Source organism: Neisseria sp. P0004.S004, from assembly GCF_051963335.1.
GTDB lineage: Bacteria > Pseudomonadota > Gammaproteobacteria > Burkholderiales > Neisseriaceae > Neisseria.
This window is the reverse complement of the sequence record NZ_JBQCUK010000014.1, coordinates 1-51,105: the sequence shown is the minus strand read 5'-3', so window position 1 is coordinate 51,105 and position 51,105 is coordinate 1. Positions and strand designations below refer to the sequence as shown.

Genomic DNA, 51,105 nt, shown 5'->3' with positions numbered 1-51,105 from the left:
AAATCTCTTGCTTAATTTACAATTGGTTATCTGCATTTTCGTAGCCTAGCATAACTGCTAATCTACGTCAGCCCCTTAAATTGAGCCGTTGTTTTTGATAAGCCGTTTTGTTTTAAAAATTAAATATAAGTCCCCGAATCATTTTATTTGATTCAATTTCGATTTTGCCAAACCATCGGGTCAAAAAAAGGTTGCCGCCGGAAAGGGAGCCGTTGGCAACGAATGGAGGTGGTAATGCAATGAAAACTAGATACAAAGGTTAGTATCAAACTAGACATAAATAACTATATCGAAACGGTGAAAAAAATCAACAGAAAGTTATCTGTTGCTTGCAAAGTTTTTCAAACAGCTTGTCCCAAATCAAATTTTTGAGTAATTGCTTGGTTTGTTGATGTAAATATTGGTATTGGCAGCTCGAGCTGAATTTGTTTCCAGGCCGTCTGAAAATTGCCGGGGTTGTTCGGCTATAATGCTGTTTTGGTTTTTTTAAGGCCTTTGCAAAAATACGGTTTGTGTTGTTTTAAGCTGAATGTGTACCGGATTTGTTTGCAAAGGTTTTGGGGCATGAGGAGAAAGAGATGAAGAAAGTTTTGGTGTTGCAACATGGGGATTTGGGCGCGTGCGACTGGTCGGCGTTTGGCGGTTTGGTGTCTGCGCCATCAGGGAAGTCGGTGTTGCGTGTGCCGGTTTCGGATGATTTTGAACTGACGGACGGGATGCGTGCGGCGTTGATTGCGCAGCAGATAGATGGCGCGGTGTTGCCGGATGTGGCTTTTGCCGATTTGGGGCTGATTGTCAGCGATATGGATTCGACGCTGATTACGATTGAGTGTGTGGATGAGATTGCGGCTGGTGTCGGACTGAAGGATGAGGTGGCCAAGATTACGGAGCAGTCGATGCGCGGCGAGTTGGACTTTGAGCAGTCTTTGCGCAAGCGTGTGGCTTTGCTGGCCGGCTTGGACGAGCGCGTGTTGGAAGAGGTGTACGAGAATGTGTTGCAGTTGTCGCCGGGCGCGGAATTTTTATTAGAAGCGTGTAAACGGAATGATGTGAAGTTTATGCTGGTGTCGGGCGGATTTACGTTTTTTACGGAACGCCTGCAACGGCGTTTGGGCTTGGATTTCCATTTTGCGAATGTGTTGGAAGTGGAAAACGGCAAGCTGACAGGCCGTCTGAAAGGGCGGATTATCGATGCGCAGGCTAAGGCGGATTTGTTGCGCGAATACCGTGAGCGTCTGGGTTTGGCTCCGTGGCAGGTGGTGGCGATGGGCGATGGTGCGAATGATATTCCGATGATATTGGAAGCGGGATTCGGCATTGCTTATCGGGCGAAACCGAAAACTGAAGCGAATGCGGATGCGTGTGTGCGCTTTGGTGGTTTGGAGCGGATACGCGGTTGGTTTGCGTAAACTGTTTGAGGATGTTTGTCAGTCAGGCCGTCTGAATAATCGGGAAACCGGTTTTCAGACGGCCTGATGTTTTATAAGGCGATAAAACGGTAGCCTTCGGCATCGACTTCGAGAATGGAGGCGTAATTGTCGCGCCAGTCGCCGAGTACGATGCGGGTGTAATCGGCGTTGCGATGGATGTTTTCGCGGTGGGTATGGCCGTGAATGAGCAGGGGCGTGTGGAAGCGTTGGATGGTTTCGTGGGTAAAGGTTGGATTAACGTCCATGATGTCGGCGGTTTTGTGTTGTTTGTCCTGTTTGCTCTGCCTGCGGATTTTGGCAGCGATGTTCAGCCGGAGTGTGAGCGGCAAAAGCAGGAACAGGCGTTGCAGCCATTTTTGATGGACGGTACGGCGGAATTTTTGATAAGAATGATCGTCGGTGCAGAGGGTGTCGCCGTGACAGAGCAGGGTGGGCGTGCCGAATAGGTCGATCACGGCGTACTCTGGCAGTAAGATCATGCCGGTATCGCGGGCGAAGGTTTTGCCGATGAGGAAGTCGCGGTTGCCATGGATAAAATAGCAGGCGACGCCGCGCTTGGTCAGGCTGCGGATGGTTTGCTTGATGGTTTGCACCAAAGGGCTGTTTTCGTCATCGCCGATCCAAAAATCGAAAAGGTCGCCGAGGATGTACACGGCTTGGGCATGGACGGCTTTTTCTTGGATAAATTTTTGGAAGAGAGCGGTCAGTTGGGGATGGGATTCGCTCAGGTGCAAATCGGCGATGAAGTAAATCGGCATGATGATGTGGGGCGTATGGGAAGGGTTTTATTATAACTTGGGTTGTCGCGTTTGGATTTGGGCTTGGTGTTTTTCGTTTGTAATGCGGTGATTTTGTTGTTTTGATTGGGTGTGATAAAGGCCGTCTGAAACATCTTTTCAGACGGCCTTTATGGTTTATTGGGCTTTGCCCTGATAGGTAATTTTTTTCAGCGTTTCTTCTTGGTACAGGTCGGTAATGGGGACACTATAGAAGAATTCGTTGCTGCGGACAAAGCGGTTGACCAAGTCTTTGTCGATGTGGAGGACGTGGTGCCGCAGTTTGTTTAGGCCTTTGAATATCATGGTGCTCCAGCGCATATAGCCGTCTGAATTGGGGCGGATGTCGTTCATGGCGTCAAGGGCAAGGAGTTTGCGGTTTTGCTCTTCTTTATCCAAAGGATGGGAATAAATGCTTTGGAAGTAAAACGGTTGCTCGGCAAGCGGCGGCAGGCTGAGGGAAGAGCCTACTTTGCCGATTGGGAAGTCGTCGCTCAGATAATGGATGGTGTGCAAAAACAGATTACCGCGGCGGTAATTGATTTTGCGCAGGGCTTCGATGGCGGCCAGCGTTGTGTGTTGGTGGTCGGGATGCGTGTCAATATTGGGGGAAGGCGACACGATAATGTCCGGCTGGAATGTTTCTATCAGATAGCCGAGATTGTCCACCAAGCTGTTCCAGGTTGAGCCGGGCTTGAGTTGTTGCGCCAATGGGGAGGTATTGGCATGGCGGAAAATATCGATGTCGGCCGTATCGATTTTGGTCGATTTAATCTCTTTTTCCGGATTTTGGCGCATGGCGGTCAATGTGCTGTCGAAGTAGCCCAGTTGCAGGATATTTTCAGACGGCACGCCAGCTAAAAGGGGGACGGTCAGGCTGTTCCAAACGCGCATCCGGCCTTTTTGCAGATATTGGGCCTGAGTGTCGCAGTCGCATTGGCCGTAAAGGTTACCATAGTGGAAGCTGCCGCCTTCGCTGGCGGTTAAGGTGCAGATCATTGAATTGGCGGCGTGTTTTTCATACAAACCGTATGCGCTGAGTTCGGCATCGTCGGCATGGGGCGCAAGGACAAGGATTTTTTTGCCGTCGAGGTTTTCACGCGGATAAACGGAAAGTTCGATTTCTTGATCGGCCAAAGTCAGGTATCTACCTTCCAAACGGACGGTTTTGTCGCTGTCGGAGAAGGTGTCGCTCAGATTGATATAGCGCACGCCTTTTGCGCCGTATTCGAAATATTGCTTCCATTTGCCTTTGGATGAAATGGTTTCGACAAAAGGCAAGAACAATAGTCCCATCCAGTTGGACTTGATACGGATTTTGGCAATGACGGTATCCCGTCCGCTGACAGTGGCGGGCAAGGTCAGGCTGCCGCCTTTGAGGGTTGCATGCGCGGTAGAGGGGAGGGAGGGATAGTTATAGTCTTGGTGTGTGTTATAGGCAAACTGTTTTTTATGAATAATTGAAGTAATAATAAACAACAAAACAAAAAAAGTCAGTATCAGCCCCGTCAGTATCAGAAACATTGTTGGGTTCCTTTATTGTTATAACAGTCATGATAGTGCTTGTGGAGCTTATTTGTTTGTTTTTCTTACAAACGGTTGTTTTTTATACTCTAACGTCATTAAAGTGAACGTTTAAAATAAAACAGTTTATAAGTTGATTATATATAAACGACTAAAATACAGAAAGGCCGTCTGAAAAATTTGAAATAAATTTCAAATTTTTCAGACGGCCTTGATATTTTAAAGGTTAAGCCGATAAATTATGCTTCTTTTGTTTCAACTGCTTTCTGACGCAGACGCAGGCTCAATTCACGCAGCTGTTTGTCATCGACCACATTAGGTGCATTGGTCAGCAGACATTGTGCACGTTGTGTTTTCGGGAAGGCAATCACGTCGCGGATGGACTCGGCACCGGTCATCAGGGTAACCAGACGGTCGAGGCCGAATGCAAGGCCGCCGTGAGGAGGCGCACCGAATTTCAAGTTATCCAAGAGGAAGCCGAATTTCTCTTGTTGCTCTTCAGGGCTGATTTTCAGCGCGGCAAACACTTTCTCTTGTACGTCTGCGCGGTGGATACGGATAGAGCCGCCGCCGATTTCCCAGCCGTTCAATACCATATCGTAGGCACGGGCCAGGCAGTTTGCCGGGTCGGAAACCATCAGGTCTTCATGACCTTCTTTAGGCGCGGTAAACGGATGGTGTACGGCAACGTAGCGGTCGGCTTCTTCGTCGTATTCGAACATTGGGAAATCGACAACCCACAAAGGTTTCCATTCGTCTACGAAGTAGCCGTTGTCTTTGCCGTGTTCCAAGCCGACTTTGATACGCAGCGCGCCGATGGCTTCGTTCACGACTTTGGCTTTGTCTGCGCCGAAGAAGATGATGTCGCCGTTTTGCGCGCCGGTACGCGCAATGATTTCTTTCAGGGCGTTTTCAGACAGGAATTTCACGATTGGAGATTGCAGGCCGCTGTCTTCGCCGTTGGAGAGGTTGCTCACATCGTTTACTTTGATGTAGGCCAGGCCTTTCGCGCCGTAGATGCCGACAAATTTGGTGTATTCGTCGATTTCTTTGCGGCTGAATTTTGCGCCGTTCGGCACGCGCAGTGCAACCACGCGGCCGCCTTTCATGTCGGCTGCGCCACGGAAAACTTTGAATTCTTCCGTTTTCATCAGGTCGGTCAACTCGGTAAATTTCAAGTTGATGCGCATGTCCGGTTTGTCAGAGCCGTAGTAGAACATGGCTTCAGAATAAGGCATGCGTGGGAAGTCGCCCAAATCCACGCCCAATGCGTCTTTGAAGACTTGTTTGGCCATGCCTTCGGTGATGTCCATGATTTCATCCTCGTTCAAGAACGAGGTTTCCAAGTCGATTTGAGTGAATTCAGGTTGACGGTCGGCACGCAAATCTTCGTCACGGAAACATTTGGTGATTTGGTAGTAACGGTCGAAACCGGCCACCATCAGCAATTGTTTGAATAATTGTGGAGATTGCGGCAGCGCGAAGAATTCGCCCGGATGAACGCGGCTCGGCACGAGGTAGTCGCGCGCGCCTTCCGGAGTGGAACGGGTCAGCATCGGGGTTTCGATGTCGATAAAGCCTTGCGCGTCCAGATAACGGCGAACGCCCATGGCGACTTGGTAACGCAGACGCAGGTTGCGTTGCATGGTAGGACGGCGCAAGTCGATAACGCGGTTGGTCAGACGCACGTTTTCGCTGATGTTTTCGTCGTCGATTTGGAACGGAGGCGTAGCGGCGGCGTTCAAGACTTCGATTTCTTTGGCGAGGATTTCGATTTTGCCGGAAATCATTTTGTCGTTGGTTGTACCTTCAGGACGGTTGCGTACGTGGCCGGTAATGCTCAAAACGTATTCGTTGCGGGAAGAGTCGGCAGCGGCAAATGCTTCGGGCGTATCAGGGTCAATCACGACTTGAACGATGCCTTCGCGGTCGCGCAGGTCGATAAAAATCACACCGCCGTGGTCGCGTCGGCGGTGTACCCAGCCTTTGACGGTAACGGTTTGGTCTAAGTATTGCTCGCTGATAAGGCCGCAATAGTTGGTACGCATAAAATCACCTTTTTATATTGTTCAATTTGAAAAGAAGGAAAGGCCGTCTGAAAAAAGAAGACCTTAATTGTTGTGTTCGGTATGACCGTCTTTAGACGGTTTTTGGGCGGGTAGGGCTTTAACCGGCAAGTCGTCCGGCATCACCATGCCCAGCGAAATCACATATTTCAATGCCTGATCCACGCTCATGTCCAGCTCGCGAACGTCGCTTTTTTTCACCATGATGTAATAGCCGCCGGTCGGGTTGGGCGTGGTTGGGACGTAAACGGAAATATAGTCGTCATCTTGCGGCAGGCTGCCTTTGAGTTTGGCGGGGATATGGCCGGAAACAAAGGCTATCGTCCAAATGCCCGGTTGCGGAAAGGGAACCAGTACGGGGGTTTTGAACGAGCGGCTGCTGTCGGAGAGCAGGGATTCGGAAACTTTTTTAACGCTGGAGTAGATGGATTTGACGACGGGGATACGTCCTAAAAGGCTGTCCCATGCGCCGAGAATCCGTCTGCCCAATACGTTGGCGGCAAATACGCCGGTAACGAACAAGACGACTGTGGCGGCGACGATGCCCAAGCCGGGAATGTTGAACCCCCAGAAATGCTGGGGCTGCCAGCTTTCCGGTAATAGGTTGATCAGTCTGTCGGCGGCGGAGATGATATAGCTCATCGCCCAGATGGTTACGGCAATCGGTAACCAAACCAGCACGCCTGTAATCAGGTATTTCTTTAAAGCCTTGGCGATTTTTCCGCTTTCGGCTGCGGCTTCTGTCATCTTTGTTTCATTCCGGCAAGTTTTGCCCAAACTTTGCATTATACGCGTTTGGACGCTAGGAAACGAGTATTTTAAACGAATGGCTTGTTTTGTCTTATTGTTTCAGACGGCCGCCTTGATTGCAAAGGCCGTCTGAAACAATATGGGGTCATTTAGATGCCGTCCCAGTCGTTGAACATCAGGCCGAAGCCGATGCCGTTTTGTTTGTGGTTGTAGTCAATCAGGCTTTCGCCGTAGCCGTGGAAGCCGCGGACAACGCCTTTGAGTTTGCCTTTGATGGGGAAAGTATAGGCCGCTTCAACGGCGCCGCGTCCGCTTTTCGGATTGTAACGCAGGACGGAATAAACATTTTGTTTGTCATTGAAGCGGTATTGGACTTTCAAGTCGCCGTAACCCATGTATTTGTTGATGTCCGGATTGTCGTCATCGTCTCCTTTTTGGTCGAAGGCGCGCATCCAAACCCTAGGGATGACGGTCAGCTTGCCCCATTCCATGCCGGCCATGGCGTAAACCCGGTTCCATGAGCGTGATTCGGGGCGGCTTTGACCATTGGACTCGTGAACAAAACCTGCGCCGACCATGCGCAGTTTGCCGCCGAAAGGCAGGTCTGCTTTAACGGGTTGGGTAATGAAGATTTCGGGTTCGTAGTCGGTATTGCGGAACGGAGCGGATTTGCGGCCTTGGTTGAAGATTTGCCAGTCGGATTTTTGGGTGTAGCCAAACCATACATCGGCACGGGTTTTGAATAAATCTTCGGCAATCTTGCTTTTGAAGGAAACCTGCATTTTGGTTTCGAGGCGTTTTTGTTCGCTGAATTTTTCCTGCGTGGTTACGCCGCGACTGGGGGATTCCGGGTGGTAGTTGGGGCTGCTGTTGTACCAAACGGGCATGAGGTACATAGGGTTGTGCTCGCGTACGCTCAATAGGCCGCGCGTGTCGTTTTTATCCAAATCGTACATCAGGCTTAAAGGCGTGTAGCTGTCGGCAGTTTCGCTTAATACGTCGTCTGAAATATTCGGATGGGTAGGGTTGTCGAATACGATGGCCGCTTCTTTTTTCTCAATGCTCTTGCGGACACTTTGTTCGAGGTTGACCGATGTTTTGGCCGTTTCGGTTTGCGCTTGCGGCAGTGGGGATTGAGGAGGGAATTGCGCCGAGTAGATGTTGTCGTAACACGCCAAACGGGTGGCGTTGTCTTGAATGGTGGTGCAGTGTAGGGCGGTATCGGCGGCGGCCAGTGGGGCGGCGGCAATGAATCCGATACTTAGGGAATGTTTCAACATCTTGTTCATAAGAGTTTCCGTTGTTTTTCAGACGGCCTGATGAGAGGGTAAATAGGTTTATTTAGTCGGTTTGGGCTGTGAATACGGCAATGCCCCTGAAAGGCAGGACCTCAGGGGCATCGTATCAGCTCGATTCATCCTGTTTTGATGTCAGGATTTCCGGTATCTGCGTCAGTATTAAGCCAAAGCTTTTACTTTAGCAGACAGACGGCTTTTATGACGGGCTGCTTTGTTTTTGTGGAATACGCCTTTGTCAGCGATACGGTCGATGACTTTAACGGATTCTTGGTAAACTGCTTGAGCAGCAGCTTTGTCGCCGGCTTCAACTGCTTTCAACACTTTTTTCACAGCGGTACGGAATGCAGTACGCAGGCTGGCGTTGTGGGCGCGTTGTTTAACCGACTGGCGGGCACGTTTGCGGGCTTGTGCGCTGTTTGCCATATTGAATATCTCCTGAAAAATAAATTCTGTAAACGCGCAATTTTAAAGACAGATTTCCTTGTATGCAAGCTTTTTCTCTATAAACGCGCGCAAATCAGCCGTATTTTGCCCAAAAACGACAGCCGGTGCAACGCTTTTGGTAAAAAGATGGTGTTGCTTTGCCTTATTTCAATAAAAATCAGATGGATATTGCTTTGCGTTTGCTTACGTTTCCATTACAATAGCCTAACTCTGCGCCGGGGTGTTTATGGGGTGCAGGGTTTCTTATTTATTGACATTAACCACTCTTTCATCAGGAATCTGCCCGTATGAAAAAATCTGTATTAGCCGTATTGGCCGCATTGTCTTTGGCCGCGTGCGGCGGTGGCGAGAAAAAAGCCGAGCAACCTCAAGCAGGCAGCGCGCCTGCTGCCAATGCCGAAGCAGCCGCCACCGATACTTTGAATATTTACAACTGGTCAAACTACGTTGACGAAAGTACAGTCGAAGACTTCAAAAAAGCCAACAATTTGAAGCTGACTTACGATTTGTATGAAAACAACGAAACGCTGGAAGCCAAAATGCTGACCGGTAAATCCGGCTATGACTTGGTTGTACCCGGTATTGCCTTCCTGCCGCGCCAAATTGAGGCGGGTGCATACCAAAAAATCAATAAGGACTTGATTCCGAACTACAAAAACATCGATCCTGAATTGCTGAAGATGTTGGAAACCGCCGACCCGGGCAATCAATACGCCGTTCCATACTTCTCAGGTGTGAATACGATTGCGATTACGGCGAAGGGCAAGGAGCTTTTGGGCGGGAAATTGCCTGAAAACGGCTGGGATTTGCTGTTCAAACCTGAATACACCAACAAGCTGAAATCTTGCGGCATTGCTTTGTGGGATACCCCGAGCGAAATGTTCCCAATCTTGTTGAACTACTTGGGTAAAGATCCTAAAGGCTCGAATCCTGAAGATTTGAAAGCGGCGGCGGAAGTGTTGAAGTCTATCCGTCCTGACGTAAAACGTTTCAGCCCTTCCATCATTGACGAACTGGCGCGCGGCGATATCTGCTTGGCGGCAGGTAACGGCGGCGACTTGAACTTGGCCAAAGCGCGTTCCGAAGAAGTGAAAAACAACGTCGGCATCGAAGTGTTGACGCCGAAAGGCATGGGCTTCTGGATTGAATCTTGGCTGATTCCGGCCGATGCGAAAAACATCGTCAATGCCCACAAATACATCAACTACACGCTTGATCCCGAAGTGGCTGCGAAAAACGGTATTGCCGTAACCTTCGCGCCGGCCAGCAAACCTGCACGCGAAAAAATGCCTGCAGAACTGGTGAACACTCGCTCTATTTTCCCGAACGAGCAAGACATGAAAGACGGTTTCGTGATGCCTCAAATGAGCGCAGATGCGAAAAAACTGTCTGTCAACTTGTGGCAAAAAATCAAAGTCGGTTCAAATTAATTGTGAGCTGATTGTTTGAAGTAAAGCAAAGGCCGTCTGAAATTTTTCAGACGGCCTTTTTTGATGTCCCAATTTTTATCGTTTCAAAGCCAAAGTCAATACGCCTGCGGTTACCAGGCCTAAGCCTATCCATTCCTGTGTACTTGGGCGTTCGTCTAAGAAAACGACGGCCATCAGGGCGACCAAGACCAGGCTGAATTTATCGACGGGCGCGACTTGCGAGGCGTTGCCCAGTTGCAGGGCTTTGAAGTAGGCGAGCCAAGATGCGCCGGTAGCGAGGCCGGATAGGATGAGGAATGTCCAGTTGCGGCCGGTAAAGCCGTTTACGCCCTGCCATTTGCCGGTGTAGGTTAAAAACAATACCAAAGCGGCGAGGATGACCAAGGTGCGGATAAAGGTGGCAAAATCGGAATCTATCCCTTGTAAACCCATTTTGGCGAAGATGGCGGTCAATGAGGCGAAGCCTGCCGATGCCAATGCCCAAAACAGCCATGCGTTGCTGCTCATGTTTTTTCCTTTTGTTTTGAATTGTTGACAATATGAATCCGCTTGTTGATGAAATATCGAAATTTTCACTGCGGTTTATTCTTGGAAAACGTTATAATAGAACGAATATTCTTTTTCTTCCAGCCGTCCCTTGAGATTGTTTCAGACGGCCTTCCCTCACTCAATAAAGGAAAATCATGAGCTTCAAAACCGATGCTGAAATTGCCCAGTCTTCCACCATGCGCCCGATTGGTGAAATTGCCGCCAAGCTGGGTTTGAACGTTGACAACATCGAGCCCTACGGTCATTACAAAGCCAAAATCAATCCTGCCGAAGCATTCAAGCTGCCGCAAAAACAAGGCCGTCTGATTTTGGTTACTGCCATTAATCCGACTCCTGCGGGTGAGGGTAAAACCACCGTAACCATCGGTTTGGCGGATGCTTTGCGCCATATCGGCAAAGATTCTGTTATCGCCCTGCGCGAGCCTTCTTTGGGTCCGGTGTTTGGTGTTAAAGGCGGTGCGGCAGGCGGCGGCTATGCCCAAGTTTTGCCGATGGAAGACATCAACCTGCACTTCACCGGTGACTTTCACGCCATCGGCGCGGCGAATAACTTGCTCGCCGCCATGCTCGACAACCACATCTATCAAGGCAACGAGTTGAACATCGATCCGAAACGCGTGCTGTGGCGTCGTGTGGTCGATATGAACGACCGTCAGTTGCGCAACATCATCGACGGCATGGGTAAACCTGTTGACGGTGTGATGCGTCCCGACGGCTTCGACATCACCGTCGCCTCCGAAGTGATGGCGGTATTCTGCCTTGCTAAAGACATCAGCGATTTGAAAGAGCGTTTGGGTAACATCCTTGTCGCCTATGCCAAAGACGGCAGCCCAGTTTACGCCAAAGATTTGAAAGCGAATGGCGCGATGGCGGCATTGCTCAAAGATGCGATTAAACCTAACTTGGTACAAACCATCGAAGGCACGCCTGCCTTTGTACACGGGGGCCCCTTCGCCAACATCGCCCACGGTTGCAACTCCGTTACCGCCACACGTCTGGCGAAACACCTTGCCGATTATGCCGTAACCGAAGCAGGCTTCGGCGCAGATTTGGGTGCGGAAAAATTCTGCGACATCAAATGCCGTCTGGCGGATTTGAAACCTGATGCGGCTGTTGTCGTGGCCACCGTCCGCGCGTTGAAATACAACGGCGGCGTAGAACGTGCCAACCTCGGCGAAGAAAACCTTGAAGCCTTGGCAAAAGGTCTGCCTAATCTCTTGAAACACATTTCCAACCTGAAAAACGTATTCGGCCTGCCTGTGGTGGTTGCCATCAACCGCTTCGTGTCCGACTCTGATGCCGAATTGGCCATGATTGAAAAAGCCTGTGCGGAACACGGCGTCGAAGTTTCCCTGACCGAAGTATGGGGCAAAGGCGGCGCGGGCGGCGCGGATTTGGCGCACAAAGTCGTCAACGCCATCGAAAATCAACCGAATAACTTCGGCTTCGCCTACGATGTCGAATTGAGCATTAAAGACAAAATCCGTGCGATTGCCCAAAAAGTGTACGGCGCGGAAGATGTTGATTTCAGCGCGGAAGCGTCTGCCGAAATCGCTTCACTGGAAAAACTGGGCTTGGACAAAATGCCGATCTGCATGGCGAAAACCCAATACTCTTTGAGCGACAACGCCAAACTGTTGGGCTGCCCCGAAGGCTTCCGCATCACTGTGCGCGGTATCACTGTTTCCGCAGGCGCAGGCTTTATTGTTGCGTTGTGTGGCAATATGATGAAAATGCCGGGTCTGCCGAAAGTTCCGGCCGCTGAGAAAATTGATGTGGACGCAGACGGCGTGATTCACGGCTTGTTCTGATTTGGATTGCTCTTGAAATAGACAAAGGCCGTCTGAAACTTAGGTTTCGGACGGCCTTTTATGATTTAAGTGAATTTTAACTGACTTTTTAAGAAATTGAAGAACTTGTCTATCATGTCGAACATGGTATTGCGGTCTTCGCCAAACAATGAAATGCTGCGGTCTTTGCTGATTCTGTCATAGGCGGCAAAAATGGTTTTCAGCTCTTCAGTGGTCAAGCGCAGTTGCTTTTCGTACAAGATGCGGCTTAAGAGCGTTACTTCCGTCGCGTTCAAATCAGGGAAGAGATGACTGATCCACAACTCCATGGTGTATTGGACGGATTTGTTGATTTTGTCTCTTTTTTTGCTTTCTTGAGTTTGGTGTATCCTGTAAAACAACAAAGGTTCGGGCAGATTGGCAAAGGTTTTGCCATGTAGGGCGCATTGTACCCACATATGGAAATCGGGCGCGGTTTCCGTTGCGGTGTAGTTTATTCCGAGATTTTTAATGCTGTCGTGCCGCCACATGGTGGTGGGGTTAAACATATTTTGAGCGGCCCTGGAGAAAAAGGCTTTAATGTCTTTGTCGAGCAAGGGTAGATCGCTTAAAACGGGTTCTCGTCCGGTTTGGTCGTCGAAAAAGATGGTGGCTTGGCTGCCGACAATATCGATTTCGGGATGGCTGTCTAAAAACTGAATTTGTTTTTCAAAACGATCCAGGGTGCAGATATCGTCCGCGTCCATCCGCGCCACGTATTCAACCTCTACATCTTTGAGCATATCCATGGCAAATTGGCAGACAAACGGTTCGCCCCTGTTTTCCGGAAGGTGGAAAACCTGCAAACGTGAATCTCTGGCTGCGTAAGCCTCGAGGATTTCGCCGGTTTTGTCTTTTGAGGCATCGTTGACGGCGATGACGAAAAAGTCGCGGAATGTTTGATTCAATACCGAATCCAAGCATTCGGGCAAATAAGCTTCGGCACAATAGGCCGGCAAAATAACGGCGAGTTTCATGTTTGCTTTCGATGTGTTTTGATGGGTAGTCGGCGGGGGATTTTACTATAAGTTTCCAAAAGCCAAGGCCGTCTGAAACCTTATTGCCAAGTTTTCAGACGGCCTTAGTATCAATCCAATGTACAGATTATTTGATGATTTGGTTCAATTCGCCTTTGGCGTATTTGGTTGCCATTTTTTCCAAAGAAATCGGTTTGATTTTGTCGGCTTGGCCTTCGCAACCGAATGCGAGGTAGCGGTCGAGACAGATTTGTTTCATGGCTTCGACGGTTTTGCTCAAGTATTTGCGCGGGTCGAATTCGGACGGGTTTTCTGCCATGAAGCGGCGGATGGCGCCGGTAGAGGCAAGACGCAAGTCGGTGTCGATGTTGACTTTGCGCACGCCGTGTTTGATGCCTTCGACGATTTCTTCTACGGGTACGCCGTAGGTTTCACCGATTTTGCCGCCGTATTCGTTGATGACTTTCAGCCATTCTTGCGGAACGGAGCTGGAGCCGTGCATCACGATGTGGGTGTTTGGCAGGGCTTGGTGGATTTCTTTGATGCGGTCGATACGCAATACGTCGCCTGTGGGCGGACGGGTGAATTTGTATGCGCCGTGGCTGGTGCCGACGGCAATAGCCAATGCGTCCACGCCGGTATCTTTAACGAAACGTACGGCATCTTCAACGCTGGTCAGCATTTGGTCGTGGGAAAGTTTGCCCACTGCGCCTACGCCGTCTTCTTCGCCGGCTTCGCCGGTTTCGAGGTTGCCCAATACGCCGATTTCGCCTTCAACGGACACGCCGCAAGCGTGGGAGAAGTTAACCACGGTACGGGTGGCGTTGACGTTGTATTCGTAGGTGGACGGAGTTTTGCCGTCTTCGAGCAGTGAGCCGTCCATCATCACGGAGGAGAAGCCCAGTTGGATGGAGCGTTGGCACACATCGGGCGATGCGCCGTGGTCTTGGTGCATCACAACGTGGATGTGCGGGAATTCTTCGACTGCGGCCAAAATCAGATGGCGTAGGAATGGGGCACCTGCGTATTTGCGTGCGCCTGCGGATGCTTGAACGATAACGGGGGCGTTGACTTGGTCGGCCGCCTCCATAATGGCTCGCATTTGTTCGAGGTTGTTAACGTTGAATGCGGGCAGACCGTAGCTGTTTTCGGCGGCATGGTCCAACAGTTGGCGCATGGATACGAGTGCCATGAGAAGCTCCTGAAGTAGTGAAGGGTAAATTTATCCGATAAATTATAATGTTTTTTGCCATGAAAAACTACAAGCCGCTACATTGTTTTTATATATTAACGAACAGGGTCTCGGTTTATAATGGCAGAGTATTGAAAACGGGTGTGCAAAATGGATAGGATTTCGGTGGCCGAATGTGATAAGCCTTTGTTTCAGACGGCCTTGACGGTTCAGGTGGGCGATGTGAACTATGGTGGCCATTTGGCGAACGATGCAGTGTTGCGTTTGTGCCATGAAGTGCGGATGCGTTGGCTGGCGGCGCTGGGTTGGAGTGAAATGGATGCCGGCGGGGCTGGCCTGATTATGGCGGGTGCGGCGGTGCAGTATTTGGCGCAAGGTCATCATGGCGATGAGCTGTCGGTGGAGATGGGTGCGGCCGGCGTGGCCGGTGTGGGTTTTTCTTTGCTGTACCGTATCCGCAGGATTTCAGACGGCCTTGTGCTGGCGAAAGTACAGACAGGCATGGTGTGTTTCGACTATGGCAAACAACGCGTCTGCCGTCTGCCTTCGGCCTTGAAAGCAGCATTGGAGGCCGTCTGAAATGGCGGAATCAAATCATTTTGCGCTTCATCTTGAGCGCTATCTGAAAACCTTGTCGCAACAAGGTAAGTCGCAGCATACCGTTTCCGCTTATCGGCGCGATTTGAGTGAATTGATGCGCCTGTTGCCCGATAATCTGAAAAACGGCCTGCCGACGCGCCGTGATTTTGTGGCGGTATTGAAAAAGCTGTCGCAAAAGGGTTTAAGCGAAAGCAGCTTGGCGCGGAAATTGTCGGCGTGGCGGCAGTATTGCAGTTGGCTGGTGCAGATAGAAGTCATGGAAAGCGACCCGACGTTTAATATGAAAGCGCCGCGCCTGCCCGAACGACTGCCCAAAGCGTTGCCGCAGGAACCTTTAAACCATATCCTTGACCATGCGCCGGTTGATGACGAGTTGGATGTGCGCGATAAGGCCATGTTTGAATTGATGTATGGCAGCGGTTTGCGCCTGAGCGAGATACAAGGTTTGAATCTGAACAGTATCGTCTTGGACGAAGGCTGGGTCAGTGTAAATGGTAAAGGCGGCAAGCAGCGGCAAGTGCCTTTGGTGGGCAAAAGCATTGCGGCATTGCGCGATTATCTGGCGGTGCGTATTGCCAAAGAGGGCGAGCAGGCCTTGTTCACCAATAAAAATGGCGGCAGGCTGGGGCAGCGTCAAATCCAAAAACGCCTGCAGGCGTGGGCAGTGCGTGTGGGCAGCGCCAGCCATATCTCTCCGCACATGATGCGCCACAGCTACGCCACCCATCTTTTGCAGGCATCAGGCGATATCCGTGCTGTGCAGGAATTGTTGGGACACAGCAATCTTTCCGCCACGCAAGTTTATACCAAGCTGGATTTCGACCATTTGGCGCGCGTTTATGATGAGGCGCACCCAAGGGCGAAACGGAAAAAATGATTTTGTTTGAATCAGGCTGTCTGAAGAGCGTTTTCAGACGGCCTGATGTTTTATGGAAAAAAATACAGATGATTTGAAACCATTTGAATTTTTATCGGTCTGATGAGGTTTCGATATTGGCTTAATGTGCGGATAGCATAAACGCCGGAAGAATAGGCTGTTTTGCCTTACCGATTATCTTTTAAAACGACCTTTTGTTTGGTAATATTAGTAATGAGAGCTAATATCATATTATGATATGCGACCTTTAAAAAGCAGGTCTATAAACTTTTTATATAAGCATTAATGCTTATTTTGACTGTAAAACGACTTGCAAACGGGAATTGTTGCTATTAACATAACGGAATTATGGATAAAAAACGAATTTTAACTCCAGCCGTCGTGACTTCCGTTGCGTTGATTCACGTCGGCTTGGTTGCACTTTTATGGCACGCGCACAAACCGCCTCCTGTCGAAATGGCGAATATTGAATTTGTCGATTTGGGCGATTTCGGCGGAGGCGACGGCAGCCCTGAGGGCGAAGGCGCGCCTGCTGCACCGGAGCCTACCCCCGAACAGCCGAAACCTAAACCCAAACCTAAGCCTGTCGAGCCGCCCAAGCCTGTTATCAAACCTGTGGTAACGAAAAAAGAAAAAGCGGATATCGTACAGCAAAAGGAAAAACCAAAACCTATCGAGAAACCTAAGCCCGAGCCTAAGCCGGAACCCAAACCTGAGCCGAAGCCCGAGCCAAAACCTGAACCGAAACCTGAACCGAAACCAGAGCCGAAGGCAGAGCCTAAACCATCTCCCAAAGCATCTGAATACTCAGGCAACAAAACCGGGCCGAATACTGCTGAAAACGGTAAAGGCAGCGGCGAAGGCAAAGCCTTGAACGGAGAAGGTAAAGGCAACGGCGGCGGTACGAAAGGTACGGGCAGCGGCCGTGGCGAAGGCAGCGGCTCCGGCAGCGGCGGTGCAAAAGGCGAACATGGCTCCGGCACCGGCGGTAGCGGAGGTGGCAGCGGTACAGGTGCCGGCAGCAGTAAAGGCAATCCTGCAAAAGGAACCTGCCATATTCCGAGACCCCCATATCCGACAATGTCAACTGAAAATGGCGAAGAGGGCTTGGTCGTGCTGAAAGTCTTGGTTGGTCCGGGCGGTAAAGTGGATTCAATTAGTGTGAATAAGTCAAGTGGTTATAGTCGTCTGGATAATGCGGCGCGTAAGGCCGTTAAAGATGGTAGCTGTCATGCAAGTGTTTGGACTGAATTTAAAGTACCTGTCAAATTCACGCTCGAATAAGTATCTAGGCCTAAGCTGATTGATTAGAAAATATATGCTGTTGGGAAATAATTTTAAATGACCCGATAGAAATTTTAATTTTATTTTTAACTTGGAAAAATTATGGATTTAAGTTTAGTTTTCAAATCAGGTGATGTGGTACTGATTGGTGTATTTGTCCTGATGTTGTTGATGAGTGTGGTGACTTGGAGCGTTATCGTGATCCGTTGCATCAAATACTGCAAAGCGAAAAAAGGCAATGCACAGGTGAAAGAGCTGATGTTGAATGCGTTTACGCTGGCCGATGCCGTACAGAAAGCCAAAGCGGTAGAAGCACCGATGAGCCGCGTTGCCGATGAATCTCTGCGCGCATACCAAAACTACCGTCAAACAACAAGCAAATCGCTGATTGACGAATTGCCTTTGAACGAATACTTGGTTGTTCATATCCGCAACAGCATGTCCCAAACCATGCGTCAGTTCGACTACGGCATGACTGCTTTGGCCTCCATCGGCGCAACCGCTCCGTTTATCGGCCTGCTGGGTACTGTTTGGGGTATTTACCATGCCCTGATCGGCATCAGTGAAAGCGGTCAAATGAGCATTGCTGCGGTGGCCGGTCCGATTGGTGAGGCTTTGGTATCGACTGCTGTCGGCTTGTTTGTAGCGATTCCGGCCGTATTGGCGTACAACTTCCTCAACCGCGGTACAAAAACCATCGCGCAAGATATGGACGCATTTGCACATGACCTGCATGTCCGCCTGCTGAACCAAAAGGATTAAACCATGGCTTTCGGATCAATGAATTCCGGCGATGATGCGCCGATGTCGGATATCAACGTTACGCCTTTGGTGGACGTGATGCTGGTGTTGCTGATTGTATTTATGATTACCATGCCGGTGCTGACCCACTCGATTCCTTTGGAGTTGCCGACTGCTTCGGAAAAAGCGGCAAAAGAGGATAAGCAGCAGCCTAAAGATCCTTTGCGTTTGAGCATTGATGCCAGTGGTGCTTATGTCGTTGGCGGCGATTCTGATGCCAAAGTGGATTTGGCAACGGTAACTGCCAAGCTGAAAGAAGCCAAAGCGAAAAACGAAGATGTGATTGTGGCGATTGCGGCAGATAAGGCGGTTGAATACGATTACGTCAACCAAGCCCTGCAAGCGGCACGCGAAGCCGGTATCAGCAAAATCGGTTTTGTAACGGAAACCAAAGCGCAGTAATCTTTTGAATACAGTCAAGGCCGTCTGAAATTTGAGTAAAGTTTCAGACGGCCTTTTGTTGTATTTGGTAACTATATGTTCAGGCTGTATAATTAGCGGATTAAATTGAATAATGACAATACAGGAACCACTATGACAGAAACCATCGAACGCGACAGTATGCAATACGATGTCGTGATTGTCGGCGCAGGCCCGTCGGGTTTGTCTGCCGCCATCAAACTCAAGCAGCTTGCCGAAAAAAATGGACGCGAAATCAGCGTTTGCGTGGTGGAGAAGGGTTCGGAGGCCGGTGCGCACTCGCTTGCCGGTGCCATCATCGATCCGATTTCTTTGAATGAGCTGATTCCTGATTGGAAAGAAAAAGGCGCGCCGCTGACGCGTACAGTGACGAAGGACAGGGTTTTGTTCCTGACCGAGAAAAAAGCCTTCAACCTACCGGTTACCCCGAATTTCGACAACCATGCGAACTACATTGCCAGCTTGGGCGAAGTCGTGCGCTGGTTGGCGGAGCAGGCGGAAAATATGGGCGTGGAAATCTATCCGGGCTTTGCCGCCGCCGAAGTGCTGTATCACGAAGACGGTTCGGTCAAAGGCATTGCAACCGGAAATATGGGCGTGGGCAAAGACGGCGAGCCGACCGACAGTTTCCAGCCCGGCATGGAGCTTTGGGCGCAGCAAACCCTGTTTGCCGAGGGCTGCCGCGGTTCGCTTTCCAAGCAAATCATCGAGCGTTTCCAACTCGACCAAAACAGCGAACCGCAAACTTACGGCTTGGGCATTAAAGAAATTTGGGAAGTGCCGTCTGAAAAACATCAGCCCGGTTTGGTCATGCACAGCGCAGGCTGGCCACTAGACAGCAAAACCTACGGTGGCTCGTTTATTTATCATTTTGACGAAAACAAAGTCGCTGTCGGCTTTGTGGTCGGTTTGGATTATCAAAACCCTTATCTGTCGCCGTTTGAAGAGTTCCAACGTTTCAAAACCCATCCTGAAATCCGCAAAACCTTTGAAGGCGGCCGCCGTATCGCGTATGGCGCGCGTTCGCTGATTGAAGGTGGTTTGCAAAGCCTGCCGAAGCTCTCGTTTAAAGGCGGCGTTTTAATCGGCGATGCCGCAGGTTTTCTGAATATGCCGCGCATCAAAGGCATCCATACGGCCATGAAATCCGCTATGCTCGCCGCAGAAGCCGTGTTCCCCTTGTTGGAAAACCTTGAAGAAGTGGAAAGCTTCGACAGCGGCAAAGAGGCAGTGGATTATCAGCAACGTTTTGAACAAAGCTGGCTGTATCAAGAGCTTTACGCCGCGCGCAATGTCCGTCCGTCATTCAAATGGGGCGTTTACCTCGGCTCAATCTATACCGGTATCGACCAGATGATTTTCAGAGGCAAAGCCCCGTGGACTTTGAAACATCACGGCAAAGACAACGAGCAGCTCAAAAAAGCAGCCGAATGCAAACCGATTGATTATCCGAAGCCCGACGGCGTGTTGACCTTCGACCGCTTGAGCAGCGTGTTCCTTGCCAACCTTGCGCACGAAGAAAACCAGCCCGACCATTTGGTGCTGAAAAATCCGCAGGTCATGATAGACGTAAACTACAAAGAATACGCCTCGCCCGAAACCCGCTATTGTCCGGCTGGTGTATATGAAATCGTCGAAGAAAACGGCAGCCCGCGCCTGCAAATCAACGCCGCCAACTGCGTACACTGCAAAACGTGCGACATCAAAGACCCGACGCAAAACATCACTTGGATTTGTCCCGAAGGCGCAAGCGGGCCGAATTACGGCGGAATGTAATTGACTGTTTGAAGTCAAAACCTAAAGGCCGTCTGAAAAATTTCAGACGGCCTCTATCCTATTATTTCATCAATGGACGCATTATGAACACACGCATTTGGCAGGCAGGCCGATTTGAAATCGCCTTGGACAAACCGAAAATCATGGGCATCGTCAATCTGACCCCCGATTCATTTTCCGATGGCGGCACCTATTCGCAAAATGTCTCAATAGCATTGGCACATGCCGAGCAGCTGCTGAAAGACGGCGCGGATATTCTTGATATCGGCGGCGAATCTACCCGCCCGGGTTCGGATGATGTTTCTCTCGAAGAAGAATGGGCCAGAGTGCAGCCGGTTTTGGCGGAAGTGGCCAAGTGGAATGTTCCCGTCAGCTTGGACACGCGCCACACGGCAATCATGGAAAAAGCCTTGGCACAAGGCGGCGTCGATATTATCAACGATGTTGCCGCATTGAGTGATGAAGGCGCAGTCGCATTATTGGCTCAACAGCCGACGACAGGCGTGTGTCTCATGCACATGCAGGGTTTGCCCAAAACCATGCAGCTTAATCCGCAATATCAAGATGTCGTCGAAGAAATCGCGCGTTATTTAAAAGCACGCGCGGCAGAATGCGTTCAAGCAGGCATTGACCCTGAACGCATCACGCTCGACCCCGGCTTCGGTTTCGGCAAAAACCTGCAACACAACATTACCCTGATACAACATTTGCCTGAGTTGATGGAAGCAACCGGATTCCCCCTTCTGATCGGCATATCGCGCAAACGCATGATTGGCGAGCTGACAGGCGAACAAGATGCCGCCAAACGCGTACACGGCAGCGTGGCAGCCGCTTTGGCCACAGTCGCCCGAGGCGCGCAAATCATCCGTGTTCACGATGTTAAAGCAACGGCAGATGCTTTGAAAGTTTGGGAAGCATTGGGCGTATCGGCATAATGCCCGGATAGAAAACCAACAGGCCGTCTGAAACATTTGCCCGGCATCTTGAACAAGCAACAAGTTATGCTATAATCCGCTTCTACTCTTGACGGGTCTGTAGCTCAGGGGTTAGAGCAGGGGACTCATAATCCCTTGGTCGTGGGTTCGAAACCCACCGGACCCACCAAATATTAAAAATGCCCGAAGCTTTTGGCTTCGGGCATTTTTGTATTTATTGGTTTGCGAAAGATTGGAATATAATGTCGGCAATAGCAATTGGTCATGTCGTCCAATATGTTTTTTAGGGAAAATTCTTTTTTAAAAAGAAGGAGTAGTTTGGTGGAGTTATTGCCTTATTTTCTGTTTTGTTTAGTATTTTTGTATTTTATTGCAATTATCATTAATCTAGTAATGCTATATAAAATATTAAAATCAGAAGGGATGGATATAGGGTTTTTTGAATATCTATTTACTCATAGAAGTATGGAATTAAAATTTTACAAGATACTGTTTGGAATACAAAAAATATCCAATAAATTTTATCTGAAAATATTAAGAATAAATTTTACGGTTGCTATGATTATTCTTATTTTATGTTTTTCTATTGTCTTATGTTCAACATATTTAGCATAAAAATTAACCTATCGAATGAAAGTCAGCTATTTAAGCTGTAGAGTGTTTTATAAAAAAATGCCGTCTGCAAATCTTTATTTCAGACGGCATTTTTTATTTTTTAAGTAATACCATTTCAGTATGGCTGGATTGTTTTCAGACGGCCTGAAGATTTAGTCGGCCGTTCCGCGTATTTCGTTGATCGGGATGCGTGGTGTATAAAGTATGTCGTAAGTCGGCTTGTCCAGCAGATCTTGCAGTGAGTATTGATCTAGGTGGTTGAAGAAGGCTTTGATGGCGCCGGTAATGATACCGGTCAATCGGCAGGAAGGGGTGATGAGGCATTCGTTGTTGTCGCCCATGCATTCGACAACCTGCATCGGCTCAAGATGGCGCACTACTGCACCGATATTGATGTTTTCAGGATTGTCTGCCAAGCGCAAACCGCCGCCTTTGCCGCGCACGCTAACCAGAAAACCGCCTTTGACTAATGAGGTAACCACTTTCATCAAATGGCTTTTGGAAATATTGTAAGTCTCGGCAATGGTGCCGATATTGACGAGGGTGTCATCGTTGATGGCGGTATAAACCAATACGCGCAATCCGTAATCGGTATGTTGGGTCAGATACATGGCTGGCTCTTTAGATATTTTTATTATATGTCAAAAGCGTAGTGCTTGAAGAGGGGCTGTTTGACTTTATGTGGGATTGGGTTTCATAATATCTGAAACATTTGAATTAATCCAGTTTGACAAACTGTTACCATTATAACGAACTTATGAAGCCCTTGAAACGCCATCCTGCCTTAATAGAACTTTCCCGCGAACATCATGGCTCGCTGTCGTTGTGCGTCCGTCTCCTGCGTACGCCCGATCAAAGCCATCAGGCGGAGCTGGAGCCTCATTTTATTGAGCTGGAGCCACATTTTTTGGAAGAGGAAACCATGTTTGCGCCGTATTGGGATAAAATTGAGCCTGCGTTGCGGCAGCGTTTTGAAGGCGATCATGCCAAATTGCGTGCGATGATGGCGCATCCTGAATATATGAATGAATCATGGAATAAGGAGTTTGCTGTTACTTTGCGCGATCATGCGCGCTTTGAGGAGCGCGAGCTTTTCCCTGCGATTGAACCTTTTTTGCCTTTGCCTGAAAATGTGTAACAGGGAAAGGAATCGATGGCCGTCTGAAAAGTTTCAGACGGCCTCTGTTGCTGTTTTATGATGATATAAAAATTGAAGGAACCACCATGACCGATTTGTTCAAACACCCGGTTTGGGCAATGGCCTTCCGCCCGTTTTATTCGTTGGCGGCTTTGTATGGCGCATTGTCTATACTGCTTTGGGGCTTCGGCTTTCAGGGTACGCCTGAGTTGTCGGGTTTTTATTGGCATGCTCATGAAATGATTTGGGGCTACGCCGGATTGGTTGTCATTGCATTTTTATTGACGGCTGTGGCGACTTGGACAGGCCAGCCGCCGACACGCGGTAAGGCGTTGGCCGGTTTGACCGCATTTTGGCTGCTTGCGCGTTTGTGTGCGTTTATTCCCGGCTGGGGTGCGACGGCAAGCGGTATATTCGGTACGATCTTTTTCTGGTATGGCGCGGTATGCATGGCTTTGCCGGTAATCCGTTCTCAAAACAAGCGCAACTATGTTGCCGTGTTCGCTATTTTTATTTTGGGCGGCACCCATTTCGCCTTCCATCTAAAAGTGCAGCCGTTTGATGCCATTGCGCTAATGACCGGTTTGCAATCCGGTTTGATTATGGTGGCCGGATTTATCGGTTTGATCGGTATGCGGATTATCTCGTTCTTTACGTCCAAACGCCTGAACGTGCCGCAAATTCCCAGCCCTCAATGGGTGGCGCACGCTTCACTTTGGCTGCCTATGCTGACCGCCATGCTGATGGCGCATAACATTTTGCCGGGACTGGCTGCGTTGTTTGCTCTGGCTGCCGGTGTGATTTTTACCGTGCAGGTGTACCGCTGGTGGTATAAAGCCGTGCTGAAAGAGCCTATGCTTTGGATTTTGTTTGCCGGCTATCTGTTTACAGGCTTGGGCTTGATTGCTGTCGGTATTTCTTATTGGGTTCCAAGTTTCCTGAATTTGGGCGTACACCTTATCGGCGTTGGCGGTATCGGCGTGCTGACTTTGGGCATGATGGCGCGAACCGCGCTTGGCCATACCGGCAACTCCATTTATCCGCCGCCTAAAGTGGTTCCTGTTGCCTTTTGGTTGATGATAGCTGCAACGGTTGTCCGTGTTTTGGCTACCTTTGTGAGCGGTACGGCATACACGCACAGTATCCGTTGCTCCGCTGTTTTGTTTGCCGCTTCTTTGCTGTTGTATGCATGGAAATATATTCCTTGGTTGATCCGTCCGCGTTCGGATGGTCGTCCGGGTTAACGGTTTGGCGAAATGAGAAGGCCGTCTGAAAAGTTTCAGACGGCCTTTATTTATTGATAATAAAAAAGCCTTTCAGAATATGAAAGGCTTTTATTGAAACTGTGGCCTCGCCAACAGGAATCGAACCTGTATTTTACGCTTAGGAGGCATACGTTCTATCCGTTGAACTATGGCGAGGCGTTAAAGGAGGGGATTTTAAACCTTTCCGGCAAAAAAAGACAATAAGCCGGCGGCAATCAAAGGGCCGACCGGAATACCGCCGACAAAGGCAACGCCGATGACCGTGCCGATTAATAATCCGGTTACCAAAACAGGCTGTTCGCTCATCAATGGAACGCCGCGTCCGGCAAGCCAAGCGACAAATATGCCGATAAGGACGGCGGCAATCATTTTGAAATTGAGAAACTCGGATAGCGGCGGAATCTGGATTTTACCGGAAACCAGCGGACTCAATACGCCGATGGTCAGCATAATAATGCCCACTTGTAAGCCGTGTTTTTCCACCAAGGGAATGTATTGCGACAAAGCGGTTTGCTGCATCAGCAATAAGACGGCCGCCGAAATCGTAATCGAGTTGTTGTTGCTGACGACGCCCAAAAAAATCAGCGTAACCAGAAACAAAGGGACAAAGCTGAAATTCATCGGATTAAGATACTCGGGCCAAAGATTCTTTTGCCAGTTGGATCATGGCTTCTTTGACTTCGCTGTCAGGCAATACGTCCAATGAAGCGATGGCTTTGTCGACGGCTTTTTTCGCTTCGGAAATCGAATACGGCAAAGCGTCGGAGTTAACGACATAATCGTGGATTTTTTCAAAATAGCTGCGGTCGGCATTTTCCAAAGCATGGCGCACATCGTTGGCGGCCTGCTCGGAGCCGTTTCGCATCAGGTAAATCAATGGCAGGGTGGGTTTGCCTTCGGCCAGATCGTCGCCGACGTTTTTGCCGATTTCTTCGGTTTCGCCTGAATAGTCCAAAACATCGTCAATGATTTGGAAAGCCGTACCGACGTACATGCCGTAGTCTTTCAAGGCTTGCTCGTGTTCGGGGGAAGCCTTGCCCAAAATTGCGCCGACTTGTGCGGCCGCTTCAAACAATTTTGCTGTTTTGTATTGGATGACTTGGACGTATTGCTCTTCGGTAATATCCGTATTGCCGATGTTCATCAGCTGCATGACTTCGCCTTCGGCGATAATGTTGGTCGCATCTGCCATCACTTCCAAGATACGCATACTGCCCGAACCGACCATCAGTTGGAAGGCGCGTGTATAGAGGAAGTCGCCGACCAAAACGGCCGCCGCGTTGCCGAAGAGATTGTTTGCGGTTTTACGGCCGCGGCGCAAATCGCTTTCATCGACGACATCGTCGTGCAGGAGGGTGGAGGTGTGGATGAATTCCACCATCGCTGCCAGCGAGTACAGTTTTTCATCGTCATGCCCGACTGCTTTGCCTGCCAAAATGGTAATAATCGGACGCAGTCGCTTACCGCCCGCGCTGATGATGTATGTGCCGATTTGCGAAATCAGCGTGACATCGGATTGAACAGCTTGGTTGATGACCGCGTTCACTTTGGCAAGGTCATCGGGCAGGTGGCGTTGGAAGTAAGGCAGGTTTTCGAGCATAAAACATTCTCTGTTGATAAAACGGAGCGGAGGCTCCAATGAATCTGTTTAAACCCGTACATTCGGTCGGGGTAATAACGTTGCATAAAAATATCAGCAATCCAGCGCGTGATTATATCAGTTAAAAAGCATGCAACATATCTTTCAGACGGCCTTTTCAGTTGTAAATAAAATAAATTTTGACAAAACAGGTAAATAGAAATAGAATAGCTCGTTTCGCACATGGTGTGCGGAATGTTAACCTAATTCTCATGGAGTTGAGTATGTACGCGGTCGTAAAAACCGGCGGTAAACAATACAAAGTTTCCGTTGGCGAAAAATTGAAAGTAGAACAGATACCAGCCGAACTCGACAGCCAAATCGAACTGACTGAAGTTTTGATGATTGCTGACGGCGAATCTGTAAAAGTAGGCGCACCTTTTATCGAAGGCGCAAAAGTAACAGCCAAAGTCGTTGCTCATGGTCGTGGCGAGAAAGTACGCATTTTCAAAATGCGTCGTCGCAAACACTACCAAAAACGCCAAGGCCATCGCCAAAATTTCACCCAAATCGAAATCGTGGCAATCGCCTAATTTCAAGTAAGTTCAGGAGTATTACAAATGGCAAGTAAAAAAGCAGGCGGTAGCACCCGCAACGGTCGCGATTCAGAAGCCAAACGCTTGGGCGTTAAAGCCTATGGCAACGAGCTGATTCCGGCAGGCTCCATCATCGTTCGTCAACGCGGTACCAAATTCCACGCAGGTGACAACGTAGGTATGGGCAAAGACCACACTTTGTTTGCTAAAGTCGACGGTTACGTTGAATTCAAAACCAAAGGCGCGCTGAACCGTAAAACCGTCAGCATCCGTCCTTACACCGGTTCTGAAGAATAATCGTTTTACGATTGAAAGCCGCATTCCCTTTTCGGAATGCGGTTTTTGTTTATTTGACTGTTTGTCCGTTTGATAAAATCCGTATGTCGTGAAGCTTGATTTATATTAAGGCCAAAGTAAAAACGCGCTTACAATTGATAACATTTGTTTTATTCTATCAATGCTTTCTATATAATCTATCAAATGCCTTTGATTTACCCTCATGTAGCTAAACACAGTAAACTTAAGGCCGTCTGAAAAAATCCGTATCAGTTGAATACAAGGAATTCCTCCCATGAGCTTACACAGTGATATTCTCGTCGTCGGCGCAGGCCCTGCCGGATTAAGTTTTGCCGCAGAGTTGGCCGGAAGCGGGTTGAACATAACCCTGATTGAAAGAAGTCCTTTAGAAGTGTTGCAAAATCCGCCGTATGACGGCCGTGAAATCGCACTGACGCACTTGTCGCGCGAAATCATGCAGCGATTGGGTATGTGGGATTTGATTCCAAAAGACGAAATTTATCCTTTGCGCGATGCCAAAGTGTTGAACGGTCATTCCGATTACCAGCTCCACTTCCCGCAACCGACTGAGGCGCGCGGCGAGCCTGCGGACTGCTTGGGCTATTTGATTTCCAATCACAACATCCGTAAAGCCGCTTATGAAGTCGTGTCCAAATTGGACAATGTCAAAATCTTGACCGGCACCAATGTTAAAGAAGTTAAAACTTCCGACAATGAGGCGCAAGTTATTTTGGAAAGCGGCGAAGTATTGACCGGCCGTCTGTTGTTGGCCGCCGATAGCCGCTTCTCACAAACGCGCCGTCAATTGGGCATTTCTTCCGATATGCACGATTACAGCCGCACCATGTTCGTGTGCCGCATGAAGCATACTCTGTCCAACCTGCATACCGCATATGAATGCTTCCACTACGGCCGTACCATTGCGTTGCTGCCTTTGGAAGAGCATTTGACCAATACGGTGATTACGGTGGACAGCGATAAAGCCGAGACGATTAAAAACATGTCGCCGGAAGAATTGGCAGCCAGCGTGAAAGAGCAACTCAAAGGCCGTTTGGGCGATATGGAATTGGTCAGCACCATTCACAATTATCCTTTGGTCGGCATGATTGCCCAACGTTTCTACGGCAAACGCAGCGCGTTGATCGGCGATGCCGCGGTTGGTATGCATCCGGTTACTGCGCACGGTTTCAACTTGGGTCTGGCAAGTGCCGATCTTTTGGCTAAATTGGTGCTTGAAGCCGAGCAACGCGGTCAGGATATTGGTGCGAAGAGCCTGCTGGAAAAATACAGCACCAAGCATATGCTCCACGCCCATCCGATTTACCACGGCACCAATATGCTGCTGAAACTCTTTACCAATGAAACTGCTCCGGCGAAACTGCTGCGCGGTTTGGTATTGCGTGCAAGCAATAACTTCCCGCCGCTGAAAAAACTGATTACCAAACAATTGACCGGTTAATCATTTGAAAACATAAAAGGCCGTCTGAACGATTACAGTTTCAGACGGCCTTGTTTTTTATCTGCTGCTTATTCGGCTAAAACCGATTCGGGCATTTCTTGACGGACGTTTAAGGAAGTCAGTTTTTTGGTCAAGATGCTCAATACGATGCCGTAGGCAGGCAGGAAGAAGAGGGTGCAGATGGCGAGTTTGAACAGATAATCGACAAATGCGATGCCCTGCCAATTTGCCGCCATAAATTCATCGTTGCTCGCGTAAAAGGCAACGGCAAAAAATACCAGCGTGTCCAAAGCGTTGCCGACGACGGTGGAAGCAGTAGGGGCTGCCCACCATGATTTCAGACGGCGTAATCTGTTGAACACGAAAATATCGAGAATTTGCCCGAGCGCATAGGCGGAAAAGCTGGCCAATGCGATACGGCCGACGAAGGTGTTAAAGTCGGCCAAAGATGCCCAGCCTGTCCAGTTGCCGTCATGAAAGAGGACGGAGAAGACATAAGAGAGCAGCAGGGCGGGGAACATCACCCAAAAAATAATCCGTCTCGCCAACGGCGCACCGAAAATGCGCACGGTCAGGTCGGTAGCGAGGAAGATAAAGGGGAAGGAAAATGCGCCCCAAGTGGTAAAAATACCGAAAATCTGAAAGGGGAACTGCACCAGATAGTTGCTGGCGGCAATAATAAAAATATGGAAAAGCACCAGCCAGAAGAGCGCTTTCTTCTGCTGTGCGGCAGTAAATTCGTACATGGAAATCTTTCGGAGGTTTTTCAGACGGCATGAAGCCTTGCAAGACCGTGCAATAAATAAAGTCTTGCCATGAAAAAGGCGTTAGGCCGTCTGAATAGGATTATTGTGCATCGTGTTCGAACAAGCGTTTGCGTGCCAAAGCTTCAAACTCTGTACCTGCTTTGCCGTAGTTGGCAAACGGATGAATGGCGATGCCGCCGCGCGGTGTGAATTCGCCGAATACTTCGATGTATTTCGGATCCATCAGGGCGATGAGGTCTTTCATGATGATGTTGACGCAGTCTTCATGGAAGTCGCCGTGGTTGCGGAAGCTGAAGAGATAGAGTTTCAGTGATTTGCTTTCCACCATTTTGATATGGGGGATGTAGCGGATGTAGATGGTGGCAAAGTCGGGCTGGCCGGTCATCGGGCAGAGGCTGGTGAACTCGGGGCAGACGAATTTGACGAAATAGTCGTTGTCGGGGTGTTTGTTGTCGAACGCTTCCAAAATTTCAGGCGCGTATTCGCTCGGGTATTGGGTTTTCTGGTTGCCCAAAAGGGAGATGCCTTGCAGCTCTTCGTTGTTGCGGGACATGAGGTTTCCTTAGTTTTTTAATGTGGGAGGTTTTCGAACCACGGGGTGCGGATTGTAATATAAATTGCATGGCTTGTGCGGATTTTATAGCGATGAATCAGCAGGATAGCTTTCAGACGGCCTGTTTTGTATTTTATGAAACCTGTTTTCCGCTTTACAATAGCAGCCAATTAACAGGCCGTCTGAAAGTTTCGTATGTCTTTATCCCAACCCAAACGCATCCTGATCATCAAATTGCGCCATCATGGCGATGTGCTCTTGAGCACGCCGGTGGTCGATGCGCTGAAAACCCGTTTCCCCGATTGCGAAATCGATATGCTGGTGTATGCCAGTACGGAGCAGCTGATTGCCGATAATCCGCAGATTGCGCAGATTTTTACCATTGATCGAAATTGGAAGAAACTGGGCGTATTCAAGCAGTTGGCGTGTGAGAAAAACCTTTTTTCAAAGCTGAAGGCGCGCGATTACGACTGGGCTTTCAACCTGTCCGACCAATGGCGCGCGGCAATAATCGCCAAACTGTGCGCCCGTTGCAGCGTGGGTTTGGACTGCATCAAGCGTGACGGTTTCTGGTGGCGTTTCTGTCATGATTTTATCAACCATGAGCTGGATCCCAGCCATCATATCGTTGAAAACCAATTGAATATCCTCGCGCCGCTTATCCAGCCGGAAGACGTGGCCGATGCGAAGGTGCGCCTTTGGGTGGCACCAGATGCAAGGGAAAGCATGCGGCAGAAATTGCGTGAGCAGGGTTGGAACGGCGAAGATTATGTGTTGATGCACCCGGGTGCGCGTTGGCATTTCAAATGTTGGGAAGACGGCAAAAACGCCGCTATCGTACAGCTTCTGCTCAACAGCGGGCAGAATGTCGTATTGACCGCTTCCCCCGACAATGTCGAGCAATACATGCTTCAGGAAATTATAGGCCGTCTGAATATTCCGGAAGGCGGAAAAGTTTGGGTGTTGTCCGGATGCTTGAGCCTGCGTGAATTGGCGGCGGCCATTGAGGGCGCCAAACTGTTTATCGGTGTCGATTCCGCGCCGATGCATATCGCCGCTGCTTTGGATAAACCGCAAATCGCTTTGTTTGGGGCGTCATGGGTGGACAAATGGCGTCCGTATTCCGGGCAGGCCGAAGTTATTTATGCCGGCGATTATGCCGAATTGCCCAACCCTGACAGCATCGATACCAACGATCCGACCCGTTTGTTGAAAGCGATTCCGTTGCAGGATGTGTGGGATAAAATTTCGGCCAAATTGGAGGCGTTGGAGGTTTAAAACCGCTTACCACGATCCGTTAAACGTTTTGGCTTTGCGCCAAAATGCCCATTTGGAACGGCGGCCGATTTCCAGCGTGCCGCCGTTTTCGCCGTCTGTGACAATGCATACGGTTTTCAGACGGCCTGAATCAAGAGCGTCCCATAAAGGCGCAAACCAACGGGTTTCCCAGCTTTCCAAAATATCTTTGTATGCCCAAACATTGCCTGTCTGTAAGGTGGAAACCAAGTCGTCCAAAAAGATAAGGCCGTCTGAAACCGTGTTGCCTGTTTCTTGAACCATCTCAAACCAAGCCTTCAAATCATACGGCGCATCGAGTTTGGGCGTATCCGAAAAACGCGCCCATGCGCTGTCTGAAGCGATGATATCCGCAGACTGTGTACCGTCCGCATCATTCCACAGCCACAAACCGTTGATTTCCGGCAATCCTTGTTGTTCACGCGCCTGATTAATCGGATGCGTGTGGAAAAACATTTGGATTTCCGTCTGCATGGCCAACCAAGACACCGCATCTTGGCCGTGTGCCTGACCGTCCATTTCCGGCTGCCCGCACACATCCAAAACACATTCCGCGCCCCAATCTTCAATCTTCGGCATACTGAGCAGCCACATGCTTTCGCAAAGCGGCTCGAATTGCCAATCTTTATCTTGATAAAACGCCGACAAATCCGCACATAACCGTTGAGCCTCCTCTTTTTGGATGCCGATAAACTCGCCGCTGATAATGTTGACATGATGCATGCCCATCTGTTGCCAAACCGGAGAGGCAAAAGCGGCTGTGCGTTTTTGGCTTGTGTGGCGTAAACGTTGCACTTGGGCAATGAGGCTGCCGTTCCACAAATGGCGGCCGTAAAATTCAGACGGCCTGAGTGTTTCTTTGCGTAATGTGCCGTAACGCAAAAGACGGTTAAAAGCAGGTAAGGCAAGCGCAGGGACGGATTCGTCGGCAAAGCGGTTGAGCGAGGGGAGGGCGAGGGTCAGCTTCATAAGCGCAAATAGATAGAAAAACCGTTATTTTACGCGACAAATGATGCGTTTCGGAACCTTGCCCTCACGTACTCAAAAAGGGCCGTTCAGACGGCCGGTTTGGAAAAAACGGGCTGTCATGCTAAAATGCGTGGCGTAAATTTCAGAAAAACAGGGTGTAAATCAACACAATAGCCCTGATAATAACGTCAATCTCAAACACGACCTCATTCATTCCGAATGAAAACCTGATTTTCAGATCGGAAAAAAGACTCAAAGTCCTTTATCCCCAAAACTGTTTAAACCAGCAGGCGGTCGCAGCAGGCCGGATGTGCCGGCATTCTGCAAACCTAAAAAACAGACCGCCCCATTAAGGATAACGCGTGATTAAAAACAAATATTCCACTCGATTCAAAGCAACCCTCTTAGCGTTTCTGCTGCCGGCTTCAGGCATCATGACCGCATACGCCATTACCGACCCTCAACCTGCACAAACCGATTTCAAAGTCGAGCGTATTTCCGAAGAGCTGCCTGCCGTTTATGTGGAAACCAATACCTATCAATCCAGCTATTGGGCGCAAGAAGCCGTCCAAGCCGGCGACTCTTTGGCAGACGTTTTGACGCGCATGGGTGTCAACCAAGAAGACATCAAGCAAATCATGGCGAAAAACAATGCCAACCTCGACATGAAAAACCTGCGGACCAACCAATCCGTCAACATCCGCATCGATTCTTCAGGCCAAGTGACCGACGTTCAATTCTTTACCGATGAAGAATTGGAACGCAACTTGGTGGCTTTGGAAAAAGTTAAGGGCAAATGGCGCATCTCCAATGCCGAAATCGACATGAAAACCATGCCGACCCTGCGCTCCGTGCAAATCCGCACTTCCGCCATCGGCGATATGCTCCGTGCCGAAATCCCTTCCGAAGTGTATATCCAGCTCAAAGAAATCTTTGCCGACTCGTTCAATATGAGTGATTTGAAAGAAGGCGATACCGTACGCCTTTTGTACAACAGCATGTATTTCCGCGGCCAACAAATGGCCGTCGGCGATATTTTGGCGGCTGAGGTGGTCAAAGACGGCAAAACCTACCAAGCCTATTATTACAGCCAAGGCAAAGGCGACGAAGAAAGCGGCAGCTACTACGATCAAAACGGTAAGTCGCTGCAACAAAAAGAAGGCTTTAATACCGAGCCTGTTGCATACACGCGCATTTCTTCCCCGTTCGGTTACCGTGTCCATCCGGTTTTGCATACCGTCCGTATGCACACCGGTATCGACTATGCCGCTCCGACCGGTACGCCGATTAAGGCCGCTGCCGACGGCGAAGTGATTTTCAAAGGTTGGAAAGGCGGTTACGGCAATACCGTGATGATTCGCCATGCCAACAGCGTGGAAACCCTGTACGGCCACATGAGCGCGTTCAGCCCTGCCGACGGCAGAGTCCGTGCCGGCGAAGTGATTGGTTTTGTGGGTACAACCGGCCGTTCTACCGGTCCGCACCTGCACTACGAAGCACGCGTCAACGGCCAGCCGGTCAACCCGACTACCGTCGCCCTGCCGACGCCGAAATTGACCCCGACCAATATGGCCGCGTTCCGCAAACAGCAAAAAGATGCCAGCACGATGTTGTCTACCATCCGCTCTTTGCCGGTTTCCGTAGCTCAGCTGGATTAATAAGATAAAGGCCGTCTGAATAAGGTTTCTTTCAGACGGCCTTTTCCATTAAAATCGATACCTCGACGCCCACGTTTACTCAGAGAAAGCTTATGTCTGCTCATCAGCCCATTATCCAATCCCTGCTTGATACCGACCTGTACAAATTCACCATGCTGCAAGTCGTGTTACACCAATTCCCGCAAACACACAGCCTTTACGAATTCCGCTGCCGCAACAAAGAGATGGTGTATCCGCTGGCCGATATTCAAGAAGACTTGGAACGCGAGCTCGACGCCCTGTGTCAGCTGCGCTTTACCCATGACGAACTCGACTATCTGCGCAGCCTGCGCTTTATCAAAAGCGACTTTGTCGATTATCTCGAACTTTTCCAACTCCAACGCCGCTTCGTCCAAGTCAGCCCTGACGATCAAGGCCGTCTGAACATCCGCATCGAAGGCCCGATGATACAGGCGATGTTCTTCGAGATTTTCATTCTTGCCATCGTCAACGAACTCTATTTCCGCCGCTTGGAAACGCCTGCCGTCATTGAAGAAGGCGAGCGCCGTTTGCAGGCCAAAGCGCAACAGCTGAAGGAAATTGCGGCTACACAAAATCCGAATGATCCGCCGTTCCTGATTTCCGATTTCGGTACGCGCCGCCGCTACACCCTTGCATGGCAGGAACACGTTATCCGTACCTTATTGGAAGCTGCTCCCGACATCGTGCGCGGTACCAGCAACGTTTATCTGGCCAAAAAACTCGGTATCACACCCATCGGCACCATGGCGCACGAGTTCCTCCAAGCCTTCCAGGCCTTGGACGTACGTTTGCGCAATTTCCAAAAAGCCGCGCTGGAAAGCTGGGTGCATGAATACCGCGGCGACCTCGGCATCGCTCTGACCGACGTGGTCGGCATGGATGCCTTCTTGCGTGATTTCGACCTGTACTTCGCCAAACTCTTCGACGGCCTGCGCCACGACAGCGGCGATCCTTATGTTTGGGGCGACAAAGCCTACGAGCATTACAAAAAACTCAAAATCGACAGTCGCACCAAAATGCTGACCTTTTCAGACGGCCTCGATATTGAGCGTTCATGGGCGTTGCACCAATACTTCAAAGACCGTTTCAAAACCAGTTTCGGTATCGGTACCAATCTGACCAACGACTTGGGACATACGCCTTTGAACATTGTTTTGAAACTCGTCGAGTGTAACGGACAATCCGTCGCCAAGCTCTCCGACTCTCCGGGCAAAACCATGACCACCAACAACACCTTCCTCGCTTACCTGCGCCAAGTGTTTGACGTACCGGAGCCGGAAGAGAAAGCCTAAAAACAAAGGCCGTCTGAAATGTTCAGACGGCCTTTTTAATTAATCCATATCGCTTTCGGGCAATTCTGCCGAACCCATGCGGCGCAGGATGATATTGGTTTTGTTGTGCATCCGTTTGCTCTTAGGATGGTCTGCGTAAAACAGCGGAGCCGGAACGCGCGCCGTGAGTTTGGCGGCTTGTTGGCGGGTGAGGGCAGAGGCAGGTTTCTTGTAGAAATACTGGGATGCCGCTTCCGCGCCGAATACGCCGTAGTGCCATTCGATTGAGTTTAGATACAGCTCAAAAATGCGGTCTTTGTCGGTAACGGCTTCCATCATCGCCGTAATCGCCGCTTCTTCGCCTTTGCGGATATAGCTGCGGCTTTCGTTGAGAAACAGGTTTTTCGCCAGTTGTTGGCTGATGGTCGAACCGCCGGCTTTGACTTCGCCGCTTTGCTTATTGCGTTTCATGGCGTATTTGATGCCGTTCCAGTCAAAGCCGCTGTGTTCGGCAAAGTTGGCGTCTTCGGACGCAATCAGGGCTTTTTTGAGGTTGACGGAGATTTGGTCGTAAGGCACCCAGCGGTAATCCAGCTCGACATCGCGGCCTTCTTTTGCAAACTGGCTCATGCGCATGGACATGAAGGCGGTTTTGCTGGGCGCGACGGCGCGGTAGGTAATGATGTTGCCGTACACATAAGCGTTGAAGAAAATGAAGATGCCGATGGGCAGGGCAATCAGCCATTTGATGATGCGGAACATGGTTACAAGGCTTTCATGTATTCGATAACGGGGCGGATATCGGGCGTAAATCCGCGCCAAATATGGTAAGAAGCGGCAGCCTGACCGACCAGCATGCCCAGGCCGTCTGAAACTTCGGCCGCACCGTTGTTTTGGGCAAAGTTCAAAAACGCCTGCGCCGCGTCGCCGTAAACCATATCGTAGGCAAGGCGGCAGTTGCGGAAAATTTCAGGGCTGACGGCAGGAAGCTGACCGCTCAAGCTGCCGGACGTGCCGTTGATGATGATATCAAAACCGCCGTTCAAATCCGCCATTGGGATGGCTTCAATGCCGAAAAGTTGCGCCAATTCCTCGGCTTTGGCATGAGTACGGTTGGTAATGACGATACGGGCAGGGCGGTGTTCTTTCAACACTGGAATCACGCCGCGTACCGCGCCGCCTGCGCCCAAAAGCAAAATGGTTTTGCCTTCGATGGCAATGTTTTTGACCTGTGTGATGTCGTTGGTCAAGCCGATACCGTCAGTGTTGTCGCCGCGTATTCTACCGTCTTCAAGCCACACCAGCGTATTGACCGCGCCGGCAGCCAAAGCGCGGTCGGAATGCTCGTCTGCCAGCGCAAAAGCTTCCTGCTTGAATGGGACGGTTACATTCGCACCTTGCCCACCCTCGGCGCGAAACGCCGCAACAGCCTCGGCAAAACCGCCGATTTCGGCACAAATGCGCCCATATTCGATGGCCGCGCCTTCCTGCAGCGCAAATTGCTGATGGATTTGCGGCGATTTACTGTGTGCAACGGGGTTGCCGAAAACGGCGTAACGCGGAGTGTTGTTCATAAAACGGGTCTGAGAAAACAAAAGAAAAGAGTGCTTATTATAGCGGTCTTTATGTTAAGAAAGCGTAATGTAAAATTGTTGACAATCAAACAGTCTGAAACTATATTTCATTGCGTAAAAACGGGTGCCCTGATGTATTTCAGACGGCCTTACCGTGGTAGAATAACAACTTAAACCCATTCCCTCAGGAGCTGAAGATGTCCATCAAAGACGCTGTAAAACTGATTGAAGAAAGCGAAGCCCGCTTCGTAGATTTGCGCTTTACCGATACCAAAGGCAAGCAGCACCACTTTACCGTACCTGCCCGCATCGTCCTCGACGATCCCGAAGAATGGTTCGAAAACGGTCAAGCGTTTGACGGTTCGTCCATTGGCGGTTGGAAAGGTATTCAGGCTTCAGATATGCAGTTGCGCCCCGATGCGTCTACGGCCTTCGTTGATCCTTTCTACGACGATACCACCGTTGTCTTTACCTGCGACGTTATCGATCCGGCCGACGGCCAAGGCTATGACCGCGACCCCCGCTCTATCGCACGCCGCGCCGAAGCCTATTTGAAATCTTCCGGTATCGGCGACACCGCCTATTTCGGTCCCGAGCCTGAATTCTTCGTTTTTGACGGCGTAGAATTTGAAACCGACATGCACAAAACCCGTTACGAAATCACTTCCGAAAGCGGCGCATGGTCAAGTGGCCTGCACATGGATGGTCAAAACACCGGCCACCGTCCTACCGTTAAAGGCGGTTACGCACCTGTTGCGCCGATTGATTGCGGTCAAGATCTGCGTTCCGCCATGGTCAATGTTTTGGAAGAACTCGGCATCGAAGTGGAAGTTCATCACGCCGAAGTCGGTACCGGCAGCCAAATGGAAATCGGTACCCGTTTCTCCACTTTGGTTAAACGTGCCGACCAAACCCAAGACATGAAATACGTGATTCAAAACGTTGCCCACAATTTCGGCAAAACCGCTACTTTCATGCCCAAACCCATCATGGGCGACAACGGCAGCGGTATGCACGTTCACCAATCCATTTGGAAAGACGGTCAAAACCTGTTCTCAGGCGACGGCTATGCCGGTTTGTCCGATACCGCCCTTTATTACATCGGCGGTATCATCAAACACGCCAAAGCCCTGAACGCGATTACCAATCCGTCCACCAATTCTTACAAACGCCTCGTGCCGCACTTTGAAGCGCCGACCAAATTGGCATACTCTGCCAAAAACCGTTCCGCTTCCATCCGTATTCCGTCTGTGAACAGCAGCAAAGCACGCCGCATCGAAGCGCGTTTCCCTGATCCGACCGCCAACCCATACTTGGCATTTGCCGCTTTGTTGATGGCCGGTTTGGACGGTATTCAAAACAAAATCCATCCGGGCGACCCTGCCGATAAAAACCTCTACGATCTGCCGCCGGAAGAAGATGCATTGGTGCCGACCGTTTGCGCTTCTTTGGAAGAAGCACTGGCCGCCCTCAAAGCCGACCACGAATTCCTCCTGCGCGGCGGCGTATTCAGCAAAGACTGGATCGACAGCTACATCGCCTTTAAAGAGGAAGATGTCCGCCGTATCCGCATGGCGCCACATCCGCTGGAATTTGAAATGTATTACAGCCTGTAAAACAGCTGAGGCATTTTAAATAGTAAATCAAAGGCCGTCTGAAACTGGATTTGAAGTTTCAGACGGCCTTTAGGCTTGAAATAGATAGGGTAATTGAATCAGGTATGATAGCGAGAAGCAATGAATCATACCGTTTGAAAACCTTTATGGAATCGGTACTGCGTGTTAAATTTCAGCATGACAGGCCTTTTATTAAAGATATTCGCCATTACTTTATAGTGAACCAGTCTTCAAATTTAATCCGCAAGGTAAAGGCATTACTTGGGAAGAGCGAAGAGCTGAAAGAGTCTTTCGATTCGGATAAGACAGAAGAAGATTAAAGCCTCGGGCCGTCTGAAAGGATATTTAAGGATATTTTTTGTTTTCAGACGGCATGTTTGATAAGGAAAACCATGTTTGCAAATTTTGATTTAGGCGTATTTCTGCTGGCAGTATTGCCCGTGTTGTTGGCCATTACCGTGCGCGAAGTGGCACGCGGTTATACGGCGCGGTATTGGGGCGACCATACCGGCGAGCAGCTTGGGCGTTTGACCCTCAATCCGCTGCCGCACATCGACCCTGTCGGTACGATTGTCGTGCCGTTGGTGTGTCTGATGATAGGCAGTTTTCTGTTTGGTTGGGCGCGTCCTATGCCCATCGATTCGCGTAATTTCCGTGATCCACGCCGCGCGTGGCGTTGGGTGTCGATTTCAGGCCCGATTGCCAATCTGATTTTGGCGTTCTTTTGGGGTTTTGTCGTCGTACTTGCTGCGTATGTACCTGAGTCTTATCAAGCACCCTTGGCGCAGATGGCCGGTTACGGCGTGATGGTGAACTCGATTTGGGTCGCATTCAGCCTGATTCCGATTTTGCCTTGGGACGGTGGTATTTTTATCGATACCTTTCTCAACGCCAAACAGTCCATGCAGTTCCGTAAAATCGAGCCATACGGCACATGGATTATCCTGATCCTGTTGTTTACCGGCCTGCTGGCCAAACTGATTTGGCCGATTATCGCCATGATTCAGGCCGCAGTGCAGATGGTTGTCATGCTGTTTATTTAAATGTTTTGGCTGAAAAGGCCGTCTGAAACTCAGGTTCAGACGGCCTTTTTCATTGTGCAACATGTAAATACGATTGGAAAAGTTGCTTAAAAATTGTACAATTTCAGCCCTTTCAATTTGGCGCACACATCATGCACATCGGCGGCTATTTCATTGACAACCCCATCGCACTTGCCCCCATGGCAGGCATTACGGACAAACCGTTCCGCCTGATTTGCCGCGAGTTTGGCGCAGGGTGGGTGGTATGCGAAATGCTGACCAGCGATCCGAGCTTGCGCCATACCAAAAAAACCTTGCGCCGCAGCGATTTTGAAGGCGAGGGCAGAGTGGTGGCCGTGCAGATTGCCGGCAGCGATCCGCAGCAGATGGCGGAAGCCGCGCGGTATAACGTCGGCTTGGGCGCTCAGGTGATTGATATAAACATGGGCTGTCCGGCCAAAAAAGTCTGTAATGTGCAGGCGGGCAGCGCATTGATGCAAAACGAGCCGTTGGTTGCCGAAATCTTGAAAGCCGTTGTAAATGCGGTGGACGTACCCGTTACCCTCAAAACCCGTTTGGGCTGGCACGATGAACATCAAAACTTGCCGACTATTGCCAAAATCGCCGAAGAATCAGGCATCGCTGCCCTTGCCATACACGGACGTACACGCACGCAGATGTACAAAGGCGAAGCGCGTTACGAACTGATTGCCGAAACTAAAGGCCGTCTGAACATCCCCGTTTGGGTCAACGGCGATATCACTTCGCCGCAAAAAGCAGCCGCCGTCCTCAAACAAACCGCTGCCGACGGCATCATGATAGGGCGCGGCGCACAAGGCAGACCGTGGCTTTTCCGTGATTTAAAACATTATGCCGAACACGGCGTTTTGCCGCCGGCCTTGAGCTTGGCAGAATGCAATACCACCATTTTGAACCACATCCGCGCCATGCATGAATTTTATGGCGAAGTCGCCGGCGTACGCATCGCCCGCAAACACATCGGCTGGTATATCGATGAAATGCCCGACGGCGAACAAACACGTCGGAAAATCAACCGCTTGGACAGCGCCGCGGCACAATACGATACCCTTGCCGCCTATCTTGAGGCGCTTTCAGAGAAAACCGACCGCTGGGTATGCCACTATCGGGAAGGCTAAAGAGTTTCGAATTTCAGACGGCCTTTTTATTTTTTGGAAGTAAATATGAAATTGACCCCACGTCTCAAACGCTTCGGCATAGCCGCGCTGTTGCTGACAGGATTCGGCATTTACGCTTATGACTACAATCTGATAGCTTGTAAATTAATGGATCGCTATTGGAATGAAGACAAAGGCAGGTGCATGAATCCCGATTGCCGTCAACATGATGCTTGCGTGATGAGTGCGTTTAAGAGTAGAGCAACATGCGAAACCATCCGCCCCGGTGACAGTTTAGACAAGGCTTGGTATGTACTGGGTAAGCCTTGGTATGAGGAAAACGGGCGTTTCTTTTGGGATGATAAATATGGAGATCATGTAGCGGAAATCGAACCGGACGGAGAAAAGGTTGGCAAGATTACCTGCTTGGGGGAGTAGGTTGCGTGAGGAGATGGTTTCAGGAAGCCCTATGTTTAAGTTGTTAAAACAATTGTTTGTCAAAAAGCATCAAGCTGATTCCATGTTTCCGCGCAATCGTTTCGAACATGTGGATTGGGAACAGGAATTGACCGATGCTGCTCGTCGTCTGGTCAATGATGATGGACATTATGACGAACAAGGTAAGACTGTTGAGCTGGAGTTAAGTGAGGGAGCGCATAATATCCTGCTGTATTTTGCTTCAGGGGATGAAGCTCAATGCATGGAAATCCTGCAGAATTTGAACGCATGGGATAATCAGGTTCAAGCATCTTTGGAAAAAGAGGATCAATCGCCTATTCCTAGAGCTTATCAAGAAATAGGATATAACCGCCAATCTTGGAAAAAGGTGCGGCAATTTCATGTTTGGATAGTCAATTGTGAAGAAAAACCGTATTCCATCCATTACGTTGCCGATCATGTCAATAATGAATTTGTTATTTATCTGGCTCAAGAAAATGGCGTGTGGCAGGCGTTTTGGGACAGTAAATTACAGAAATCTATTTCAAAATAAGATATTGATAGCTAATCAAAAATAAATATAAATCGGATAGGGTAAATTCAATCAAATCAAATAAACGTCGTCTGAATGTTCAGACGGCCTCATCATTTAAAAACAAATCTAAAGAAAGACAATCACGATGAATCAAACGACGACTGACATTGCGCAATGTATTGAACAAAACTTACGACAATACTTCAAAGACTTGGATGGTACGGAACCTTGCGGCGTGTATGATATGGTATTACATCAAGTGGAAAAGCCAATGCTTGCCTGCGTGATGGAGCAATGCGGCGGCAACCAGTCTAAAGCGGCCGTTATTTTGGGTTTGAACCGCAATACCCTGCGTAAAAAATTACAACAGCACGGTATGCTGTAATACGGCAGGGCAATCCGTCCTGACGGTCGAAGGAGAAATAACAATGCAAAATCCGAATAAATTAAATATCCATTTCATCTTGCACGAGGCATTTGAAGTGCCGGGAGCATATTTGAAATGGGCGCAATGGCGCGGACATAACATCAGTACAACCAAAGTGTACGAAAGGGAAACCCTGCCTGACAATGTGGACGATATAGATTTTTTGATTGTGATGGGCGGGCCGCAATCGCCTGATGAAGACAGGCAGGCATTCCCGTATTACGACCCCGAATCCGAGCTGCGCCTGATGCGTCAGGCGATGGCGGCGGATAAATATATTGTCGGCGTGTGTTTGGGTGCGCAGCTTTTATCCGTTGCCTACGGCGCGCGCCACACACGCAGCCCTGAGCGTGAAATCGGCATTTATCCGATTGAGCTGACGGCGGAAGGTTTGGCGGATGCCCATGTTTCCCTGTTGGGCAAAACCCTGAATACCGGCCATTGGCACGGCGATATGCCCGGTTTGACGGATAAGGCGGTTGTGTTGGCAACCAGCAAAGGCTGTCCGCGCCAGATTATCCGTTTTGCGCCCAAACATTATGCCTTCCAGGCTCATTTGGAGTTTGACCGTGAAGCCGTCGGGCTGCTGATTGCGGCGGACGGACGCGAAAATGTGGCCGAACAAAGCCAAGCCCAAACTTATGTCCAGCATCCGGATAAAATCGAAGCGGCGGATTTCAGTGAAATGAATGCCAAACTCTTCGACTTTTTGGATTCGCTGACGCAGTCAAAATAAAAAAGGCCAACCCTACAGGCCGTCTGAATAATAAATATAGAGAAGAAACGATTAACCCTTTTTAAAAGGTCGGACCATGTTCTATCAAATACTTGCCCTGCTGATTTGGGGCAGCTCTTTTATCGCTGCCAAGTATTCTTACGAGATGATCGACCCTGCGCTGATGGTCGAGGCGCGGTTGTTGATTGCCGCATTGATGGTGCTGCCGTCGTGCCGTCGCCATTTGGGTAGGATTCCGCGGAGCGAGTGGAAGCCGTTGTTGTGGATTTCCTTTGTCAACTACGTTGTCGTTTTGATGCTTCAGTTTATCGGTTTGAAATATACATCTGCCGCCAGCGCGGTTACCATGGTCGGGCTGGAACCCTTGCTGGTGGTTTTTGTTGGTCATTTCTTTTTCAACGACAAAGCGAAAATTTACCACTGGATTTGCGGTGCGGCGGCGTTTGCCGGCGTAGGCATGATGGTATTGGGCGGCGCGGAAGAGGGAGGTACGATTGACTGGTTCGGCTGTTTGCTGATTTTGCTCGCAGGATTCGGTTTCGCCGGCGTGATACGTCCGAGCCAAAAAATGATTGCCCGTATCGGTGCGCCTGCATTTACCGCGGCTTCCATGGCGGCGGCGGCGCTGTTGTGCCTGCCGTTTTCGCTGGTGTTGGCAGACAGCTATCAAATCAACTGGTCGTGGGGCGGTACGCTGTCGGTGTTGTATATGGGGATTGGCTGCAGCTGGCTCGCCTATCTGTTGTGGAACAAAGGCATGAACAAAGTCCCTGCCAACGTCTCCGGCCTGCTGATTTCGCTCGAGCCTGTCATCGGCGTTATCATGGCGGTGTTGATTTTGGGCGAACATTTAAGCAGCATGGCCGCGCTGGGCATTACCGTCGTCATTTCGTCCACTTTTGTCGCCGGAGTGTTGGCGCGTATCGGCAGCAAACACAAAAAGGCCGTCTGAAAACAGTTTCAGACGGCCTGAAATAGCCGTACTTTTTCAATCAAACATTTTGGGAAAATTTCTATGAAACGCATTATCTCCCTGCTTTTGCTTGCCTGCCCCGTTTTGGCGTCGGCAGCACCCGATAACGACAAAGCCGCCGTACAGGCCGTCATTGCCAAGTATTACAACCGACCGCTTGCCGCGCACAAATGCCAGCTTACCGAGCCGCCGAAAGACAGTGAGACAGCATCTGACAATATCATGTATTGCATGAAACCTGTCGCCGACCATACCGTAACACGCAACGGCAAAGCCGCGCGCTATGTGTTGTACACAGGTTTTGCCTACGATATGGAACAAAAAGTAAAACAGGATGCCCATGCTTCTTCCGGTCTGGCAGAATTGTTTGTTTTGGAGAAAGCAGACGGCAAGTGGGCAATCAAACAGCACGGAAGAGATAAAATCGGCGCATGGGGCGAGCCACCGGAGAATAAGGAATGGAAGTTTGTTCAGGTGGGCGCACAAAACTGGGGCTATGTTGCCGAATCAAGTTATACAGGCCAAGGCGACACGATGACTTCGCAAAACTTCCTGTTTACCGATGATAGTAACCGAATCCGCAACAGTGTCATGATCAGCGGTAACGATAACGGCGCATATTACGGCAATTGCGATGAATATAAAGGGCGCGAAAAACGCCTCTGCGAAGACACGTTTGTCAGCATGGAAGCCAAAATTGCTTTTGACAAAAGCCGTCCTGCCGTATCCGGCGTATGGGCGTTGGCTGCAAAACTCAGCGGCGTATCAGGAAAGAAAAATTATAAAAATCAGAAATATATTTTCCCTTATAACGGCAAAACCCACGTTGCCCCCAAAAACTATCCCTTAGGCGGACAATAGTTTCCTTGAAAAACGCTTTTATCAAACCACTACTACCTCAAGTCAAATCCCGTGAAAGACACTTATAAACTCTGGGCCGCCCTCATCATTACCGGCATTATCGGCGGCATGGTCGGCATTGTATTAACCGAAATCATGCACACGATTCAACATCTTGCCTACGGTTACGGTTCAGACGGCCTATACGTTTCATTCCGAGAGGGCGTAGCGCAGGCAAGTCCGGAGCGACGTATCGGCGTGATGACCTTTTGCGGCGCGGTGGTCGGCTTGGGGTGGTGGTTGCTCAAACGCTACGGCAGGCCGCAACCGAGTATTAAAGCCGTGGTTAAAAATCCGCTCGCCGGTTTTCCGTTTTTTGAAACCGTCAGCCATGCACTGTTGCAAATCATTACCGTCGGGCTTGGCTCGCCGCTCGGCCGCGAAGTTGCACCGCGCGAAATGACCGCCGCCTTTGCTTCAGTAGGCGTCAACCGTTTCGGGTTGAGCGAAGACGACACAAGGCTGGTCATCGCTTGCGCCTCGGGTGCAGGTTTGGCGGCTGTGTATAACGTGCCGCTCGCCTCCACACTTTTTATCCTCGAAGCCATGCTGGGCGTATGGACGCAGCAAGCCGTCGCCGCCGCATTGCTGACTTCCGTCATCGCCACCGCCGTCGCGCGCATCGGCCTGGGCGACGTGCAGCAATATCATCCGGCCAACCTTTCCATCAACACCTCATTACTTTGGTTTTCCGCCATCATCGGCCCGATACTGGGCGTAACCGCCGTCTTTTTCCAGCGCACCGCCCAAAAGTTCCCCTTCATCAAGCGCAACAATATCAAAATCATTCCTTTGGCCGTCTGTATGTTTGCACTCATCGGCGTGATTGCCGTTTGGTTTCCCGAAATTTTGGGCAACGGCAAAGCAGGCAACCAACTGACTTTTGGCGGCTTGACCGACTGGCAACACAGCCTTGAGCTGACCGCCGTCAAATGGCTGGTCGTCTTGATGGCACTTGCCGTCGGCGCATACGGCGGCCTGATTACCCCGTCCATGATGCTCGGCAGTACCATTGCCTTTACAGCTGCCGCCGCGTGGAACAGCGTTTTCCCAGAAATGTCCTCCGAAAGCGCGGCCGTTGTCGGCGCCGCCGTTTTCCTTGGCGTTTCCCTCAAAATGCCACTGACGGCCATCGTCTTTGTTTTAGAACTCACCTACGCCTCCGTTGCCTTACTCATGCCATTATGTGCAGGCATGACAGGCGCAGTATGGGTAGCAAAGAAAATGGGATTTAAATAGTCAAAAGCATCAGGCCGTCTGAAACCGAGTTTCAGACGACCTTTTGCAATAAAATTGTCAACAATATCTATAAAAACCTACTGCCAAAAAGGCGAAAATAGCGGATAATACCGCCCTGAAAATTCATCCCATACTGATTAAACCTTCAACAAAGGAAATCCCATGTCTTCCATCAAACGCGCCCTGATCAGCCTATCCGACAAGACAGGCGCAGTCGAATTTGCACAAACCCTGACCAAGCTCGGTGTTGAAATCCTCTCTACCGGCGGTACAGCAAAGCTCTTGGCTGATGCAGGCGTCCCCGTTATCGAAGTTGCCGACTATACCGGCTTCCCCGAAATGCTCGACGGCCGCGTGAAAACCCTGCATCCGAAAATCCACGGCGGCATCCTCGGCCGTCGCGATTTAGATGAACACGTCGCCAAGATGGAAGAACACGGCATCGGCAATATTGATTTAGTGTGCGTCAACCTCTACCCCTTCGCCGCCACCATCGCCAAACCAAACTGCACACTGGAAGACGCGATTGAAAACATCGACATCGGCGGGCCGACCATGGTTCGCTCTGCCGCGAAAAACTGGAAACACGTCGCCATCGTTACCGATACCGCCGATTTCCCTGCCATCGCCGCCGAACTCGAAGCCAACAACGGCGCATTGAGCGACAAAACCCGTTTCAACCTCTCACGCAAAGCATTCAGCCATACCGCCCAATACGACGGCATGATTTCCAACTACCTGACCTCGCTTTCAGACGACGTCTTAAGCGGCCAGCCCCAAATCGGCGAATTCCCAAGCCAGTTCAACCAAAGCTGGATTAAAGTGCAAGACATGCGCTACGGCGAAAATCCGCACCAACGCGCCGCGTTCTACCGCGATATTTACCCAGCCGCAGGCAGCCTTTCCGCCTACAAACAGCTGCAAGGCAAAGAATTGTCTTACAACAACATCGCCGATGCCGATGCCGCTTGGGAAGCCGTCAAATCCTTTGACGCGCCGGCCTGCGTGATCGTGAAACACGCCAATCCGTGCGGCGTGGCCATCGCCTCCAATACCTTGGATGCCTACAAACTCGCCTACGCTACCGACACCACCAGCGCATTCGGCGGCATTATCGCCTTCAACCGCGAAGTGGACGGCGAAACCGTCAAACAAATTACCGACAACCAATTTATGGAAGTCCTCATGGCGCCGAAGTTCACCGCCGAAGCACTCGAAATCGCCGCCGCCAAGAAAAACGTGCGCGTATTGGAAGTGCCGCTCGAAGCAGGAGCCAACCGCTTTGAACTCAAACGCGTCGGCGGCGGACTGTTGGTACAAACCCCCGACATCCACCGCCTCAACCGCGCCGATTTAAAAGTCGTCTCAAAACGCCAACCGACCGAGCAAGAATGGAACGACCTGATGTTTGTATGGAACGTCGCCAAATACGTCAAATCCAACGCCATCGTCTTCGGTAAAGGCGGTCAAACCTACGGAATCGGCGCAGGCCAAATGAGCCGTGTGGACAGCACCCGCATCGCCGCCCGCAAAGCGCAGGACGCAGGTTTGGACTTAAACGGCGCCTGTGCTGCTTCCGATGCCTTCTTCCCGTTCCGCGACGGCGTAGATGTCATTGCCGAGCAGGGCATCAAAGCCATCATCCATCCAGCAGGCTCCATGCGCGACCAAGAAGTCTTTGACGCAGCGGACGAACACGGCATCGCCATGGTCGTAACCGGCATCCGCCATTTCCGCCACTAATAAGCTGATATAAAATAAAGGCCGTCTGAAACCCATTTTCAGACGGCCTTTTTCAATACATTAAATCAAGACAAAGCAACAAAGCCATATCCATTCCGATTCATACGGCAACAAAACGTCCCAAGTCTAAAACCAACCCACTCAGAGAAAAAAACATGAAACACATCCTCCTCATCCTGACACTTGCCACACTCACCGCCTGCGCCTCCAGCCATACCGGCGGCTACGGCTATGCCGGCAACAACGGCGCATCCGCAGGCGTGACCCAAACATTCCGTTGGTAAGGCCGTCTGAAAAACAACACAGTTTTCTACAATAGAAAACAAACAAATCCCAAACGTAAAGGCAAGTTTTACACTTGCCTTTTTTATACTATTTAGCGGCTCAATAACGCATAAATTCGCATCATTAAGCCGCCATTTAAATGTTAGAAAACGTTAAAGGCCGTCTGAAAACAGACTGTATAAACCCATTACATGATTCAAATCAACCTTCAATAAAAATCTCATTAAATTTCTAAATAAAAGCTGACATATAAATCTATCACTAAAATAACTATCCTATTTGTATATTATTCAATAATCATTATTGTTTAAAAATTTCAATAAAAATCATATAGGTAGAAAAAGCGTTTAAAAAAAGCAACAAGTAAATCTAACCGGCATGACCGTTGAGGGCGAAAAAATAACACTTTATCGGAAGAGTTGATTTGTAAAACCAAACGCATATAAAATTTGGACAAGGATTCCGAATGCATTGATAGAAGCTGACAAAAAGTGACTTGTTAAGAAACAAGCTGACAAAAAACGGCACATCGTTTCCCAAACTTCACAAGCTTCTGGAAATGTATCAGCATAAAATCCCATAAAACAGGCTTTTAGCTGCTATTCGGCCGAGTGGAGACTTTTGGCACGGGAATTGCATACAAGAGATTACGACGTAAAACCGCATAAAGGGGAGACTCTGAAGTGCGGCATATGTATGGGCAAGCGGTTTATGGCCGAGCAAACGTCCCAAAAGAAATCAAACCCCTTACAGGAAAATCGATATGAATAAAGTCTTTAAAGTTATTTGGAACCACGCGACCCAGACATGGACCGCGGTTTCCGAGATCAGCCATGCACACGGCAAAAAATCCGCTTCTGACAAGCGTAAAGCCGTAGCTGCTGCAGTGGTTGCAGCAGGTGCTTTGATGGCATCTAGCGGAGCAGAGGCCGATGTAAAATTGGGAGGTAGTGCAGTAAACATTACTCCTAATGGTACTTACAACGGTTCTAACAAAAACGTTGGTGTCAACTCTGTTGTAGTGGGTTATCAAAATACTGCCAGCGGCCAAGATGGCACTATCGCTTACGGTGCTAACAATACTGCGACTGCAAACGCAGCATTGGCTGTGGGTAATAACAATATCGCAACCGGCGGTGCATCGACTGCAATGGGTGTAAGCTCTGTTGCAAGTGGCGAAGCTTCTGTTGCAATCGGTAACGTAGCCCAAGCAACGCAAATTCGTGCGACTGCAGTAGGTAACCGTGCGACTGCTACTCAAGACTCCGCAAGTGCATTCGGTAACCGTGCAAATGCTGGCGCACAATTTGCAACAGCTATTGGTGACAACTCCAATGCAAATGCTGCTGCAGTTGCTGTAGGTACGCATGCGAACGCTGAAAAACAAGATTCTATCGCTATTGGTAACAACGCTCACGGTGCTTGGACAAATGCGATTGCTGTCGGTAAAGATAGCGTAGCAAAACAAGACCACGCGATTGCAGCAGGTACTAGCGCAAATGCGTCAGGTATTCAAGCTGTCGGCGTTGGTTCATATACAAAAGCAGAAGGTAATCTGACAGTTGCGGTTGGTCCATATGCGCAAGCCAATAAAGAAGCTGCAGTTGCTGTAGGTTCTAATGCTACTGCTGCTGAGTCTAACTCTATTGCCGTGGGTCAAACTGCTACTGCGGCTAACAATAATTCCATTTCTATCGGTACTAAAACAGTTTCTAGAGGCGATAACGCAATTGGTATCGGTGCTTATGCTGAATCAACTGCTGCACGTGGTACCGCTATCGGCGTATTGTCTCAAGCGAATGGCGAAGGCTCATTTGCCGGTGGTGCATCTGCTCAAGCAGTAGGTACTAACTCTGTGGCTATTGGTGGTGCGACAGATGGTACTCTGGGTAATAAAGCAGGTACTGCTGCTAAAGCAACCGGTAACAACTCTATCGCTTTGGGTACTCAATCTAAAGCTGCTGGTAATAACTCTATTGCACAAGGTACTGCTTCTAACGCTGCTGGCAATAACTCTATCGCTCAAGGTAACAGTGCAACTGCTAAGCAAGCTGCTGACGTTGCCGTAGGTCATGCTGCTACAGCTGATGGTACTTCTACTGGCGCTGATGCTGAAGGCGCAACAAACAAAGCTGGTTCAGCAATGGCAATCGGTACTGAAGCTCAAGCAACCGGTATCGTAGCTACAGCCATCGGTGAGCGCTCTAAAGCTCTGGCAAACGGCGCAGTAGCATTGGGTGGCGATGCTCAAGCTAAAAAAGGTTCTGCCGTAGCAATCGGTCGCGGTTCTGTAGCGGACGGTATTTCTGCCGCTGCATTCGGTCCTGCTGCTCAAGCAACTGGTAAATACGCAGTAGCTTTGGGTGTACAAAGCCAAGCCACTTCAGAACAAGCCATCGCATTGGGCCGTGGTGCTAAAGCCAATGGCGGTGAATATGCAACTGCTCTGGGTAATGGTGCTCAAGCAACAGCCAAAAACACTCTGGCTTTGGGCACAGAAGCTAAATCTACTATCGAAAACAGCGTAGCCCTGGGTAACGGTTCTACAACCAGCGCATTCGCACCTACTAACAGCGCTACTGTTGGCAATTACACTTACGGTGGTTTCGCAGGTGCAACCAGCAGCTTGAATAACGGCGCAGTATTGTCTGTAGGTTCTGCAGGTAACGAACGTCAAATTCAAAACGTTGCTGCAGGTCGTATCTCTTCAACTTCTACCGATGCAATCAACGGCTCTCAATTGTTTGCCGTAGCAAACCGCATCGAAAACCTGAATCCGTTTGTATTCACAGGCCACAATGGCAGCGGTAGCTCACCAGCTGAAGGTACTTACAAATACGATCCTAAATCAAATGCCAATAACACTCTGAAACTGATCGCTGGTAACGGTTTGACAATGACCTCAAACGGCACTAACGAGTACACCCTGAGCGTAATCGGTGGTGGTTCTACTGGTGCTACCGGCGCTACTGGTCCTAAAGGCGAAAAAGGCGATACCGGTCCTGCTGGCCCTAAAGGCGACAAAGGCGATAAAGGTGACACTGGCGCAGCCGGCGCTAAAGGTGACAAAGGCGATAAAGGTGACACTGGTGCAGCCGGCGCTAAAGGCGATAAAGGTGACACTGGTGCAGCTGGCGCTAAAGGCGACAAAGGTGACACTGGTGCAGCTGGCGCTAAAGGTGACACTGGTGCAGCTGGCGCTAAAGGTGACACTGGTGCAGCTGGCGCTAAAGGCGACAAAGGTGACACTGGCGCAGCCGGCGCTAAAGGCGACAAAGGCGATAAAGGTGACACTGGTGCAGCTGGCGCTAAAGGCGATAAAGGTGACACTGGTGCAGCTGGCGCTAAAGGCGATAAAGGCGACAGCATCACAGGTGAAGTTGTAGATAATGGTGACGGTACCCATACCATCACTATTACTAATCTAGGTGATGGCTCAGTCACTACTACCATCGTAAAAGACGGTAAAAACGGTAAAGATGGTAAAGACGGTGCTACTGGCGCAGCCGGCGCTAAAGGCGACAAAGGTGACACTGGCGCAGCCGGCGCTAAAGGCGACAAAGGTGACACTGGTGCAACCGGCGCTAAAGGCGACAAAGGCGATAAAGGTGACACTGGTGAAAAAGGTGACACTGGTGAAAAAGGTGGCAGCATCACAGGTGAAGTTGTAGATAATGGTGACGGTACCCATACAATCACTATTACTGATCTTGAGACCGGTTCAGTCACTACTACCATCGTTAAAGACGGTAAAGACGGTGTAGATGGTAAGAATGCTAAAGCCGACGTTAAAGACAACGGCGATGGTACTCACACTGTAACTATCACTGATGGCGAAGGTAATACCACTACTACTATCATTAAAGACGGTAAGAACGCTGAAGCCGATGTTAAAGACAACGGCAACGGTACTCACACTGTAACCATCAAAGACGGTAACGGTAACACCACTACTACCATCATTAAAGACGGTGCAACTGGTGCCAAAGGCGATACCGGCGCAACTGGTGCAACCGGTGCTGACGGTAAGAACGCTGAA

General features: G+C 49.8%; 49 protein-coding genes, 2 tRNA genes and 1 riboswitch. Of the genes, 33 read left to right on the top strand and 18 right to left on the bottom strand.

Translation table 11 applies throughout. From position 1 onward, the window contains the following. The first annotated feature begins 578 nt into the window (after positions 1-578). Positions 579-1,409: a phosphoserine phosphatase SerB gene (serB, locus tag ACTHRY_RS10735; protein ID WP_049321965.1), complete on the top strand. Its 831-nt coding sequence runs from the start codon at positions 579-581 to the stop codon at positions 1,407-1,409. Between the two features lie 71 nt (positions 1,410-1,480). On the opposite strand, the gene lpxH is transcribed toward serB, so the two are convergent. The 6 genes from lpxH to rpsT all read right to left on the bottom strand — a co-directional run bounded on the left by lpxH (position 1,481) and on the right by rpsT (position 8,267). Then, entirely contained in the window at positions 1,481-2,191 is a 711-nt protein-coding gene (gene lpxH, locus ACTHRY_RS10730) for a UDP-2,3-diacylglucosamine diphosphatase (RefSeq protein ID WP_204370985.1), read from the bottom strand. A gap of 153 nt (positions 2,192-2,344) precedes the next feature. Next, a complete protein-coding gene (locus ACTHRY_RS10725; RefSeq protein ID WP_049321967.1) occupies positions 2,345-3,730 on the bottom strand; it encodes a PIG-L deacetylase family protein in 1,386 nt (461 codons plus the stop codon). A 239-nt stretch (positions 3,731-3,969) separates the two neighbouring features. Further along, positions 3,970-5,778, bottom strand: coding sequence for an aspartate--tRNA ligase (gene aspS, locus ACTHRY_RS10720; protein WP_049321968.1), 1,809 nt, complete (start codon positions 5,776-5,778; stop codon positions 3,970-3,972). Between the two features lie 63 nt (positions 5,779-5,841). Next, entirely contained in the window at positions 5,842-6,543 is a 702-nt protein-coding gene (locus tag ACTHRY_RS10715) for a DUF502 domain-containing protein (protein ID WP_003748391.1), read from the bottom strand. Between the two features lie 152 nt (positions 6,544-6,695). Continuing rightward, on the bottom strand, positions 6,696-7,835 hold the full coding sequence (locus ACTHRY_RS10710) for a phospholipase A (RefSeq protein WP_049321970.1): 1,140 nt from the start codon (positions 7,833-7,835) through the stop codon (positions 6,696-6,698). A 168-nt stretch (positions 7,836-8,003) separates the two neighbouring features. After that, the gene (gene rpsT / locus ACTHRY_RS10705; protein ID WP_002212556.1) at positions 8,004-8,267 is read right to left on the bottom strand and encodes a 30S ribosomal protein S20; all 264 of its coding nucleotides are present in this window, start codon (positions 8,265-8,267) and stop codon (positions 8,004-8,006) included. A 308-nt stretch (positions 8,268-8,575) separates the two neighbouring features. Between rpsT and ACTHRY_RS10700 the strand changes: the two genes are divergently transcribed. Further along, positions 8,576-9,718 (top strand): extracellular solute-binding protein, encoded by a 1,143-nt coding sequence (locus ACTHRY_RS10700; protein ID WP_049321971.1) that lies wholly within the window; start codon positions 8,576-8,578, stop codon positions 9,716-9,718. Positions 9,719-9,793: 75 nt separating this feature from the next. Here ACTHRY_RS10700 and ACTHRY_RS10695 read toward each other — a convergent pair whose 3' ends face one another. Further along, a complete protein-coding gene (locus ACTHRY_RS10695; protein ID WP_003680126.1) occupies positions 9,794-10,225 on the bottom strand; it encodes an EamA family transporter in 432 nt (143 codons plus the stop codon). Between the two features lie 176 nt (positions 10,226-10,401). Here ACTHRY_RS10695 and ACTHRY_RS10690 point away from each other — a divergent pair, with 176 nt between their 5' ends. Continuing rightward, positions 10,402-12,078, top strand: coding sequence for a formate--tetrahydrofolate ligase (locus tag ACTHRY_RS10690; RefSeq protein ID WP_049321972.1), 1,677 nt, complete (start codon positions 10,402-10,404; stop codon positions 12,076-12,078). A gap of 65 nt (positions 12,079-12,143) precedes the next feature. Here the strand turns inward: ACTHRY_RS10690 and ACTHRY_RS10685 are convergent, their stop codons facing one another. Beyond that, on the bottom strand, positions 12,144-13,073 hold the full coding sequence (locus tag ACTHRY_RS10685) for a glycosyltransferase family 2 protein (protein ID WP_049321973.1): 930 nt from the start codon (positions 13,071-13,073) through the stop codon (positions 12,144-12,146). A 127-nt stretch (positions 13,074-13,200) separates the two neighbouring features. Then, positions 13,201-14,265 (bottom strand): class II fructose-bisphosphate aldolase, encoded by a 1,065-nt coding sequence (gene fba, locus ACTHRY_RS10680; RefSeq protein ID WP_440374249.1) that lies wholly within the window; start codon positions 14,263-14,265, stop codon positions 13,201-13,203. A gap of 150 nt (positions 14,266-14,415) precedes the next feature. Here fba and ACTHRY_RS10675 point away from each other — a divergent pair, with 150 nt between their 5' ends. From ACTHRY_RS10675 to ACTHRY_RS10640, 8 genes are all read left to right on the top strand, one after another. After that, the gene (locus ACTHRY_RS10675) at positions 14,416-14,844 is read left to right on the top strand and encodes an acyl-CoA thioesterase (RefSeq protein WP_049321975.1); all 429 of its coding nucleotides are present in this window, start codon (positions 14,416-14,418) and stop codon (positions 14,842-14,844) included. A gap of 1 nt (position 14,845) precedes the next feature. Further along, positions 14,846-15,742 (top strand): tyrosine recombinase XerC, encoded by an 897-nt coding sequence (locus tag ACTHRY_RS10670; protein ID WP_049321977.1) that lies wholly within the window; start codon positions 14,846-14,848, stop codon positions 15,740-15,742. 348 nt (positions 15,743-16,090) lie between these two features. Then, on the top strand, positions 16,091-17,026 hold the full coding sequence (locus ACTHRY_RS10665) for an energy transducer TonB (protein WP_049359907.1): 936 nt from the start codon (positions 16,091-16,093) through the stop codon (positions 17,024-17,026). Between the two features lie 102 nt (positions 17,027-17,128). After that, positions 17,129-17,788, top strand: coding sequence for a MotA/TolQ/ExbB proton channel family protein (locus ACTHRY_RS10660; protein ID WP_036492013.1), 660 nt, complete (start codon positions 17,129-17,131; stop codon positions 17,786-17,788). Between the two features lie 3 nt (positions 17,789-17,791). Beyond that, on the top strand, positions 17,792-18,229 hold the full coding sequence (locus ACTHRY_RS10655) for an ExbD/TolR family protein (RefSeq protein ID WP_003748410.1): 438 nt from the start codon (positions 17,792-17,794) through the stop codon (positions 18,227-18,229). Positions 18,230-18,361: 132 nt separating this feature from the next. Continuing rightward, positions 18,362-20,023 (top strand): electron transfer flavoprotein-ubiquinone oxidoreductase, encoded by a 1,662-nt coding sequence (locus ACTHRY_RS10650; RefSeq protein ID WP_440374248.1) that lies wholly within the window; start codon positions 18,362-18,364, stop codon positions 20,021-20,023. Positions 20,024-20,106: 83 nt separating this feature from the next. Further along, complete coding sequence (gene folP / locus ACTHRY_RS10645; RefSeq protein WP_440374247.1) at positions 20,107-20,958, top strand: dihydropteroate synthase; 852 nt, start codon at positions 20,107-20,109, stop codon at positions 20,956-20,958. 93 nt (positions 20,959-21,051) lie between these two features. Next, positions 21,052-21,127, top strand: a tRNA-Ile gene (locus tag ACTHRY_RS10640). Between the two features lie 598 nt (positions 21,128-21,725). Here ACTHRY_RS10640 and ACTHRY_RS10635 read toward each other — a convergent pair. Further along, positions 21,726-22,184: an RrF2 family transcriptional regulator gene (locus tag ACTHRY_RS10635; RefSeq protein WP_004518811.1), complete on the bottom strand. Its 459-nt coding sequence runs from the start codon at positions 22,182-22,184 to the stop codon at positions 21,726-21,728. 146 nt (positions 22,185-22,330) lie between these two features. Here ACTHRY_RS10635 and ACTHRY_RS10630 point away from each other — a divergent pair, with 146 nt between their 5' ends. Continuing rightward, positions 22,331-22,711, top strand: coding sequence for a hypothetical protein (locus tag ACTHRY_RS10630; protein WP_070823763.1), 381 nt, complete (start codon positions 22,331-22,333; stop codon positions 22,709-22,711). An 86-nt stretch (positions 22,712-22,797) separates the two neighbouring features. After that, positions 22,798-23,955: an NnrS family protein gene (locus tag ACTHRY_RS10625; protein ID WP_440374246.1), complete on the top strand. Its 1,158-nt coding sequence runs from the start codon at positions 22,798-22,800 to the stop codon at positions 23,953-23,955. A gap of 102 nt (positions 23,956-24,057) precedes the next feature. Here the strand turns inward: ACTHRY_RS10625 and ACTHRY_RS10620 are convergent. The 3 genes from ACTHRY_RS10620 to ispB form a co-directional block, all read right to left on the bottom strand. After that, a tRNA-Arg gene (locus ACTHRY_RS10620) sits at positions 24,058-24,132 on the bottom strand. An 18-nt stretch (positions 24,133-24,150) separates the two neighbouring features. Next, the gene (locus tag ACTHRY_RS10615) at positions 24,151-24,597 is read right to left on the bottom strand and encodes a DUF441 domain-containing protein (RefSeq protein ID WP_049321985.1); all 447 of its coding nucleotides are present in this window, start codon (positions 24,595-24,597) and stop codon (positions 24,151-24,153) included. Between the two features lie 4 nt (positions 24,598-24,601). Next, entirely contained in the window at positions 24,602-25,576 is a 975-nt protein-coding gene (gene ispB, locus ACTHRY_RS10610) for an octaprenyl diphosphate synthase (protein WP_049359922.1), read from the bottom strand. A gap of 263 nt (positions 25,577-25,839) precedes the next feature. Between ispB and rplU the strand changes: the two genes are divergently transcribed. The 3 genes from rplU (at position 25,840) to ubiM (ending at position 27,907) form a co-directional block, all read left to right on the top strand. Beyond that, complete coding sequence (gene rplU / locus ACTHRY_RS10605) at positions 25,840-26,148, top strand: 50S ribosomal protein L21 (RefSeq protein WP_002216394.1); 309 nt, start codon at positions 25,840-25,842, stop codon at positions 26,146-26,148. Between the two features lie 27 nt (positions 26,149-26,175). Continuing rightward, positions 26,176-26,448 carry a 50S ribosomal protein L27 gene (gene rpmA, locus ACTHRY_RS10600; protein ID WP_002212328.1) on the top strand — a complete coding sequence of 91 codons (273 nt, stop codon included), beginning with the start codon at positions 26,176-26,178 and terminating at the stop codon, positions 26,446-26,448. Positions 26,449-26,722: 274 nt separating this feature from the next. Beyond that, the gene (ubiM, locus tag ACTHRY_RS10595) at positions 26,723-27,907 is read left to right on the top strand and encodes a 5-demethoxyubiquinol-8 5-hydroxylase UbiM (RefSeq protein ID WP_004518804.1); all 1,185 of its coding nucleotides are present in this window, start codon (positions 26,723-26,725) and stop codon (positions 27,905-27,907) included. 68 nt (positions 27,908-27,975) lie between these two features. Here the strand turns inward: ubiM and ACTHRY_RS10590 are convergent, their stop codons facing one another. Together ACTHRY_RS10590 and queF are read right to left on the bottom strand one after the other, a co-directional pair. Then, complete coding sequence (locus tag ACTHRY_RS10590) at positions 27,976-28,653, bottom strand: 7-cyano-7-deazaguanine/7-aminomethyl-7-deazaguanine transporter (protein ID WP_004518802.1); 678 nt, start codon at positions 28,651-28,653, stop codon at positions 27,976-27,978. Between the two features lie 100 nt (positions 28,654-28,753). Then, positions 28,754-29,227, bottom strand: coding sequence for a preQ(1) synthase (gene queF, locus ACTHRY_RS10585; protein WP_003748427.1), 474 nt, complete (start codon positions 29,225-29,227; stop codon positions 28,754-28,756). 3 nt (positions 29,228-29,230) lie between these two features. Then, positions 29,231-29,275: riboswitch (PreQ1 riboswitch) on the bottom strand. A gap of 147 nt (positions 29,276-29,422) precedes the next feature. On the opposite strand from queF, the gene rfaQ reads away from it, so the two are divergent. Next, positions 29,423-30,505, top strand: coding sequence for a putative lipopolysaccharide heptosyltransferase III (gene rfaQ, locus ACTHRY_RS10580; RefSeq protein WP_440374245.1), 1,083 nt, complete (start codon positions 29,423-29,425; stop codon positions 30,503-30,505). A 6-nt stretch (positions 30,506-30,511) separates the two neighbouring features. On the opposite strand, the gene ACTHRY_RS10575 is transcribed toward rfaQ, so the two are convergent. Continuing rightward, complete coding sequence (locus tag ACTHRY_RS10575; RefSeq protein WP_440374244.1) at positions 30,512-31,492, bottom strand: hypothetical protein; 981 nt, start codon at positions 31,490-31,492, stop codon at positions 30,512-30,514. Positions 31,493-31,854: 362 nt separating this feature from the next. On the opposite strand from ACTHRY_RS10575, the gene ACTHRY_RS10570 reads away from it, so the two are divergent. Then, positions 31,855-33,150: a M23 family metallopeptidase gene (locus ACTHRY_RS10570; RefSeq protein ID WP_440374243.1), complete on the top strand. Its 1,296-nt coding sequence runs from the start codon at positions 31,855-31,857 to the stop codon at positions 33,148-33,150. 92 nt (positions 33,151-33,242) lie between these two features. Continuing rightward, positions 33,243-34,463 carry a nicotinate phosphoribosyltransferase gene (pncB, locus tag ACTHRY_RS10565; protein ID WP_070712162.1) on the top strand — a complete coding sequence of 407 codons (1,221 nt, stop codon included), beginning with the start codon at positions 33,243-33,245 and terminating at the stop codon, positions 34,461-34,463. Between the two features lie 39 nt (positions 34,464-34,502). Here pncB and mtgA read toward each other — a convergent pair whose 3' ends face one another. Then, complete coding sequence (mtgA, locus tag ACTHRY_RS10560; protein WP_003684244.1) at positions 34,503-35,204, bottom strand: monofunctional biosynthetic peptidoglycan transglycosylase; 702 nt, start codon at positions 35,202-35,204, stop codon at positions 34,503-34,505. 2 nt (positions 35,205-35,206) lie between these two features. Continuing rightward, positions 35,207-36,016, bottom strand: a complete 810-nt coding sequence (gene aroE / locus ACTHRY_RS10555; protein WP_263340599.1) for a shikimate dehydrogenase — start codon at positions 36,014-36,016, stop codon at positions 35,207-35,209. Positions 36,017-36,213: 197 nt separating this feature from the next. On the opposite strand from aroE, the gene glnA reads away from it, so the two are divergent. From glnA to ACTHRY_RS10485, 14 genes are all read left to right on the top strand, one after another. Then, the gene (gene glnA / locus ACTHRY_RS10550) at positions 36,214-37,632 is read left to right on the top strand and encodes a type I glutamate--ammonia ligase (protein ID WP_263340602.1); all 1,419 of its coding nucleotides are present in this window, start codon (positions 36,214-36,216) and stop codon (positions 37,630-37,632) included. A gap of 104 nt (positions 37,633-37,736) precedes the next feature. Next, positions 37,737-37,952 carry a hypothetical protein gene (locus ACTHRY_RS10545; RefSeq protein WP_440374242.1) on the top strand — a complete coding sequence of 72 codons (216 nt, stop codon included), beginning with the start codon at positions 37,737-37,739 and terminating at the stop codon, positions 37,950-37,952. 72 nt (positions 37,953-38,024) lie between these two features. Next, on the top strand, positions 38,025-38,675 hold the full coding sequence (locus ACTHRY_RS10540) for a site-2 protease family protein (protein ID WP_070608564.1): 651 nt from the start codon (positions 38,025-38,027) through the stop codon (positions 38,673-38,675). A gap of 131 nt (positions 38,676-38,806) precedes the next feature. Then, the gene (dusB, locus tag ACTHRY_RS10535) at positions 38,807-39,811 is read left to right on the top strand and encodes a tRNA dihydrouridine synthase DusB (protein WP_440374241.1); all 1,005 of its coding nucleotides are present in this window, start codon (positions 38,807-38,809) and stop codon (positions 39,809-39,811) included. 45 nt (positions 39,812-39,856) lie between these two features. Continuing rightward, entirely contained in the window at positions 39,857-40,228 is a 372-nt protein-coding gene (locus tag ACTHRY_RS10530) for a hypothetical protein (RefSeq protein WP_049321995.1), read from the top strand. Between the two features lie 31 nt (positions 40,229-40,259). After that, on the top strand, positions 40,260-40,781 hold the full coding sequence (locus ACTHRY_RS10525; RefSeq protein WP_440374240.1) for a hypothetical protein: 522 nt from the start codon (positions 40,260-40,262) through the stop codon (positions 40,779-40,781). 127 nt (positions 40,782-40,908) lie between these two features. Continuing rightward, positions 40,909-41,148, top strand: coding sequence for a Fis family transcriptional regulator (locus ACTHRY_RS10520; protein WP_003684241.1), 240 nt, complete (start codon positions 40,909-40,911; stop codon positions 41,146-41,148). 43 nt (positions 41,149-41,191) lie between these two features. Further along, positions 41,192-41,926, top strand: a complete 735-nt coding sequence (locus tag ACTHRY_RS10515) for a glutamine amidotransferase-related protein (RefSeq protein ID WP_263340620.1) — start codon at positions 41,192-41,194, stop codon at positions 41,924-41,926. A 76-nt stretch (positions 41,927-42,002) separates the two neighbouring features. Beyond that, positions 42,003-42,878 (top strand): DMT family transporter, encoded by an 876-nt coding sequence (locus tag ACTHRY_RS10510; RefSeq protein WP_440374239.1) that lies wholly within the window; start codon positions 42,003-42,005, stop codon positions 42,876-42,878. 63 nt (positions 42,879-42,941) lie between these two features. Then, on the top strand, positions 42,942-43,760 hold the full coding sequence (locus ACTHRY_RS10505) for a hypothetical protein (RefSeq protein ID WP_440374238.1): 819 nt from the start codon (positions 42,942-42,944) through the stop codon (positions 43,758-43,760). A 108-nt stretch (positions 43,761-43,868) separates the two neighbouring features. Continuing rightward, complete coding sequence (locus ACTHRY_RS10500) at positions 43,869-45,038, top strand: chloride channel protein (RefSeq protein ID WP_440374250.1); 1,170 nt, start codon at positions 43,869-43,871, stop codon at positions 45,036-45,038. A 162-nt stretch (positions 45,039-45,200) separates the two neighbouring features. Further along, complete coding sequence (gene purH, locus ACTHRY_RS10495; RefSeq protein ID WP_070823772.1) at positions 45,201-46,781, top strand: bifunctional phosphoribosylaminoimidazolecarboxamide formyltransferase/IMP cyclohydrolase; 1,581 nt, start codon at positions 45,201-45,203, stop codon at positions 46,779-46,781. Positions 46,782-46,936: 155 nt separating this feature from the next. Continuing rightward, positions 46,937-47,065, top strand: coding sequence for a hypothetical protein (locus ACTHRY_RS10490; RefSeq protein WP_256388401.1), 129 nt, complete (start codon positions 46,937-46,939; stop codon positions 47,063-47,065). 764 nt (positions 47,066-47,829) lie between these two features. Further along, positions 47,830-51,105 (top strand): collagen-flanked surface repeat-containing protein (locus tag ACTHRY_RS10485; RefSeq protein WP_440374237.1); only part of this gene is annotated, 3,276 nt, incomplete at its 3' end.

What these genes read in the sequence shown, in the direction of transcription:
- serB (WP_049321965.1), top strand. Translation starts at nt 579, where the DNA reads ATGAAGAAAGTTTTGGTGTTGCAACATGGGGATTTGGGCGCGTGCGAC.
- ACTHRY_RS10725 (WP_049321967.1), bottom strand. Translation starts at nt 3,730, where the DNA reads ATGTTTCTGATACTGACGGGGCTGATACTGACTTTTTTTGTTTTGTTG.
- aspS (WP_049321968.1), bottom strand. Translation starts at nt 5,778, where the DNA reads ATGCGTACCAACTATTGCGGCCTTATCAGCGAGCAATACTTAGACCAA.
- ACTHRY_RS10715 (WP_003748391.1), bottom strand. Translation starts at nt 6,543, where the DNA reads ATGACAGAAGCCGCAGCCGAAAGCGGAAAAATCGCCAAGGCTTTAAAG.
- ACTHRY_RS10710 (WP_049321970.1), bottom strand. Translation starts at nt 7,835, where the DNA reads ATGAACAAGATGTTGAAACATTCCCTAAGTATCGGATTCATTGCCGCC.
- rpsT (WP_002212556.1), bottom strand. Translation starts at nt 8,267, where the DNA reads ATGGCAAACAGCGCACAAGCCCGCAAACGTGCCCGCCAGTCGGTTAAA.
- ACTHRY_RS10700 (WP_049321971.1), top strand. Translation starts at nt 8,576, where the DNA reads ATGAAAAAATCTGTATTAGCCGTATTGGCCGCATTGTCTTTGGCCGCG.
- ACTHRY_RS10695 (WP_003680126.1), bottom strand. Translation starts at nt 10,225, where the DNA reads ATGAGCAGCAACGCATGGCTGTTTTGGGCATTGGCATCGGCAGGCTTC.
- ACTHRY_RS10690 (WP_049321972.1), top strand. Translation starts at nt 10,402, where the DNA reads ATGAGCTTCAAAACCGATGCTGAAATTGCCCAGTCTTCCACCATGCGC.
- ACTHRY_RS10685 (WP_049321973.1), bottom strand. Translation starts at nt 13,073, where the DNA reads ATGAAACTCGCCGTTATTTTGCCGGCCTATTGTGCCGAAGCTTATTTG.
- fba (WP_440374249.1), bottom strand. Translation starts at nt 14,265, where the DNA reads ATGGCACTCGTATCCATGCGCCAACTGTTGGACCATGCCGCCGAAAAC.
- ACTHRY_RS10675 (WP_049321975.1), top strand. Translation starts at nt 14,416, where the DNA reads ATGGATAGGATTTCGGTGGCCGAATGTGATAAGCCTTTGTTTCAGACG.
- ACTHRY_RS10670 (WP_049321977.1), top strand. Translation starts at nt 14,846, where the DNA reads ATGGCGGAATCAAATCATTTTGCGCTTCATCTTGAGCGCTATCTGAAA.
- ACTHRY_RS10665 (WP_049359907.1), top strand. Translation starts at nt 16,091, where the DNA reads ATGGATAAAAAACGAATTTTAACTCCAGCCGTCGTGACTTCCGTTGCG.
- ACTHRY_RS10660 (WP_036492013.1), top strand. Translation starts at nt 17,129, where the DNA reads ATGGATTTAAGTTTAGTTTTCAAATCAGGTGATGTGGTACTGATTGGT.
- ACTHRY_RS10655 (WP_003748410.1), top strand. Translation starts at nt 17,792, where the DNA reads ATGGCTTTCGGATCAATGAATTCCGGCGATGATGCGCCGATGTCGGAT.
- ACTHRY_RS10650 (WP_440374248.1), top strand. Translation starts at nt 18,362, where the DNA reads ATGACAGAAACCATCGAACGCGACAGTATGCAATACGATGTCGTGATT.
- folP (WP_440374247.1), top strand. Translation starts at nt 20,107, where the DNA reads ATGAACACACGCATTTGGCAGGCAGGCCGATTTGAAATCGCCTTGGAC.
- ACTHRY_RS10635 (WP_004518811.1), bottom strand. Translation starts at nt 22,184, where the DNA reads ATGTATCTGACCCAACATACCGATTACGGATTGCGCGTATTGGTTTAT.
- ACTHRY_RS10630 (WP_070823763.1), top strand. Translation starts at nt 22,331, where the DNA reads ATGAAGCCCTTGAAACGCCATCCTGCCTTAATAGAACTTTCCCGCGAA.
- ACTHRY_RS10625 (WP_440374246.1), top strand. Translation starts at nt 22,798, where the DNA reads ATGACCGATTTGTTCAAACACCCGGTTTGGGCAATGGCCTTCCGCCCG.
- ACTHRY_RS10615 (WP_049321985.1), bottom strand. Translation starts at nt 24,597, where the DNA reads ATGAATTTCAGCTTTGTCCCTTTGTTTCTGGTTACGCTGATTTTTTTG.
- ispB (WP_049359922.1), bottom strand. Translation starts at nt 25,576, where the DNA reads ATGCTCGAAAACCTGCCTTACTTCCAACGCCACCTGCCCGATGACCTT.
- rplU (WP_002216394.1), top strand. Translation starts at nt 25,840, where the DNA reads ATGTACGCGGTCGTAAAAACCGGCGGTAAACAATACAAAGTTTCCGTT.
- rpmA (WP_002212328.1), top strand. Translation starts at nt 26,176, where the DNA reads ATGGCAAGTAAAAAAGCAGGCGGTAGCACCCGCAACGGTCGCGATTCA.
- ubiM (WP_004518804.1), top strand. Translation starts at nt 26,723, where the DNA reads ATGAGCTTACACAGTGATATTCTCGTCGTCGGCGCAGGCCCTGCCGGA.
- ACTHRY_RS10590 (WP_004518802.1), bottom strand. Translation starts at nt 28,653, where the DNA reads ATGTACGAATTTACTGCCGCACAGCAGAAGAAAGCGCTCTTCTGGCTG.
- queF (WP_003748427.1), bottom strand. Translation starts at nt 29,227, where the DNA reads ATGTCCCGCAACAACGAAGAGCTGCAAGGCATCTCCCTTTTGGGCAAC.
- rfaQ (WP_440374245.1), top strand. Translation starts at nt 29,423, where the DNA reads ATGTCTTTATCCCAACCCAAACGCATCCTGATCATCAAATTGCGCCAT.
- ACTHRY_RS10575 (WP_440374244.1), bottom strand. Translation starts at nt 31,492, where the DNA reads ATGAAGCTGACCCTCGCCCTCCCCTCGCTCAACCGCTTTGCCGACGAA.
- pncB (WP_070712162.1), top strand. Translation starts at nt 33,243, where the DNA reads ATGTCTGCTCATCAGCCCATTATCCAATCCCTGCTTGATACCGACCTG.
- mtgA (WP_003684244.1), bottom strand. Translation starts at nt 35,204, where the DNA reads ATGTTCCGCATCATCAAATGGCTGATTGCCCTGCCCATCGGCATCTTC.
- aroE (WP_263340599.1), bottom strand. Translation starts at nt 36,016, where the DNA reads ATGAACAACACTCCGCGTTACGCCGTTTTCGGCAACCCCGTTGCACAC.
- glnA (WP_263340602.1), top strand. Translation starts at nt 36,214, where the DNA reads ATGTCCATCAAAGACGCTGTAAAACTGATTGAAGAAAGCGAAGCCCGC.
- ACTHRY_RS10545 (WP_440374242.1), top strand. Translation starts at nt 37,737, where the DNA reads ATGATAGCGAGAAGCAATGAATCATACCGTTTGAAAACCTTTATGGAA.
- ACTHRY_RS10540 (WP_070608564.1), top strand. Translation starts at nt 38,025, where the DNA reads ATGTTTGCAAATTTTGATTTAGGCGTATTTCTGCTGGCAGTATTGCCC.
- dusB (WP_440374241.1), top strand. Translation starts at nt 38,807, where the DNA reads ATGCACATCGGCGGCTATTTCATTGACAACCCCATCGCACTTGCCCCC.
- ACTHRY_RS10530 (WP_049321995.1), top strand. Translation starts at nt 39,857, where the DNA reads ATGAAATTGACCCCACGTCTCAAACGCTTCGGCATAGCCGCGCTGTTG.
- ACTHRY_RS10525 (WP_440374240.1), top strand. Translation starts at nt 40,260, where the DNA reads ATGTTTAAGTTGTTAAAACAATTGTTTGTCAAAAAGCATCAAGCTGAT.
- ACTHRY_RS10520 (WP_003684241.1), top strand. Translation starts at nt 40,909, where the DNA reads ATGAATCAAACGACGACTGACATTGCGCAATGTATTGAACAAAACTTA.
- ACTHRY_RS10515 (WP_263340620.1), top strand. Translation starts at nt 41,192, where the DNA reads ATGCAAAATCCGAATAAATTAAATATCCATTTCATCTTGCACGAGGCA.
- ACTHRY_RS10510 (WP_440374239.1), top strand. Translation starts at nt 42,003, where the DNA reads ATGTTCTATCAAATACTTGCCCTGCTGATTTGGGGCAGCTCTTTTATC.
- ACTHRY_RS10505 (WP_440374238.1), top strand. Translation starts at nt 42,942, where the DNA reads ATGAAACGCATTATCTCCCTGCTTTTGCTTGCCTGCCCCGTTTTGGCG.
- ACTHRY_RS10500 (WP_440374250.1), top strand. Translation starts at nt 43,869, where the DNA reads ATGGTCGGCATTGTATTAACCGAAATCATGCACACGATTCAACATCTT.
- purH (WP_070823772.1), top strand. Translation starts at nt 45,201, where the DNA reads ATGTCTTCCATCAAACGCGCCCTGATCAGCCTATCCGACAAGACAGGC.
- ACTHRY_RS10490 (WP_256388401.1), top strand. Translation starts at nt 46,937, where the DNA reads ATGAAACACATCCTCCTCATCCTGACACTTGCCACACTCACCGCCTGC.